General features: G+C 69.7%; 58 protein-coding genes and 1 tRNA gene (1 of these 59 running past the window's edge). 34 read left to right on the top strand and 25 right to left on the bottom strand.

Features of this window, described 5'->3' with window-relative positions; translation table 11 throughout:
- Positions 1–285, top strand: the 3' portion of a protein-coding gene (locus QZ500_RS18030; protein WP_295857214.1) for an HNH endonuclease. 273 nt of this gene lie to the left of the window's left edge; 285 of the gene's 558 nt are visible here — the last part of the coding sequence; its start codon lies beyond the left edge, outside the window; it ends in the stop codon at positions 283–285.
- 33 nt (positions 286–318) lie between these two features.
- On the opposite strand, the gene QZ500_RS18025 is transcribed toward QZ500_RS18030, so the two are convergent.
- The 4 genes from QZ500_RS18025 to QZ500_RS18010 form a co-directional block, all read right to left on the bottom strand.
- Positions 319–1,713, bottom strand: coding sequence for an alpha/beta fold hydrolase (locus QZ500_RS18025; protein ID WP_295857213.1), 1,395 nt, complete (start codon positions 1,711–1,713; stop codon positions 319–321).
- Between the two features lie 88 nt (positions 1,714–1,801).
- Complete coding sequence (locus QZ500_RS18020) at positions 1,802–2,917, bottom strand: acyl-CoA dehydrogenase family protein (protein ID WP_295857211.1); 1,116 nt, start codon at positions 2,915–2,917, stop codon at positions 1,802–1,804.
- 19 nt (positions 2,918–2,936) lie between these two features.
- On the bottom strand, positions 2,937–4,118 hold the full coding sequence (locus QZ500_RS18015; protein ID WP_295857209.1) for an acyl-CoA dehydrogenase family protein: 1,182 nt from the start codon (positions 4,116–4,118) through the stop codon (positions 2,937–2,939).
- A gap of 115 nt (positions 4,119–4,233) precedes the next feature.
- On the bottom strand, positions 4,234–4,902 hold the full coding sequence (locus tag QZ500_RS18010) for a YceH family protein (RefSeq protein WP_295857207.1): 669 nt from the start codon (positions 4,900–4,902) through the stop codon (positions 4,234–4,236).
- A gap of 47 nt (positions 4,903–4,949) precedes the next feature.
- Here QZ500_RS18010 and purN point away from each other — a divergent pair, with 47 nt between their 5' ends.
- Complete coding sequence (gene purN, locus QZ500_RS18005; protein ID WP_295857205.1) at positions 4,950–5,546, top strand: phosphoribosylglycinamide formyltransferase; 597 nt, start codon at positions 4,950–4,952, stop codon at positions 5,544–5,546.
- Positions 5,547–5,581: 35 nt separating this feature from the next.
- Here the strand turns inward: purN and QZ500_RS18000 are convergent, their stop codons facing one another.
- Positions 5,582–5,848, bottom strand: coding sequence for a DUF1653 domain-containing protein (locus QZ500_RS18000; RefSeq protein WP_295857203.1), 267 nt, complete (start codon positions 5,846–5,848; stop codon positions 5,582–5,584).
- A 92-nt stretch (positions 5,849–5,940) separates the two neighbouring features.
- On the opposite strand from QZ500_RS18000, the gene QZ500_RS17995 reads away from it, so the two are divergent.
- The 3 genes from QZ500_RS17995 to infA all read left to right on the top strand — a co-directional run bounded on the left by QZ500_RS17995 (position 5,941) and on the right by infA (position 9,160).
- Positions 5,941–7,209: an RsmB/NOP family class I SAM-dependent RNA methyltransferase gene (locus tag QZ500_RS17995; protein WP_295857201.1), complete on the top strand. Its 1,269-nt coding sequence runs from the start codon at positions 5,941–5,943 to the stop codon at positions 7,207–7,209.
- A gap of 156 nt (positions 7,210–7,365) precedes the next feature.
- Positions 7,366–8,580 (top strand): fatty acid desaturase, encoded by a 1,215-nt coding sequence (locus QZ500_RS17990; protein ID WP_295857199.1) that lies wholly within the window; start codon positions 7,366–7,368, stop codon positions 8,578–8,580.
- 331 nt (positions 8,581–8,911) lie between these two features.
- Positions 8,912–9,160 carry a translation initiation factor IF-1 gene (infA, locus tag QZ500_RS17985; protein ID WP_295857198.1) on the top strand — a complete coding sequence of 83 codons (249 nt, stop codon included), beginning with the start codon at positions 8,912–8,914 and terminating at the stop codon, positions 9,158–9,160.
- Between the two features lie 155 nt (positions 9,161–9,315).
- Here the strand turns inward: infA and rpmG are convergent, their stop codons facing one another.
- The 3 genes from rpmG to trxB form a co-directional block, all read right to left on the bottom strand.
- A complete protein-coding gene (rpmG, locus tag QZ500_RS17980) occupies positions 9,316–9,486 on the bottom strand; it encodes a 50S ribosomal protein L33 (protein ID WP_055834453.1) in 171 nt (56 codons plus the stop codon).
- Positions 9,487–9,507: 21 nt separating this feature from the next.
- Positions 9,508–9,741, bottom strand: a complete 234-nt coding sequence (rpmB, locus tag QZ500_RS17975; RefSeq protein ID WP_160554086.1) for a 50S ribosomal protein L28 — start codon at positions 9,739–9,741, stop codon at positions 9,508–9,510.
- Positions 9,742–9,892: 151 nt separating this feature from the next.
- Positions 9,893–10,852, bottom strand: a complete 960-nt coding sequence (gene trxB, locus QZ500_RS17970) for a thioredoxin-disulfide reductase (protein ID WP_295857188.1) — start codon at positions 10,850–10,852, stop codon at positions 9,893–9,895.
- Between the two features lie 234 nt (positions 10,853–11,086).
- Between trxB and QZ500_RS17965 the strand changes: the two genes are divergently transcribed.
- Together QZ500_RS17965 and lolA are read left to right on the top strand one after the other, a co-directional pair.
- A complete protein-coding gene (locus tag QZ500_RS17965; RefSeq protein WP_295857186.1) occupies positions 11,087–13,519 on the top strand; it encodes a DNA translocase FtsK in 2,433 nt (810 codons plus the stop codon).
- A 113-nt stretch (positions 13,520–13,632) separates the two neighbouring features.
- On the top strand, positions 13,633–14,301 hold the full coding sequence (lolA, locus tag QZ500_RS17960) for an outer membrane lipoprotein chaperone LolA (RefSeq protein WP_295857184.1): 669 nt from the start codon (positions 13,633–13,635) through the stop codon (positions 14,299–14,301).
- 43 nt (positions 14,302–14,344) lie between these two features.
- Here lolA and wecB read toward each other — a convergent pair whose 3' ends face one another.
- Entirely contained in the window at positions 14,345–15,493 is a 1,149-nt protein-coding gene (wecB, locus tag QZ500_RS17955; protein ID WP_295857183.1) for a UDP-N-acetylglucosamine 2-epimerase (non-hydrolyzing), read from the bottom strand.
- A gap of 116 nt (positions 15,494–15,609) precedes the next feature.
- Between wecB and QZ500_RS17950 the strand changes: the two genes are divergently transcribed.
- From QZ500_RS17950 to QZ500_RS17930, 5 genes are all read left to right on the top strand, one after another.
- Positions 15,610–16,914 carry a replication-associated recombination protein A gene (locus QZ500_RS17950; RefSeq protein ID WP_295857180.1) on the top strand — a complete coding sequence of 435 codons (1,305 nt, stop codon included), beginning with the start codon at positions 15,610–15,612 and terminating at the stop codon, positions 16,912–16,914.
- Between the two features lie 213 nt (positions 16,915–17,127).
- The gene (locus tag QZ500_RS17945) at positions 17,128–18,057 is read left to right on the top strand and encodes a branched-chain amino acid ABC transporter permease (RefSeq protein ID WP_295857178.1); all 930 of its coding nucleotides are present in this window, start codon (positions 17,128–17,130) and stop codon (positions 18,055–18,057) included.
- A gap of 22 nt (positions 18,058–18,079) precedes the next feature.
- Positions 18,080–19,177: an ABC transporter ATP-binding protein gene (locus QZ500_RS17940; RefSeq protein WP_295857176.1), complete on the top strand. Its 1,098-nt coding sequence runs from the start codon at positions 18,080–18,082 to the stop codon at positions 19,175–19,177.
- Positions 19,174–19,977 (top strand): ABC transporter ATP-binding protein, encoded by an 804-nt coding sequence (locus tag QZ500_RS17935; protein WP_295857175.1) that lies wholly within the window; start codon positions 19,174–19,176, stop codon positions 19,975–19,977. Before QZ500_RS17940 ends, QZ500_RS17935 begins: the two co-directional genes overlap by 4 nt.
- Before the next feature lies 1 nt (position 19,978).
- On the top strand, positions 19,979–20,740 hold the full coding sequence (locus QZ500_RS17930) for an ABC transporter ATP-binding protein (RefSeq protein ID WP_295857173.1): 762 nt from the start codon (positions 19,979–19,981) through the stop codon (positions 20,738–20,740).
- A gap of 29 nt (positions 20,741–20,769) precedes the next feature.
- Here QZ500_RS17930 and QZ500_RS17925 read toward each other — a convergent pair whose 3' ends face one another.
- On the bottom strand, positions 20,770–21,387 hold the full coding sequence (locus QZ500_RS17925; RefSeq protein WP_295857171.1) for an outer membrane beta-barrel protein: 618 nt from the start codon (positions 21,385–21,387) through the stop codon (positions 20,770–20,772).
- Between the two features lie 204 nt (positions 21,388–21,591).
- Here QZ500_RS17925 and QZ500_RS17920 point away from each other — a divergent pair, with 204 nt between their 5' ends.
- Positions 21,592–22,239 (top strand): DUF47 domain-containing protein, encoded by a 648-nt coding sequence (locus tag QZ500_RS17920; RefSeq protein WP_295857170.1) that lies wholly within the window; start codon positions 21,592–21,594, stop codon positions 22,237–22,239.
- Between the two features lie 19 nt (positions 22,240–22,258).
- Positions 22,259–23,269, top strand: a complete 1,011-nt coding sequence (locus tag QZ500_RS17915; protein ID WP_295857168.1) for an inorganic phosphate transporter — start codon at positions 22,259–22,261, stop codon at positions 23,267–23,269.
- A gap of 61 nt (positions 23,270–23,330) precedes the next feature.
- Here QZ500_RS17915 and QZ500_RS17910 read toward each other — a convergent pair whose 3' ends face one another.
- Both QZ500_RS17910 and QZ500_RS17905 read right to left on the bottom strand, forming a co-directional pair.
- A complete protein-coding gene (locus tag QZ500_RS17910) occupies positions 23,331–23,777 on the bottom strand; it encodes a TM2 domain-containing protein (RefSeq protein WP_295857166.1) in 447 nt (148 codons plus the stop codon).
- Positions 23,774–24,307 carry a GNAT family N-acetyltransferase gene (locus tag QZ500_RS17905; protein ID WP_295857165.1) on the bottom strand — a complete coding sequence of 178 codons (534 nt, stop codon included), beginning with the start codon at positions 24,305–24,307 and terminating at the stop codon, positions 23,774–23,776. The genes QZ500_RS17910 and QZ500_RS17905 overlap by 4 nt, the downstream gene beginning before the upstream one ends.
- A 146-nt stretch (positions 24,308–24,453) precedes the next feature.
- Here QZ500_RS17905 and rpsP point away from each other — a divergent pair, with 146 nt between their 5' ends.
- From rpsP to QZ500_RS17865, 8 genes are all read left to right on the top strand, one after another.
- Positions 24,454–24,732 carry a 30S ribosomal protein S16 gene (gene rpsP, locus QZ500_RS17900; RefSeq protein ID WP_295857163.1) on the top strand — a complete coding sequence of 93 codons (279 nt, stop codon included), beginning with the start codon at positions 24,454–24,456 and terminating at the stop codon, positions 24,730–24,732.
- A 75-nt stretch (positions 24,733–24,807) separates the two neighbouring features.
- A complete protein-coding gene (gene rimM, locus QZ500_RS17895; RefSeq protein WP_295857161.1) occupies positions 24,808–25,371 on the top strand; it encodes a ribosome maturation factor RimM in 564 nt (187 codons plus the stop codon).
- A 29-nt stretch (positions 25,372–25,400) separates the two neighbouring features.
- Complete coding sequence (gene trmD, locus QZ500_RS17890) at positions 25,401–26,117, top strand: tRNA (guanosine(37)-N1)-methyltransferase TrmD (protein ID WP_295857159.1); 717 nt, start codon at positions 25,401–25,403, stop codon at positions 26,115–26,117.
- Between the two features lie 100 nt (positions 26,118–26,217).
- Positions 26,218–26,601, top strand: coding sequence for a 50S ribosomal protein L19 (gene rplS / locus QZ500_RS17885; RefSeq protein ID WP_295857158.1), 384 nt, complete (start codon positions 26,218–26,220; stop codon positions 26,599–26,601).
- A gap of 107 nt (positions 26,602–26,708) precedes the next feature.
- Entirely contained in the window at positions 26,709–27,434 is a 726-nt protein-coding gene (locus QZ500_RS17880) for a CoA pyrophosphatase (RefSeq protein WP_295857156.1), read from the top strand.
- Between the two features lie 62 nt (positions 27,435–27,496).
- A complete protein-coding gene (locus tag QZ500_RS17875; protein WP_295857154.1) occupies positions 27,497–28,477 on the top strand; it encodes a CobD/CbiB family protein in 981 nt (326 codons plus the stop codon).
- An 80-nt stretch (positions 28,478–28,557) separates the two neighbouring features.
- Positions 28,558–29,643: a histidinol-phosphate transaminase gene (hisC, locus tag QZ500_RS17870; RefSeq protein ID WP_295857152.1), complete on the top strand. Its 1,086-nt coding sequence runs from the start codon at positions 28,558–28,560 to the stop codon at positions 29,641–29,643.
- A 160-nt stretch (positions 29,644–29,803) separates the two neighbouring features.
- Positions 29,804–31,009, top strand: a complete 1,206-nt coding sequence (locus QZ500_RS17865; protein WP_295857150.1) for an FAD-dependent monooxygenase — start codon at positions 29,804–29,806, stop codon at positions 31,007–31,009.
- A gap of 34 nt (positions 31,010–31,043) precedes the next feature.
- Here QZ500_RS17865 and rsgA read toward each other — a convergent pair whose 3' ends face one another.
- From rsgA to QZ500_RS17850, 3 genes are read right to left on the bottom strand one after another with little or no spacing between them, the layout of a single operon-like run.
- The gene (gene rsgA / locus QZ500_RS17860) at positions 31,044–31,976 is read right to left on the bottom strand and encodes a ribosome small subunit-dependent GTPase A (RefSeq protein WP_295857148.1); all 933 of its coding nucleotides are present in this window, start codon (positions 31,974–31,976) and stop codon (positions 31,044–31,046) included.
- Between the two features lie 24 nt (positions 31,977–32,000).
- On the bottom strand, positions 32,001–32,339 hold the full coding sequence (locus QZ500_RS17855) for a 4a-hydroxytetrahydrobiopterin dehydratase (RefSeq protein WP_295857146.1): 339 nt from the start codon (positions 32,337–32,339) through the stop codon (positions 32,001–32,003).
- A 13-nt stretch (positions 32,340–32,352) separates the two neighbouring features.
- Entirely contained in the window at positions 32,353–33,633 is a 1,281-nt protein-coding gene (locus QZ500_RS17850) for a M48 family metallopeptidase (protein ID WP_295857145.1), read from the bottom strand.
- A 38-nt stretch (positions 33,634–33,671) separates the two neighbouring features.
- Here QZ500_RS17850 and orn point away from each other — a divergent pair, with 38 nt between their 5' ends.
- The 3 genes from orn to QZ500_RS17835 all read left to right on the top strand — a co-directional run bounded on the left by orn (position 33,672) and on the right by QZ500_RS17835 (position 38,003).
- A complete protein-coding gene (gene orn, locus QZ500_RS17845; protein WP_295857144.1) occupies positions 33,672–34,265 on the top strand; it encodes an oligoribonuclease in 594 nt (197 codons plus the stop codon).
- A gap of 272 nt (positions 34,266–34,537) precedes the next feature.
- Positions 34,538–36,406, top strand: coding sequence for a DEAD/DEAH box helicase (locus QZ500_RS17840; protein ID WP_295857143.1), 1,869 nt, complete (start codon positions 34,538–34,540; stop codon positions 36,404–36,406).
- 160 nt (positions 36,407–36,566) lie between these two features.
- Entirely contained in the window at positions 36,567–38,003 is a 1,437-nt protein-coding gene (locus QZ500_RS17835) for a sensor domain-containing diguanylate cyclase (RefSeq protein ID WP_295857358.1), read from the top strand.
- Positions 38,004–38,052: 49 nt separating this feature from the next.
- Here QZ500_RS17835 and QZ500_RS17830 read toward each other — a convergent pair whose 3' ends face one another.
- Positions 38,053–39,327: a multidrug effflux MFS transporter gene (locus tag QZ500_RS17830; RefSeq protein ID WP_295857142.1), complete on the bottom strand. Its 1,275-nt coding sequence runs from the start codon at positions 39,325–39,327 to the stop codon at positions 38,053–38,055.
- 126 nt (positions 39,328–39,453) lie between these two features.
- Between QZ500_RS17830 and QZ500_RS17825 the strand changes: the two genes are divergently transcribed.
- Positions 39,454–39,885: a hypothetical protein gene (locus QZ500_RS17825; RefSeq protein WP_295857140.1), complete on the top strand. Its 432-nt coding sequence runs from the start codon at positions 39,454–39,456 to the stop codon at positions 39,883–39,885.
- A gap of 16 nt (positions 39,886–39,901) precedes the next feature.
- Here the strand turns inward: QZ500_RS17825 and QZ500_RS17820 are convergent, their stop codons facing one another.
- Both QZ500_RS17820 and QZ500_RS17815 read right to left on the bottom strand, forming a co-directional pair.
- Positions 39,902–40,084, bottom strand: a complete 183-nt coding sequence (locus QZ500_RS17820) for a hypothetical protein (RefSeq protein WP_295857138.1) — start codon at positions 40,082–40,084, stop codon at positions 39,902–39,904.
- 100 nt (positions 40,085–40,184) lie between these two features.
- The gene (locus QZ500_RS17815; RefSeq protein ID WP_295857136.1) at positions 40,185–40,514 is read right to left on the bottom strand and encodes a thioredoxin family protein; all 330 of its coding nucleotides are present in this window, start codon (positions 40,512–40,514) and stop codon (positions 40,185–40,187) included.
- 139 nt (positions 40,515–40,653) lie between these two features.
- Between QZ500_RS17815 and QZ500_RS17810 the strand changes: the two genes are divergently transcribed.
- Together QZ500_RS17810 and QZ500_RS17805 are read left to right on the top strand one after the other, a co-directional pair.
- Entirely contained in the window at positions 40,654–41,058 is a 405-nt protein-coding gene (locus QZ500_RS17810; RefSeq protein WP_295857134.1) for a group II truncated hemoglobin, read from the top strand.
- A gap of 79 nt (positions 41,059–41,137) precedes the next feature.
- On the top strand, positions 41,138–41,542 hold the full coding sequence (locus QZ500_RS17805) for an FKBP-type peptidyl-prolyl cis-trans isomerase (protein ID WP_295857132.1): 405 nt from the start codon (positions 41,138–41,140) through the stop codon (positions 41,540–41,542).
- Between the two features lie 24 nt (positions 41,543–41,566).
- Here the strand turns inward: QZ500_RS17805 and QZ500_RS17800 are convergent, their stop codons facing one another.
- Genes QZ500_RS17800 through QZ500_RS17790 form a run of 3 tightly spaced genes read right to left on the bottom strand, consistent with a single transcriptional unit; the run spans position 41,567 to position 44,354 of the window.
- Positions 41,567–42,544 (bottom strand): tripartite tricarboxylate transporter substrate binding protein, encoded by a 978-nt coding sequence (locus tag QZ500_RS17800; protein ID WP_295857130.1) that lies wholly within the window; start codon positions 42,542–42,544, stop codon positions 41,567–41,569.
- A 44-nt stretch (positions 42,545–42,588) separates the two neighbouring features.
- Entirely contained in the window at positions 42,589–42,966 is a 378-nt protein-coding gene (locus tag QZ500_RS17795; RefSeq protein WP_295857128.1) for a hypothetical protein, read from the bottom strand.
- Complete coding sequence (locus QZ500_RS17790) at positions 42,963–44,354, bottom strand: acyclic terpene utilization AtuA family protein (protein ID WP_295857126.1); 1,392 nt, start codon at positions 44,352–44,354, stop codon at positions 42,963–42,965. The genes QZ500_RS17795 and QZ500_RS17790 overlap by 4 nt, the downstream gene beginning before the upstream one ends.
- A 74-nt stretch (positions 44,355–44,428) precedes the next feature.
- Here QZ500_RS17790 and QZ500_RS17785 point away from each other — a divergent pair, with 74 nt between their 5' ends.
- A complete protein-coding gene (locus tag QZ500_RS17785) occupies positions 44,429–45,346 on the top strand; it encodes a LysR family transcriptional regulator (protein WP_295857125.1) in 918 nt (305 codons plus the stop codon).
- Positions 45,347–45,427: 81 nt separating this feature from the next.
- Here the strand turns inward: QZ500_RS17785 and QZ500_RS17780 are convergent, their stop codons facing one another.
- Both QZ500_RS17780 and radC read right to left on the bottom strand, forming a co-directional pair.
- Positions 45,428–46,096 (bottom strand): Smr/MutS family protein, encoded by a 669-nt coding sequence (locus QZ500_RS17780; RefSeq protein WP_295857124.1) that lies wholly within the window; start codon positions 46,094–46,096, stop codon positions 45,428–45,430.
- The gene (radC, locus tag QZ500_RS17775; protein WP_295857123.1) at positions 46,093–46,770 is read right to left on the bottom strand and encodes a DNA repair protein RadC; all 678 of its coding nucleotides are present in this window, start codon (positions 46,768–46,770) and stop codon (positions 46,093–46,095) included. Before radC ends, QZ500_RS17780 begins: the two co-directional genes overlap by 4 nt.
- A gap of 142 nt (positions 46,771–46,912) precedes the next feature.
- Here radC and QZ500_RS17770 point away from each other — a divergent pair, with 142 nt between their 5' ends.
- Together QZ500_RS17770 and ispH are read left to right on the top strand one after the other, a co-directional pair.
- The gene (locus QZ500_RS17770; RefSeq protein ID WP_295857121.1) at positions 46,913–47,371 is read left to right on the top strand and encodes an FKBP-type peptidyl-prolyl cis-trans isomerase; all 459 of its coding nucleotides are present in this window, start codon (positions 46,913–46,915) and stop codon (positions 47,369–47,371) included.
- Positions 47,372–47,481: 110 nt separating this feature from the next.
- Complete coding sequence (gene ispH, locus QZ500_RS17765) at positions 47,482–48,435, top strand: 4-hydroxy-3-methylbut-2-enyl diphosphate reductase (RefSeq protein WP_295857356.1); 954 nt, start codon at positions 47,482–47,484, stop codon at positions 48,433–48,435.
- 44 nt (positions 48,436–48,479) lie between these two features.
- Here ispH and QZ500_RS17760 read toward each other — a convergent pair whose 3' ends face one another.
- Complete coding sequence (locus tag QZ500_RS17760) at positions 48,480–49,103, bottom strand: CBS domain-containing protein (RefSeq protein WP_295857120.1); 624 nt, start codon at positions 49,101–49,103, stop codon at positions 48,480–48,482.
- A 55-nt stretch (positions 49,104–49,158) separates the two neighbouring features.
- On the opposite strand from QZ500_RS17760, the gene serS reads away from it, so the two are divergent.
- The 3 genes from serS to QZ500_RS17745 all read left to right on the top strand — a co-directional run bounded on the left by serS (position 49,159) and on the right by QZ500_RS17745 (position 52,103).
- Positions 49,159–50,481, top strand: a complete 1,323-nt coding sequence (gene serS, locus QZ500_RS17755; protein WP_295857118.1) for a serine--tRNA ligase — start codon at positions 49,159–49,161, stop codon at positions 50,479–50,481.
- 42 nt (positions 50,482–50,523) lie between these two features.
- Positions 50,524–50,613 (top strand) — tRNA-Ser (locus QZ500_RS17750).
- Positions 50,614–50,957: 344 nt separating this feature from the next.
- Positions 50,958–52,103 carry a GGDEF domain-containing protein gene (locus tag QZ500_RS17745; RefSeq protein ID WP_295857116.1) on the top strand — a complete coding sequence of 382 codons (1,146 nt, stop codon included), beginning with the start codon at positions 50,958–50,960 and terminating at the stop codon, positions 52,101–52,103.
- A gap of 3 nt (positions 52,104–52,106) precedes the next feature.
- On the opposite strand, the gene QZ500_RS17740 is transcribed toward QZ500_RS17745, so the two are convergent.
- Positions 52,107–53,273 (bottom strand): metallophosphoesterase, encoded by a 1,167-nt coding sequence (locus tag QZ500_RS17740; RefSeq protein ID WP_366763531.1) that lies wholly within the window; start codon positions 53,271–53,273, stop codon positions 52,107–52,109.
- Positions 53,274–53,360: the final 87 nt, after the last annotated feature.

Raw genomic sequence — 53,360 nt, 5'->3', positions numbered from 1 at the left:
GCCTACTGCGGCCAGCACTTCCATGAGACCGACCTGACCCGCGAGCACATCGTGCCCTTCGCCCAGCACGGCGCCGACACCTGGATGAACGTGGTCACCGCCTGCCGGCCGTGCAACCATCGCAAGAGCCACCGCACGCCGGAGCAGGCGAACATGCCGCTGCTCTACACGCCCTACGTGCCCAGCCTGTGGGAAGACTTCATCCTGCGCAACCGCCGCATCCTGGCGGACCAGATGGAATTCCTGATGGCGCACGTGCCGAAATCGTCGCGGCTGATGGAGTGACCGACGGCCGCCCGGCGGCCGCCTTCCGTCGCGTCAGTAGGTCAGCTCGATCACCGTGACATGTCCGGCCGCCCGGGGCCAAGGCCGGCCGACGATCCGTTCGCCGTTGAACACGCCCACGACTGGCCGCGGCGCCGCGTCGGCCAGCACGATGCGGGTCGCGGACACGCCCGCGCCCCGCGGCGGCACGCCCGGCAGTGCGGCGATGCCGTCGAGGGCGATCGTGTCGCGTTCCCGGTCGAAGTAGCCGCGCGGGCGGTTCAGTGCGACCACGGCTGCTCCGCCGGCCTCGGCCGCCACTGCGCGCTCCGGCCGCAGGTGCACCAAGTCGCTCGACCGCGGGAACGGACTGCGGTAGACATGCGTCGTCGCATAGCCGGGCGCGGCGACCAGGAACTCGTAGGCCGCCTCGGGCATCGCTTGGAACGGCCCCCAGCGCCCGTCCGCCCCCACCGTCTGCCGGTGCACCGCGCCGCCGCGGCGTTCGCCGGTTGCCGGGTCCACGGCGAACACCTCGACCACCGCGCCGGCGACCGGCAGGTTGGTGCTGACGCTGCCGGCCCGCGGTTCGCCGTCGGTCCCGGTGCCGGTCACCCGGCCGTCGAGCACCACCGGCCCGCGGGCGGCCGCGATGTCGAGCGTGCGGGGCGCCGTGCCGGTCAGGAAGCGCCAGGTTGCATCGAAAGCGGCCGACGAGAAGGACGTCTCCCGGTGGTCGATCCGCGGGATCGCCACGTTCTGCGCGCCGCGCAGCGCCGGACCGTCGGCGGTCACGTTGGTCGGCTGGCCCGGCCGGCCGATCCAGACGCCGTCGGGCTGCGCGAACTTGTCGTTGACATCCGACCGGATCGTGAGCCAGCGCACCGGGCCGACGACCTCGTCGCCGGCGGCGTTCTTCGGTGCGTTCAGTGCAGTGAGGAACGGGCCGGTGCCCGAAAACTCGCTGCCCTCGCGCCAGCCCGGGATGGCCCACACGCCGTGGTTGGGCGTGCCGCCGAGCACCGCATGGCTGACCGTGCGGTCTCCTCCGCGGTGCGCGATGTAGTTGCGGATCGCATAGCCGCCGCGCGAATTGCCGACCAGCACCACCCGGTCGGCGCCGGTGCGCGCCCGGATGCGCTCGACCTCGGCCGCCAGGAACGCCACATGGTCCGCGGTCGAGCTGCGGCCGGGCTGCGCGACCGCATCGTCGTCGCGGGCCAGCGGATACGGCATGTCGAGCGCGAACAGCCGGTCGCGCGGCCAGCCGTTGGATTCGAAGCGCCAGAGCGTGGTCAGCCAGAGCGCGGCGGAATCGCCGTTGCCGTGCACGAACACGACCGGCGGGCGGTCGGTCAGCGAGGGCGGCGGGCCCCCAGGCGCGCCGCAGCCGACGAGCAGGGTGGCGGCCGACAGGCCGGTGGCGAGGAGGTGGCGGCGGGTGGTCATGGCGAACGGGGAAGAGAGAAGCGGGAAAGAAAAAGCCCGCAGCGCGATGCGGCGGGCTCGGCCGGCAGGCGGCGGTCGACGGGAAGACTCAGGCGAACACGCCCGCCGTCTCCTGCATCTGTTCCGACACCTGCCCCAGGTGGTGGAGCGTGTCGCCGAAGGTCATTTCCAGCTGGGTCAGCCGGCGGAAATAGTGGCTGACGATGTACTCGTCGGTCACGCCGATACCGCCGTGCAGCTGCACCGCCTGCTGGCCGACGAAGCGCATCGACTGGCCGAGCTGCACCTTGGCCCGCGCCATCGCGCGGCGGCGGTCGTCGGCCGGGGCGTCGAGCTTCAGGGCGGCGTAGTAGGCCATCGACCGGGCCAGCTCCAGCTGCATCTTCATGTCGGCGACCCGGTGGCGCAGCGCCTGGAAGGTCGCGATCGCGACGCCGAACTGCTTGCGGGTGTTCATGTACTCGACCGTGACGGCGAGCGTCTGGTCCATCACGCCGACCGCCTGCGCGCAGGTGGCGACCACGCCGATGTCCATCGCGAGGCCCAGCACGTCCCGGCCCTCGCGGGTCAGGAGCATGGCGGGCGCACCCGCCAGCGTGAGGTCGGCAGCACGGCTGCCGTCCTGGGTGCCGTAGCCCTGCGTGGTCACGCCGGCGGCCTCGCGTTCGACGAGGAACAGCGCCAGCGTGCCGTCGATGGTGGCCGGCACCAGGAAGGCGTCGGCCCAGTCGCCGGCCGGCACCAGGTGCTTGCGGCCGTCGATCCGCCAGCCGTCGCCGTCGGGCGTGGCAGTGGCGGCGCAGCGGGCCCAGTCGTAGCGGGCATTGCGCTCCTGCCAGGCCAGCACGACGATCTTCTCGCCGGCGGCGACCGCCGGCAGCCAGGTGTCGCGCACCGCGTCGGGCGCATGGTCCTGCAGCAGCCGGGAGGCGATCAGCGTCTGCTCCAGCGGCTCCAGCACCAGGCCGCGGCCGAGCTCCTCCATCACGATCAGCGCCTCGACCGGACCCATGCCCAGGCCGCCGTGGGCGTCGGGCACCACCAGGCCGGTCAGGCCCAGCTCCGCCAGTTCGCCGTAGGCGGCGCGGTCGAAACCGCCGGCCTCGACGATGCCGCGCCGGCGCTCGAAGCCGTAGCCCTTCTCCACCCAGCGGCGGACCGCTTCGCGCAGCGATTCCTGGTCTTCGGAAAAATCGAAATCCATCTGTGTCTCCTGCTGCTGCTTATCCGAGGATCGTCTGCGCGACGATGTTGCGCTGCACTTCGTTGCTGCCGCCGTAGATGGTGGTCTTGCGCATGTTGAAGTAGTGGGACGCGAGCGGCGCGTTGGCCACCTCGCCGCCGGGGAAGTCGCCCTGCCAGCCGGCGGCCATCGCCTCGCGGATCAGCGGCAGGCTGAACGGCCCGGCCGCCAGCATCATCAGTTCGGTATAGCGCTGCTGGATCTCGCTGCCCTTGATCTTCAGCAGGCCGGCGATGTCGAGCGAGTTCTTGCCGGACTTCTCGGCCGACAGCACCCGCAGCACCAGCATCTCGAGCGCCACCACGTCGACCTCCAGCAACGCGATCTGGTCGCGGAACCGCAGGTCGTCCCAGACACCTTCGGTCTTCGCGATGCGCTTCAGCCGCTCCAGCTCGCGCTTGGCGCGGTTCACGTCGGCGATGTTGGTGCGCTCGTGGGAGAGCAGGTGCTTGGCGTAGGTCCAGCCCTTGTTCTCCTCGCCGATCAGGTTCTCGGCCGGCACCTCGACGTTGTCGAAGAACACCTCGTTGACCTCGACGCTGCCGTCCATCAGCCGGATCGGCCGCACCGTGACGCCGGGCGACTTCATGTCGACCAGCAGGAAGCTGATGCCGGCCTGCGGCTTGCCTTCGGTGCTGGTGCGCACCAGGTTGAACATCCAGTCGCCGTGCTGGCCGAGCGTGGTCCAGGTCTTCTGGCCGTTGACGATGTACTTGTCGCCGCGCCGCTCGGCCCGGGTCTTGACCGAGGCCAGGTCGGAGCCCGAGCCCGGCTCGCTGTAGCCCTGGCTCCACCAGACCTCGCCGCTCGCGATGCCGGGCAGGAAGCGCTGCTGCTGCTCGGCATTGCCGAAGGCCATGATCACCGGCGCCACCATCACCGGGCCGAAGGGCACGATGCGCGGCGCGCCGGCCCGGGCGGTCTCTTCCTCGAACAGATGCTTCTGTACCGCGGTCCAGCCGGGGCCGCCGAACTCCTTCGGCCAGCCGTAGCCGAGCCAGCCTTTCTTGCCGAGGATCTTCGCCCAGCCCTGCATGTCCTCACGGCTCAGTTCGAGGCCGTGGTGCACCTTGTGCGCCAGTTCGGCCGGCAGGTGCTCGCGGACCCAGGTCCGGACCTCGTCGCGGAAGGCCTGTTCTTCGGGGGTGAATACCAAATCCATGGGGTGTCTCCAGTCGTCCGCTGGTTTTAGCACGCCCGTTCGCAGGCGGGCTGTCCGGGCTGCGACAAGCCGCAGGACGGCCGCGCCGGACGGCCCTTGAGCCAGGGCGCCGGCCTCAGGCGCCGCAGCCTGCGCGCAGTTCCGCGACCTCGGCGCGGAGCGCGGCGAACTCTGCTTCCAGCGCCTCCAGGCGCGCCGCCAGTCCGCCTGATGCGCCCGCGTGTCCACCGTCGGACGCCGGCGCCGCCGACAAAGCCTGTGCATCCACCGGCCCGCAGAGCAGATGCGCCCAGCGTGCTTCGCGGGCGCCCGGCGCGCGCGGCAGGCGCACCACCAGCGGGCCGCCCTTGTCCTCGGACCGTTCGGCCAGTTCGTCCAGGAACGCCTCGACCGACGAGATGTCGGCGAAGCGGTGCCAGCGCTCGGCATGGATGCGCAGTTCGCCCGCCGTCTGCGGGCCGCGCAGCATCAGCAGGCCGATCAGCGCGGCGGCGGCGCCCGGGATGCCGATGCCGCGCTCGGCGTTGTGCTCGTAGCGGGCGGCGCGGCCGCCGCTGGATTCGAACACCAGCGTCAGGCGGCGCAGTTCGTCGAGCGCCTCCTGCGCCTCGGCGGCGCCGATCTCCATCGCCGGCTCGCGGGCGGTCTTCTGGTTGCAGCCGCCGACCACGCTGTTGAGCGTGAGCGGATAGCTGTCGGGCACGGTGCGGGCCTTTTCCATCAGCGTGCCCAGCACACGGGCTTCGATGGCGGAGAGGGGGCGGGAGGCAGGAGCAAAGGGCATGGCGGGCGGTCCGGTCAGGGGTGCACCGGCCGCGATAATCCCGGCCGATGACGACAACGAAGAACAAGAACCTGGTGATTCTGATCTCGGGCGGCGGCTCCAACATGCGGGCGATCGTCGAGGCCGCCCGGCGCGACGACTGGGCCGGCCGCCACGGTGCGCGGGTCACCGCGGTGCTCAGCAACCGGGCCGATGCCGCAGGGCTGGCCTGGGCAGCGGAACAGGGCATCGCCACCGCGTCGCTCGACCACCGGGCCTTCGCTGCGCGGGAGGATTTCGACGCCGCGCTCGCCACCGCGATCGACCGCCACGATCCGGCGCTGCTGGTGCTGGCCGGCTTCATGCGCATCCTGACGCCCGGCTTCGTCGAGCGCTACGCGGGCCGCATGGTCAACATCCACCCATCGCTGCTGCCGGCCTTCCCGGGGCTGCACACCCACCGCCGGGCGATCGAGGCCGGCTGCAGCGTGGCCGGTGCCACGGTCCACCGGGTGACTGCCGACCTCGACCTGGGGCCGATCCTCGGCCAGGCCGTCGTGCCGGTACTGCCGGGCGACACGCCGGAGGCGCTGTCGGACCGGGTGCTCACCCAGGAACACCTGCTGTATCCCCGGGTGATCGCCGAAGTGCTATCGAAAATGTAGCTGCTGGCGTAGGTGGGACGGGCGCTAGAGGCCGATCAGCCTTCCAAATCGGCCTCCGTGCCGTCCTGCAGCCAGACGAAGCGCGGCTGGCGCACGCCGTCGATTACCACCTCTTCCGCGAACATCGCCGCCGGCCGCACCCACAGGCCACGTTCGCCGTACAGCGCGCGGTAGACGGTCATCGGCTCCAGCGTCTCGCTGTGGCGCGCCGAACCGACCACCGCGTACAGCCCGCCCTTGTAGTGCCGCCAGAGGCCGGTCCGGGTCGTCTGCAGTGGGGGAAGGTCGTCGTCGGAAGGCATGGCGTCGGGCGCGGGTGGCGGGGGAGGGCGAGCATACCGGCGGCCGGCGGCCCGCCGTCGCCCCGGACGAGCGGGATGGGACAATCCGGCCGATGCACCCCAAAGCCCTGCTGGATGCCTGCGCCGAACTCGTCCGGCTCACGCTCACTTTCGAACACCCTGCCGATGCCGTCGTATCGCGCTTCTTCCGCGACCACCGCAACCTCGGGCCGCGCGAGCGCGCCACGCTCGCCGAGACCGTCTACACCGTCCTGCGCAAGAAGCTGCGCTTCGAATACCTCGCCAAGTCCGGCAGTGGCCCGCGCGAGCGCCGGCTGGCGATTCTCGGTTTCCACGGCCCGCGCGACTTCCTGAAGAGCGCGTTGACGGACCACGAGAAAACCTGGCTGGACCAGTGCGACGCGGTCCAGCCCGGCGACCTGCTCGACCTGCACCGCCACAACCTGCCCGACTGGCTCGCTGCGCCGCTGAAAGCGCAGACCGGCGACCGCTTCTGGGCGCTGACCGAGAGCCTGCAGGAGCCCGCACCGCTCGACCTGCGCGTCAATGCCTTGAAGGACAAACGGCCGGATGTGCAGAAGGAGCTTGCGCGGGCAGCTATCCAATCGGTAGCGACGCCGTACTCCCCCTGGGGCCTGCGGGTGGACGACAAACCCGCGCTGACCAAACTCGATGCCTTCACCCGCGGCGCGATCGAGGTGCAGGACGAAGGGTCGCAACTGCTCGCGCTGCTGCTCGACGCCAAGCGCGGCGAGATGGTGGTCGATTTCTGCGCCGGCGCTGGCGGCAAGACCCTCGCCATCGGCGCGACGATGCGCAGCACCGGCCGGCTCTACGCCTTCGACACCTCCGGCCACCGGCTCGACGCGCTCAAGCCTCGGCTGGCGCGCAGCGGTCTGTCGAACGTGCACCCGGCCGCGATCGCCCACGAACGCGACGAGCGAGTGAAGCGGCTGGCCGGCAAGATCGACCGGGTGCTGGTCGATGCGCCGTGCTCCGGCCTCGGCACGCTGCGCCGCAACCCCGACCTGAAGTGGCGCCAATCGCCCCAGGCAGTCGCCGAACTGACCGCCAAGCAGACGGCCATCCTGCAGAGCGCTGCGCGGCTGGTGAAGCCGGACGGCCGGCTGGTGTACGCCACCTGCAGCATCCTGCCGGAGGAGAACGAGAGCATCGCCGAGGCGTTCTCCGCCGCCCATCCGGATTTCGTGCCGACCGCGGCGGCGGAACTGCTGGAGCAGCTCAAGGTGCCGCAGCCCGCGACGCTCTGTGCCGGCCCGGCGGGCGCCTATCTGCGGCTGTGGCCCGATCTGCACGGCACCGACGGCTTCTTCGCCGCCGTCTGGACCCGCAAATCCTGACGCCTGCCGGACGCGGGCAAAAAGCCCCGGAAATCCGGTGGTGATCCTGAACTTTCGCCGCCGCTTCGCACACTAAAATAGTCTGCTTATTTTTTCGGCAGCCCGGCGCTCGCGCCTTTCCTCCGGCGGCCATCACCGCCAAAGGTCCCCCGCACTATGTTTTTTCCCGATTCGGCAGTCCTCCACGCGGCCATCGACTGGGTCGGCAACGGCTTGCTCGACTGGTCGTGGTGGCAGATCGTGCTCTACACGCTGCTCACGACGCACATCACGATCGTGGCGGTGACGGTCTTCCTGCACCGGGCCCAGGCACATCGCGCGCTGGACCTGCACAAGATCCCGTCGCACTTCTTCCGCTTCTGGCTGTGGATCGGGACCGGCATGGTGACCCGCGAATGGGTGGCCATTCACCGCAAGCACCACGCCAAGTGCGAGACCGAGGAAGACCCGCACAGCCCGCAGACCCGCGGCATCGACACCGTCATGTGGCGCGGTGCCGAGCTGTACCGGGCCGAGGCCAAGAACAAGGAAACCATCGCCAAGTTCAGCCACGGCGTGCCCAACGACTGGATCGAGCGCAACCTCTATAGCCGTTTCGGCTGGCAGGGCGTGGGCCTGATGCTGATCCTGAACTTGGCGCTGTTCGGCGGCTTGGGCGCGACCGTCTGGGCGGTGCAGATGCTGTGGATCCCGTTCTGGGCCGCCGGCGTCGTTAACGGCCTGGGCCACTTTTGGGGCTACCGCAACTTCGAGGCGCAGGACGCCAGTACCAACCTGTCGCCCTGGGGCATCATCATCGGCGGCGAAGAGCTGCACAACAACCACCACACCTATCCGACCTCGGCCAAGTTCTCGGTCAAGAAGTACGAGTTCGACATCGGCTGGGTCTACATCAGCCTGATGCAGAAGGTGGGCTGGGCGACCGTCAAGAAGACCGCGCCCCGCCTGCAGCTGGGCGACGTGAAGCCGGTGGCCGACGAAAAGACGCTGGAAGCCCTGATCGCCAACCGCTACGAAGTGATGGCGGGCTTCGCCCGCGGCGTGCGCCAGGCGGCGCGCGAGGAAATCGCGCAACTGAAGGCCCGCCAGGCCGACATCTCGACGCTGAAGGCGGTTAAGCGCTGGCTGCACCGGGACGCCGAGAAGGTGCCGGCCGCCGCTCGTCCGCAGGTCGAGCAGGCGCGTGCCGCCCATCCGGTGCTCGACAAGATGCTGACCATGCGCGAAGAGCTGCGCCAGCTGTGGCTCAACACCACCCACTCGCGCGAACAGCTCACCGCCGATCTGCAGGCATGGTGCCGCCGTGCGGAAGAAAGCGGTATCGCGGCCCTGCGGGACTTCTCGATCCGCCTGCGGGCCTCGCACGCCTGATCGTCGTCTGACGACCTTCAGAAGCCGCCGTCTGCCCCGCGCCACGGCGGCTTTTTGCTGCCTGCCTGCAGAAAACAGGTGGAAGGGTATAATTCCGGGTTGACGTGAGCTCCTGCGCGGGGCCACGGGCAGCGGGTCTGAGCGGTCCTGCTGCAGTTCACGGATCCATGCCGTCGTGGCGGCTGCCTCGTAGCGCTGCTGCAGGATCCATTTCTGCTTTCCGGCATCTCGCAAGGTCGTCTTTTTTGCAACCCGAGAGCCGTGCTGGAACCGCGGACGCTCGCAGGCGCGTGCACCTGCGGTCCATTCACTGTTTTCTTGTAAAGGATATATGGCAAAAGAGGAACTGATCGAGATGCGCGGCAAGGTGGACGAAGTGCTGCCGGACTCGCGTTACCGTGTCACGCTGGACAACGGGCACCAGCTGGTGGCCTATACCGGCGGCAAGATGCGCAAGCACAACATCCGCGTCATCGCGGGCGATGCTGTCTCGCTCGAAATGTCGCCTTACGACCTGACCAAGGGCCGCATCACCTTCCGTCATATCGCCGGCCGCCCGCCGATCGCGCCGCGCCGCTGACAGGCAGGCCGACGGCCCCGGTTGCTAAGAAGCCCACGCGTGCGTGGGCTTTTTTGTGTCCAGATCGGCGCGCTGTCATCGGACGGAACGCCGACATCCAAAAGAAAAGCCGCCCGGCGCAAACCGGGCGGCTTTTCTTTTAGGGAACCAGCCGATTACTTCAGCTTGATTTCCTTGTACTCAACGTGCTTGCGAGCCTTCGGATCAAACTTCGTGATCAGCATCTTCTCGGGCATCGTCTTCTTGTTCTTGGTCGTGGTGTAGAAGTGGCCGGTACCCGCAGTGGATTCCAGCTTGATCTTTTCGCGTCCGCCTTTGGTAGCCATGTTCGTGCTCCTTGCGAGGGATTAAGCCTGACCGCGTGCACGCAGGTCTGCGAGCACGGCGTCGATGCCGTTCTTGTCGATGAGGCGCAGGGCAGCGCCGGAGACGCGCAGACGCACCCAGCGGTTCTCGCTCTCGACCCAGAAACGACGGTATTGCAGGTTCGGCAGGAACCGGCGCTTGGTCTTGTTGTTGGCGTGGGAAACGTTGTTCCCGGTCATCGGGCCCTTGCCCGTCACTTCACATACGCGTGCCATTCGACACTCCGATACTTGAAACGGCCGCCACTGACGTGGGGGCCTCACCTCGCCAGGAATGGGTGGCGGTAACCCGGGATTCACCGGAACGCGGCAGGCATGGAACAACCGGCCAAATTCAGCAAAGCCTCGGATTATAGCCTGATGGCGGTTAGATCGCGCCTTCCTGCTCCAGAAAGCGCTGTGCATCGAGCGCCGCCATGCAGCCGGTGCCGGCGCTGGTGATCGCCTGGCGGTAGACGTGGTCCTGCACGTCGCCGGCCGCGAATACGCCCGGCACGCTGGTCATCGTCGCGAAGCCCTGCAGGCCCGACCGGGTGACGATGTAGCCGTCCTTCATGTCGAGCTGACCCTGGAAGATGTCGGTATTCGGGTGGTGCCCGATGGCGATGAAGCAGCCCTTCAGTTCCAGGTCCTCGGTGGTGTCGTCGCCCAGGTGGCGCAGGCGTACACCGGTCACGCCGCTGGCGTCGCCGAGCACTTCGTCGAGCACGCGGTGCGTCTTCAGTTCGATCTTGCCGGCTGTCACCTTGTCGGCCACCTTGTCGAGCAGGATCGGCTCGGCGCGGAACTTGTCGCGGCGGTGGATCAGCGTGACCTTGCGTGCGATGTTGGAAAGATACAGTGCCTCTTCCACTGCGGTGTTGCCGCCGCCGATCACGCAGACATCCTGGTCGCGATAGAAAAAGCCGTCGCAGGTGGCGCAGCCGGACACCCCACGGCCCATGAATTCCTGCTCGGACGGCAGACCCAGGTACTTGGCCGATGCGCCGGTGGCGATGATGAGCGTGTCGCAGGTGTAGATGCCGCTGTCGCCGGTGAGCGTGAACGGACGCTGGCTGAAATCGACCTTGTGGATGTGGTCAAACACGATCTGCGTCTTGAAGCGCTCGGCGTGCTCCAGGAAGCGCTGCATCAGGTCGGGGCCCTGCACGCCGTGCACGTCCGCCGGCCAGTTGTCGACCTCGGTGGTGGTCATCAGCTGCCCGCCCTGCGCCATGCCGGTGATCAGCAGCGGCTTGAGGTTGGCGCGAGCGGCATAGACGGCCGCGGTGTAGCCGGCCGGGCCGGAGCCGAGGATGAGGACTTGGGCGTGCTGGGATGTGGACATGGTCGGTACCGAAAGAAAAGGCGGGAGCGGCGGATGCCGCCGGACAAGGGCGGCCCGTGGTCGAGCGCACGAGTATCGCCCCTGTCAGTTGCCGCCCGGAGGGGCGTTTTTCAATCGGCGTGATTGGCGAAGGCCATGGCGCGTGGCCGTTGCGCCGGGCCGCCATGGGGCGCCGCCTGGCGGCGAAGCGGTCGCTTCGCTGGCAGGGCTTGCGGTAAGCTCGGATCGGCAGCTATGACGTACTCTCTGAACACCCTGAACAACGGATCCGGCGGCAGGGCGCCGGAGCGCAGCGCCGGCGGCGGCTTCACCCATGAGCTGGGCCTGATCGTGGGGTTGGTCGGGCTGGTGTTCTGGCTGATCGCGATGCTGAGCTATTCGAGCCAGGATCCGGCCTGGTCCACCACCGGGGCGATGGGCGCGCAGGTCACCAACTGGGGCGGCCGCTTCGGCGCCATCCTGGCGGACAGCAGCTATTTCCTGCTCGGTTTCTCCGTCTGGTGGTGCTTCGCTGCAGGGGTGCGTGCCTGGCTCGCGTCGCTGGCGCGCTGGATGCGCGGCGGGGAAACGGTCGAATCGAAGACCTGGACGCCCGGCCGGCTGGCGTTCTGGCTCGGCCTGGCGGTGCTGCTGTGCGCCAGCACCGCACTGGAGTGGGCGCGGCTCTACCGGTTCGAGGACCGTCTGCCCGGTGGTCACAGCGGCGGCGTGCTCGGCTTCGTCACCGGGCCGCTGGGCGTCAAATGGCTGGGCTTCACCGGCTCCGGGCTGCTCGGCATCATCTTCGTCGTGGCCGGCGTGTCGCTGGTTTTCCGGTTCTCGTGGGGGCAATTGGCCGAACGCCTCGGCGGCTGGCTCTACGGGATGGTGCAGATCCGCCTCACCCAACGCGAAATCGCCCAGGACAAGGAAGCTGGCAAACGCGCGGCGCGGGAGCGCGAGGAGGGCGTGACCGAGGAGCGGGCCGAGATCGACCACCATCCGGTGCGGGTCGCCGCCCCCGCGCCGGCGGTCCCGACCCCGGCAGCACCCCGTACGCGCCGCGCCGTGGTGGCGGACCCGGACGACGACGATGCAGAAGATGCGCTGCTGCCGATCGAGCCCACGCTGGTCGTCGAGGCGCCGAAGAGCGAGCGGGTCGCCAAGGAGCGCCAGAAACCCCTTTTCACCGAACTGCCCGACAGCCGCCTGCCGCAGGTCGAACTGCTCGACGGCGCGCCGACCCGGCAGGAAACCGTCTCGCCCGAAACGCTGGAGATGACCAGCCGCCTGATCGAGAAGAAGCTCAAGGACTTCGGTGTGCAGGTCCATGTGATCGCCGCCTCGCCCGGCCCGGTCATCACCCGCTACGAGATCGAGCCCGCCACCGGCGTGAAGGGCTCGCAGGTAGTCAACCTGGCCAAGGATCTGGCGCGATCGCTGTCGCTGGTGTCGATCCGGGTGATCGAGACGATTCCCGGCAAGAACTACATGGCGTTGGAGCTGCCCAACGCCAAGCGCCAGACGATCAAGCTGAGCGAGATCCTCGGCTCGCAGGTCTACCACGACGCCCGGTCGATGCTGACCATCGCGCTCGGCAAGGACATCGTCGGCAATCCGGTGGTGGCCGATCTCGGCAAGATGCCGCACGTGCTGGTCGCGGGCACTACCGGCTCCGGCAAGTCGGTCGGGATCAACGCGATGATCCTGTCGCTGCTCTACAAGGCCGAGGCGCGCGACGTGCGCCTGCTGATGATCGACCCGAAGATGCTGGAAATGTCGGTCTACGAGGGCATCCCGCACCTGCTGGCGCCGGTCGTGACCGACATGAAGCAGGCGGCGCACGGACTGAACTGGTGCGTGGCCGAGATGGAGCGGCGCTACAAGCTGATGAGCAAGCTGGGCGTGCGCAATCTGGCCGGCTACAACACCAAGATCGACGATGCCAAGGCGAAGGAACAGTTCATCTACAACCCCTTCAGCCTGACGCCCGACAGCCCGGAGCCGCTGGAGCGGCTGCCGCACATCGTCGTCATCATCGACGAGCTGGCCGACCTGATGATGGTGGTCGGCAAGAAGATCGAGGAGCTGATCGCCCGGCTGGCGCAGAAGGCGCGGGCGGCCGGCATCCACCTGGTGCTGGCGACCCAGCGGCCCAGCGTGGACGTGATCACCGGCCTGATCAAGGCCAACATCCCGAGCCGGATCTCGTTTTCGGTCGGCTCGAAGATCGACAGCCGCACCATCCTCGACCAGATGGGCGCCGAGGCGCTGCTCGGCATGGGCGACATGCTCTACATGGCGAGCGGCACCGGCCTGCCGGTCCGTGTGCACGGCGCGTTCGTGAGCGATGAAGAAGTGCATCGGGTCGTGAACTATCTGAAAGAACAGGGCGGCGAGCCGAACTACATCGAAGGCGTGCTGGAAGGCGGCACGGTCGATGGCGAGAGCACCGACTACCCCGGCGGCGAGGGCGACGGCGGCGGAGAGAAGGACCCGATGTACGACCAGGCGGTGGAGGTGGTGCTGAAGCACCGCAAGGCCAGCATTTCCCTCGTGCAGCGGCACCTGAAGATCGGCTACAACCGCGCCGCGCGGCTGGTCGAGGACATGGAAAAGGCGGGACTCGTCAGCGCGATGAGCGGCGCCGGCCAGCGCGAGATCCTGGTGCCGGCGCGGGAGGAATGACCGGGCGCCGCGTGGCGCGCGGCTGTTACATCTTCCGTGCCGCGCGGCGATGCGCTGCGGCACCATGCGCGATCGTTGACCTTTCGGCGCCCCGGGGCGCCCCCTCCGTTCCCATGAGCCTGTCCCTGCATTTTTTCCATCCCGCCCGCCTCGCCCAATCGATTGCTATTATTTTGATAGCTACCGGCGCAGGTGCAGCCTGCGCAGACGGCCTCTCGAGCCTGCAAAACTTCATGCGCAACACGCAGAGCGGCAAGGCCGAGTTCAATCAGGTGGTGACGGCGCCGGCCAAGGACGGTCAGGCAGCGCGGACCAAGCAGTCGGCCGGCACTTTCGAGTTCCAGCGGCCGCAGCGCTTCAAGTTCGTCTACCGCAAGCCGTTCGAGCAGACGCTGGTCGCCGACGGCCAGACCCTGTGGCTCTACGACGTGGACCTAAACCAGGTCACCGCCCGCAAGCAGGCGCAGGTGCTCGGCTCGACCCCCGCGGCCCTGATCGCCTCGGCCGCCGATTTGAAGGCGCTGGAAAAGGACTTCGTGCTGAAGGCCGAGCCCGAGCGCGACGGCCTGGAGTGGGTACTGGCCACACCGAAGACGCGCGACGGTCAATTGCAGACGATCCGCGTCGGCCTGAAGGGCGACCAGCTGGCGGCGCTCGACATCGTCGACAGCTTCGGGCAGCGCTCGGTGCTCAACTTCACCGGTCTGCAGGTGAATCCGGCTTTACCGGCCGGAACGTTCGACTTCAAGCCGCCGGCCGGGGCGGATGTCGTTCGGCAGTAGGTTCGTCCGCCGAGGATGCGTCGTCCTCGGCGAGGTGGGGCGTTCAGGCCGCCAGCGCCGGAATGGGCAGTGATGCATCGGCAGCGTCCGTCGGCGCGAAAGCCTGCAGCAGCACCCGCTCGATCCGCGCGGCTGCATGGCCGTCGCCGTAGGGCGAACTGCCTTGCGCCATCGCACGGTACGCCTGCGGATCGTCCAGCAGACGCCGCGCGCGCGCCACGATCCGGTCGGCATCGGTGCCGACCAGTTCGACCACGCCGGCCTGGACGGCTTCCGGGCGTTCGGTTTCTTCGCGTAGCACCAGCACCGGCCGCGCCAGCGCCGGGGCCTCTTCCTGCACACCGCCCGAATCGCTGAGGATCAGGTGGGCGTTTTCCATCGCCGCAACGAAGTCCAGGTATTCGAGCGGCGCACACAGGCGGATGCGCGGATGGCCGGCCAGCCGGGCCTGGACGACCTGCACCACGTTCGGGTTCGGATGGACGGGAAAGACGATGTCCACGTCCGGATGGCTGTCGAGCAGGCGGAGCAGGGCGGTGCACACCTGCTGCAGCGGCTCGCCGAAGTTCTCGCGGCGGTGGGTCGTGACCAGGATCGTGCGGCGGCCGGGGGCGGAGGCCGCCACCGGCTTGTCGGGATGGCGGCGCGCCTGCAGCAGGGCGTCGATCACGGTGTTGCCGGTCACCTCCACCGCCGAAGGCGGCACACCCTCGCGCAGCAAATGGTCGCGGGCCGTGGTGGTGGGGGCGAAATGCCAGCGCGCCATGCGTGCCGTCATCACCCGGTTGAGCTCTTCCGGGAACGGGTTGCGCATGTCGCCGGTCCGCAGTCCGGCCTCCACATGGCCGACCGGGATATTTAGGTAGGCCGCGGCGAGGGACGCCGCCATCACGCTCGTCGTATCGCCCTGCACCAGCACCGCGTCGGGCTGGACATCCCGGAACACCCGGTCCAGGCCCGCCAGCAGCCGGGCGGTCAGGCCGGCCAGCGTCTGGTCCGGCTGCATGATGTCCAGATCGTGGTCCGGCACGATGCCGAAGATGCGCAGAACCTGGTCGAGCATCTGCCGGTGCTGGGCGGTGGCCACCACGATGCAGTCGAAGACGGACGAGGCCTGCAGGCGGTGGATGACCGGGGCCATCTTGATGGCTTCGGGGCGCGTGCCCACGATGACGGCGATTTTCTTCTTCATGGAGTGGTGAATGTGTCCGGTCTGTCGGCCCTGGCGACACGTCCATGGCGCCGGCACGGCAGCGGGGCATTATCGGCGAGCCCGTCTGTGCGGCGCTCCCGGGCGATACTGCCTTCATGACCGGCCTGTTCGACACCGCCCCCACCCCTCCGCTGGCCGAGGCCCTGCGGCCCACGCGGCTCGACGAGGTGATCGGCCAGTCGCACCTGATCGGCCCGGGCCGGCCGCTGCGGCTGGCGTTCGAATCGGGCAAGCCGCATTCGATGATCCTGTGGGGCCCGCCCGGCGTCGGCAAGACCACGCTCGCGCGGCTCACTGCGCAGGCCTTCGGCTATGAGTTCATCGCGCTGTCGGCGGTGTTCTCGGGCGTCAAGGAGATCCGGGCGTCGATGGAGCAGGCCCAGCACCACTTGGCGCAGGGCCGCCGCACCATCCTGTTCGTCGACGAGATCCACCGGTTCAACAAGAGCCAGCAGGACGGCCTGCTGCCGTACGTCGAATCCGGCCTGGTGACCTTCATCGGGGCGACCACCGAAAACCCTTCTTTTGAGGTGAATTCGGCGCTGCTGTCGCGTGCCCAGGTCTATGTGCTGCAGGCGCTCACCGACGACGAGCTGCGGCAGCTCGTGGCGCGGGCGCAGGCCACGGTGCTCACCCATCTGCGCCTGGACGATGCCGCCGTCGCCACGCTGGTCGGCTACGCCGACGGCGACGCCCGACGGCTGCTCAACCTACTCGAGCAGGCCGACACCGCGGCCCGCGCTGCCGGTGTGGAGACGATCGACGCCGCCTTCCTCGAACAGGCGCTGACCCTCAATGCCCGCCGCTTCGACAAGGGCGGCGATCACTTCTACGATCAGATCTCCGCGCTGCACAAGTCGGTGCGCGGCTCCCATCCCGATGCGGCGCTGTACTGGCTGACGCGCATGCTCGACGGCGGCGCGGACGCGAAGTACCTGTCGCGCCGCATCGTGCGCATGGCGTGGGAGGACATCGGCCTCGCCGACCCCCGGGCCATGCAGATCGCCAACGATGCGGCCACCACGTTCGAGCGCCTCGGCTCGCCCGAGGGCGAGCTGGCGCTCGCGCAGGCGGTGGTCTACCTGGCGGTCGCGCCCAAGAGCAATGCCGGCTACAACGCCTACAACGCCGCACGCGCGTTCGTGCGTAAGGACAAGTCGCGCGAGGTGCCGGTGCACCTGCGCAATGCGCCGACGAAGCTGATGAAGGAGCTCGGTCACGGTCGTGCCTACCGCTACGCGCACGACGAGCCCGACGCCTATGCCGCCGGCGAGCGTTACCTGCCCGACGACATGGCCGAACCCGGCTGGTACCGCCCGGTGCCGCGCGGCCTGGAGGTGAAGATCGCGGAGAAGCTGGCGCAACTGCGGCAGCGGGACGCGGAGGCCGGCGAGGGCTGAGCCCTGCGCGACCCGGCGAGGGAAAACCCCGGGCGAGCGTTCGCCGCTGCCCAAAACCGCCTGCCTACAATGCAGCGGACCCGCCGCGATGCAGCCGTCTGGCGGGGTTTTTGCTAGACCTTCGGCGCCTCTGCTTCGCGCGTCGGCGCGCCGGCGCATACCCCCGGAGCCGCCCGGTCCGGCGGGACGACAGAACCACGAAAGACGCGATCTATGGACATACTGCTGCAGCAGGTGATCAACGGGCTGGTGCTCGGCAGCATGTACGCCCTGGTGGCCCTCGGCTACACCATGGTGTACGGCATCATCAACCTGATCAATTTCGCCCACGGCGAGGTGCTGATGATCGGCGCCCTCACCAGCTGGACCATCATCGGCGTGATGCAGGACAGCATGCCCGGCACGCCCGGCTGGCTGATCCTGCTGATCGCGCTGCTGATCGCCTGCGTCGTCGCCGCGGCGCTCAACTTCACCATCGAGAAGGTCGCCTACCGCCCGCTGCGCAACGCACCGAAGCTCGCGCCGCTGATCACCGCGATCGGCATGTCGATCCTGCTGCAGACGCTGGCGATGATCATCTGGAAGCCGAACTACAAGGTCTATCCGACACTGCTGCCGAGCGCGCCGATCCACCTGGGCGGCGCGGTCATCACGCCGACGCAGATCCTGATCCTCGGGCTGACCGCGGTGTCGCTCGCGGTGCTGATGTGGCTGGTCAACTTCACCCGGCTAGGCCGCGCGATGCGCGCCACCGCCGAGAACCCGCGCGTCGCGGCGCTGATGGGCGTCAAGCCCGACATGGTCATCTCGGCCACCTTCATCATCGGCGCAGTGCTGGCCGCCATCGCCGGCGTGATGTACGCCGCCAACTACGGCACGGCGCAGCACACCATGGGTTTCCTGCCGGGCCTCAAGGCGTTCACCGCGGCGGTCTTCGGCGGCATCGGCAACCTGGGCGGAGCGGTGCTCGGCGGCATTCTGCTTGGGTTGATCGAGTCGATCGGTTCGGGGTACATCGGCGCGCTCACCGGCGGCGTGCTGGGCAGCCACTACACCGACATCTTCGCCTTCGTCGTGCTGATCGTGGTGCTGACGCTGCGGCCCTCGGGCCTGCTCGGCGAACGTGTCGCGGACCGCGCCTGACCCTCATCGAAGGACCATCGCCATGTTTTCTTTCCAAGACAAGGGCCGGATTCCGCTCGCGTGGTACGTGATCGGCGCCGTCGTCCTGCTGATCCTGCCGCACGGGCTGCAGTATTTCGGCAACGCCTGGGTCCGCATCGCCGACCTCGCGCTGCTCTACGTGCTGCTGGCCCTTGGCCTCAACATCGTGGTGGGCTATGCCGGCCTGCTGGACCTCGGCTACGTCGCGTTCTACGCGGTCGGGGCCTACCTGTTCGGCCTGCTCGCGTCGCCGCACCTGGCCGATACGTTCCCCGCCTTTGCCGAACGCTTCCCCGACGGGCTGCATACCTCGCTCTGGCTGGTGATTCCGCTGGCGGCGATCCTGGCCGCGATCGCCGGGGCACTGCTGGGCGCACCCACGCTCAAGCTGCGCGGCGACTACCTGGCGATCGTCACGCTCGGCTTCGGCGAGATCGTGCGGATCTTCCTGAACAACCTCGACCACCCGATCAACCTGACCAACGGGCCGAAGGGGCTGGGCCAGATCGACTCGATCCGCATCCTGGGGCTCGACCTCGGCAAGCGGCTGTCGATCGGCGACTACGACATCTCCTCGGTCACGCTCTACTATTACCTGTTCCTGGCGCTGGTGATCGTGAGCATCGTGATCTGCGCGCGGCTGGCGGACTCGCGCATCGGCCGCGCCTGGATGGCGATCCGCGAGGACGAGATCGCCGCGAAGGCGATGGGCATCAACACCCGCAACATGAAACTGCTGGCCTTCGGCATGGGCGCCAGCTTCGGCGGCGTCGCGGGCGCGATGTTCGCGGCCTTCCAGGGGTTCGTCTCCCCGGAATCGTTCAGCCTGACCGAGTCGGTGATGATCGTCGCGATGGTGGTGCTCGGCGGCATCGGCCATCTGCCGGGCGTGGTGCTCGGCGCGGTGCTGCTGGCGGCGCTGCCGGAAGTGCTGCGCTATGTGGCGGGCCCGCTGCAGCAGATGACCGACGGCCGGCTCGACGCGTCGATCCTGCGGCAACTGCTGATCGCGGTGGCGATGATCGCGGTGATGCTGCTGCGCCCGCGCGGTCTCTGGCCCACGCCGGACCACGGCAAGACGCTGGGAGCCAAGGCATGAGCGGCGCCATCGACGTTCCGGCTGCAGCGGCCGACGGCGCCGTGCTGCAGGTTGCCGGCATCTCGAAACGCTTCGGCGGCCTGCAGGCCCTGTCGGATGTCGGCTTGACCATCGGACGCGGGCAGGTCTATGGACTGATCGGCCCGAACGGTGCGGGCAAAACCACCTTCTTCAACGTGATCACCGGCCTTTACACGCCCGACAGCGGCAGCTTCCTGCTGGGCGGCCAGCCCTACCAGCCGACGGCGGTCCACCAGGTGGCGCGCGCGGGCATCGCCCGCACCTTCCAGAACATCCGCCTGTTCGCCGAGATGACGGCGCTGGAGAACGTGATGGTCGGCCGCCATGTGCGCACCCGCTCCGGCCTGTGGGGCGCGGTGCTGCGCACCCGAGCCTTCCGTGCGGAAGAGGCCGCGATCCGCGAGCGCGCCCGCGAACTGCTCGACTATGTCGGCATCGGCCGGTATGCCGACTACAAGGCCCGCACGCTGTCGTACGGCGACCAGCGCCGGCTGGAGATCGCCCGGGCGCTCGCCACCGACCCGCAGCTGATCGCGCTCGACGAGCCGGCGGCCGGCATGAACGCGACCGAAAAGGTCCAGCTGCGTGAGCTGATCGACCGCATCCGCCAGGACGGCCGCACGGTGCTGCTGATCGAGCACGACGTGAAGCTGGTGATGGGCCTGTGCGACCGGGTCACCGTGCTCGACTACGGCAAGCAGATCGCCGAGGGAACGCCGGCCCAGGTGCAGTCGCACGAGAAGGTGATCGAGGCCTACCTCGGGACGGGAGCGCACTGAGATGAATGCCACCACCACACACCCCGCCGCGCAGGGCGCGAAAACCGCCGGCAGCGTGCTACTGCAGGTCCGCGGCCTGAAGGTCGCCTACGGCGGCATCCGGGCGGTCAAGGGCATCGATTTCGAGGTGCGCGAGGGCGAGCTGGTGTCGCTGATCGGCTCCAATGGCGCCGGCAAGACCACCACCATGAAGGCGATCACCGGCACGCTGCCGCTGCTCGACGGATCGGTGGAGTACCTCGGCCGCAGCATCGCCGGTCAGGGCGCCTGGGATCTGGTCCGCCAGGGCCTGGCGATGGTGCCGGAGGGCCGGGGCGTGTTCGCCCACATGACGATCACCGAGAACCTGCAGATGGGGGCCTACACCCGCACCGACCGGGCCGGCATCGCATCGGACATCGACCGGATGTTCGGCCTGTTCCCGCGGCTGAAGGAGCGCCGCAACCAGCTCGCCGGCACGATGAGCGGCGGCGAGCAGCAGATGCTGGCGATGGGCCGTGCGCTGATGAGCCGGCCCCGCGTGCTGCTGCTGGACGAACCTTCGATGGGACTGTCGCCGATCATGGTCGACAAGATTTTCGAGGTGGTGCGCGACGTGTCGGCCGACGGCATGACGGTGCTGCTGGTCGAGCAGAACGCCAGCCGTGCGCTGCAGATCGCGGACCGGGCCTACGTGATGGAGTCCGGCACCATCACCATGGCCGGGGAGCCCCGCGCGATGCTGGACGACCCCAAGGTGCGGGCGGCCTACCTGGGCGAATAGACGCCGCCGGCGGCCGCCCCCGCGGCCGATCAGTAGTTGTAGCGGAGGCCCACGGTCGTGGCCCGCACGGAATCGCGGCCGGTGCCTGCGAAGTGGAAGTCGCGGCTCTCCACCTCGATCACGCCGGCCAGCTGCGGGGTGAAGTAGTAGCTGGCGCCCACGCCGTACAGCACGCCGAAACCGTTGTCCTTGCCGCCCTGCACGCCGCTGCCGGCGACGGACGAGGTACGCGTCCAGCCGTAGGTCGTGCCCAGCTTGCCGAACACGTCGAAGCGGTCGCCCAGCGGTGCGCGGCCGACGACGGCCAGGTCGATACCCTGCGCCTTGGTGCGGCCGCCGGCGCGGTCGGCGCGACCCATGTTGACGTAGCCGATCTCGAGGCCGAAGTTCTGGTTGAACCGGCCGCCGCCGTAGATCTTGCCAGCGGTGTCGGTGTCGTCGAAACGGAAGTTGCCGATGCCCGACGACAGGTCGTACTTCGACTGGCCGATCGCAGCGCCGACGTAGCCGTTGGTGGTGTAGGGGATGTAGGAGGTGCGGTCTGCGGCGGCGCGGTTGTACGGCTGGCCGGCGACCGTCTGGGCAGAGGCGGCGCCACAGGCGAAGACGGCGGCGGCCAGAGCCAGACGGGCGAGAGATGCGTTCATGGTGAGTCCTTGGAGAGAGGCGACACGGAAAGACCCACGATGGTGCACGCCTTCCGGCGCCGACGCTGTACGAAAGTGAGCGCGCGCTTGTAGGAGATGCGCCCATGTCGCCCCTCGTCGCCGGAAACGGACCGGCGGGGGCGACGGCTACACTCCCGCCTTTCACAAAAACGACATATTCCTGTCATCTTTCCTGGAGACGCCATGCTGTTTGGCAAGCTGCTGCCGCGCGAGGGCAACTTTTTCGAGATGTTCAACCAGCATGCGGCCCGCATCGTGGAAGCCGCCCATGCGTTCTCTCGGCTGGTCGCGAACTACAACGACGTGCACCTGCGGCAGAAGTACAACCAGGAGGTCGACGACGCCGAACGCGCCGCCGACCGGGTCACCCAGGACGTCAACCGCGCGATCCACAAGACCTTCATCACGCCGATCGACCGCGAGCAGATCCATTCGCTGATCAACACGATGGACGACGTGGCGGACCTGATCCAGGACTCGGCCGAGACGATGGCGCTCTATGACGTGCGCACGATGACCGAAGAGATCGCGCGGCTGACCGACCTGAGCGTCAAGTGCTGCGAGCGGCTGCAGGACGCGGTGCGCCTCCTCGACAAGATCGCCGACCCGAAGACTGCCGAGGCGGCTTTGAAGACCTGCGAAGAGATCGACCGGCTCGAATCCGACGCCGACCGGGTGATGCGTGCCGCGATGAGCAAGCTGTTCCGGGAGGAGCCGGACGTGCGCGAGGTGATCAAGCTGAAGGCGATCTACGAGTTGCTGGAGACGATCACCGACAAGTGCGAGGACGTCGCCAACCACATCGAGGGCATCGTCCTCGAGAACTCCTGATCCGCGGGAGCTGGCACCGATGGCAACCGCGCAGGTCGCGTTGTGGGTGATCGTGGCGCTGGTCGCGCTCGCGCTCGTCTTCGATTTCATGAACGGCTTCCACGACGCGGCGAACTCGATCGCCACCGTCGTCTCCACCGGCGTGCTCAAGCCCGCCCAGGCGGTGGTGTTCGCCGCGTTTTTCAACCTGCTGGCGCTGTTCGTCTTCCACCTGAGCGTGGCGGCGACGGTCGGCAAGGGCATCGCCGATCCGGGCGTGGTGGATGTGCACGTCGTGTTCGGCGCGCTGACCGGCGCGATCACCTGGAACCTGATCACCTGGTACTACGGCATTCCGAGCAGCTCGTCGCACGCGCTGATCGGCGGCATCGTCGGTGCGGTGATCGCCAAGGCCGGCACCGGCGCGCTGGTGGCCTCCGGCATCTGGCGCACCGTGCTGTTCATCTTCGTCTCGCCGGTGCTGGGCTTCCTGCTCGGCTCGCTGATGATGGTGGCGGTCGCCTGGATCTTCCGGCGCTCGGCACCGTCGCGGGTGGACCGCTGGTTCCGCCGGATGCAGCTGGTCTCGGCCGGCGCCTACAGCCTCGGCCACGGCGGCAACGACGCGCAGAAGACGATCGGCATCATCTGGATGCTGCTGATCGCGACCGGCTACGCGTCGGCGAGCGATGCGGCGCCGCCCGGCTGGACGATCGTCAGCTGCTACGCGGCCATCGCGCTGGGCACGATGTTCGGCGGCTGGCGCATCGTGAAGACGATGGGGCAGAAGATCACCAAGCTGAAGCCGGTCGGCGGCTTCTGCGCCGAGACGGGCGGGGCGCTGACGCTGTTCACCGCGACGCTGCTCGGCATCCCGGTGTCGACCACCCATACGATCACCGGCGCGATCGTCGGCGTCGGCTCGACCCAGCGCGCGAGCGCGGTGCGCTGGGGCGTGGCGGGCAACATCGTCTGGGCCTGGGTGCTGACGATCCCGGCGTCGGCCTTCGTGGCGGCCATCGGCTACTGGATTTCGATGCAGCTGTTCTGAAGCGGTTTGCTATCGATTTAGTAGCTGGCTGCGCAGCCGCAGCGGGCGCCGGTTCGCGATTTCATTGCGAAATCTTGCGGGCTTCCTCGATCTGGTATTCGAAGTAGTGCTGGAAGCTGAAGGCGATCGTCGCCATCAGCACGCCGGTACCGATCAGCAGCGCGCTAACGATGGCGAACACCGTGGCCCAGCGGGTGCGCCCGGCCGGTGCATCGGGCGCGGCGCCCGGGTTGTGGCGGGCATTCCACTTTTCCGGCGTGGCCAGGCCGTAGACGATCGCCACCAGCGCGCAGCCGGCGACGGTCAGCCCGAGCACCGGGATCAGCGCCCAGCTCCAGCCGTCGTCCATGCCGAGCGCCTGCGCGCGGCGGATGCCGTAGACGCCGAGCGCGGTCGGCAGCGGCAGCAGCCAGCCGACCGTGTCGCCGAAGCCGTGCAGGTAGAACCGGTGCAGGCCGAGCGGCCCGCCGAGGAAGGCCAGCCAGGCCGCGACGGTCTTGCTCTTCATGGGGCGCTGTCGTCTGCCGGGGTGCTGCCGCCCGCGCCGAGCGTCTTCTGCATCAGCACCACGTCGAGCCAGCGGCCCTGCTTCCAGCCGCAGGCCTTCAGCACGCCGGCATCGACGAAACCCTGCGAGCGGTGCAGGCCGATCGAGGCGGCGTGCTCCGAGCCGCCGATGACCGCGATCAACTGCCGCACGCCGACGGCTTCGGCCGCGGTGGCGAGCGCGCCCAGCAGCTGGCCGCCCCAGCCGCGGCCGCCGGTACCGTGCGCGAGGTAGATCGAGTTCTCTGCCGAGAAGCGGTAGGCCGGCCGGGGCTTGAACCAGTTGCAGGAGGCGTAGCCGACCACGCGGCCCTCGTGCTCGGCGACCAAGTAGGGCAGGCCCCGGGCGACGACCTCGGCATGGCGTGCGGCCATGTCGTCCGCGGTCGGCGGAACGGTCTCGAAGGTGCAGGTGTCGTGCAGCACGTAGTGCGCATAGAGGGCCGCGATCGCGGGCATGTCGCCGCTGGCGGCCGGGCGGATATGGAGCATCGGGAGAAATGAATATAATCGCGGGCTTTGCTGCGTGTCGCTGGCCGGGTGGCCATGTCGCGTGTCTCAACGCCGCAAAACAAATGGAGCGGGGGCTGCGGGTTCACCGAACGCGCCGAACCGGTCTACCACCCGAAGGATAAATCATGGTCGTCATTCGACTCTCCCGCGGCGGCTCCAAGGGCCGTCCGTTCTTCAACATCGTCGTGGCCGACAAGCGTACCCGTCGCGACGGCCGCTTCATCGAGCGCGTGGGCTTCTACAACCCCACCGCCCGCGGCGCCGAAGAAGGCCTGCGTGTCGCGCAGGACCGCGTGACCTACTGGAAGAGCGTCGGTGCCCAGGCATCGCCCACGGTCGAGCGCCTGCTGCGCCAGTCGCAGAGCGCCACGCCTGCGGCAGCGGAAGCCCCGGCAGCCGCCTGATGCGCTGATCCCCCGGCCCCGCGCGGCATGCCTGCCGCGCGGGGCCGTTTTCTTTTCCGCTTCCTGTCTCCCACCATGCTCTCCGCCCTCGAACCTGCTGAACTCCCTGCCGATGCTGTCGAGGTCGGCCGCATCGCCGACGCCTGGGGCATTAAGGGCTGGTTCCGGGTGCTGCCGTTCAGCGCGGCGCCCGAAGCGCTGTTCTCGTCCAAGCGCTGGTTCATCCAGCCGGCCGAACGTGGCGCACGCACCTTCAGCGGCACGCTGAAGCTGCCGATCCGCGAGGCGAAGGAGCATTCCGATTCCGTCGTCGCAACCTCGCCCGATATTCCCGACCGCAACGCCGCCGAGGCGCTCAAAGGCGCCCGCGTCTTCGTGCCGCGCTCGAGCTTCCCGACCGCCGCCGAGGACGAGTACTACTGGGTCGACCTGATCGGCCTGGAGGTGGTGAACCGCGAGGGCGTGGCGCTCGGCACTGTGCGCGAACTGCTGTCCACCGGGCCGCAGACGGTGCTGGTGATCGGCTACGAGCAGGAGGGCAAGGCGCAGGAGCGCATGGTCCCGTTCGTGTCGGCCTACGTGGATGCGGTGGACCTGCCGGGCCGGCGGATCACTGTGGACTGGCAGCCGGATTACTGAGAAACGAAAAGAAGGCAAAGGCCGCACCGGTGCGCTTCGATATCGTCACGCTGTTCCCCGAACTGTTCGCGCCCTTCCTGCAGGCGGGCGTGACACGGCGCGCGTTCGAGGGCGGGCTGGTCGAGGTGCGCTTCTGGAACCCGCGCGACCAGGCCGAGGGCAATTACCGCCGGGTCGACGACCGCCCGTTCGGCGGCGGCCCCGGCATGGTGATGATGGCCGAGCCGCTGGCGCGCTGCGTGGCGGCGATCCGTGCCGACCGGGGCGACGCCGCGGGGCACGAGGCGCCGGTGGTGCTGTTCTCGCCGATCGGGCGGCGCATCGACCATGCCGAGGTGGAGCGGTGGTCGTCCTCCGGCACCGGCGCGGTGCTGCTGTGCGGCCGCTACGAGGGGCTGGACCAGCGCTTCATCGACCGCTACGTCGACATCCAGCTGAGCTTGGGCGACTTCGTGCTGTCCGGCGGCGAGATCGCGGCGATTGCGCTGCTCGATGCGGTGGCGCGGCTGCAGCCCGGCGTGCTGCACGACGCCGGCAGCCACCAGCAGGACAGCTTCAATCCTGCGCTCGATGGCCTGCTCGACTGCCCGCACTACACCCGGCCCGACGTGTGGCAGGACTTGCCGGTGCCGCCGGTGCTGCTGTCGGGCGACCACGCGAAGATCGAGCGCTGGCGCGCCGAGCAGCGGCGGGCGGTAACGGCGCTGCACCGCCCGGATTTGCTGGCCGGCAAACGCTGGCTATAATGCGCGGTTCCCCGATCCTCTGCCTGGCCGCGGCCGGTGCTCGCCCGAGCGCCCCATCCGCCTTTCGTGTAGCGCAGGCACGATCTCTTTGCAGGAAACCATGAACCTCATCCAGACTCTCGAGCAGGAAGAAATCGCCCGCCTTGGCAAGACGATCCCCGCGTTCGCTCCCGGCGACACCGTGGTCGTCAGCGTGAACGTCGTCGAAGGCAACCGCAAGCGGACCCAGGCCTTCGAAGGCGTGGTGATCGCCAAGCGCAACCGCGGTCTCAACAGCGGCTTCACCGTGCGCAAGATCTCCAGCGGCGAAGGCGTCGAGCGGACCTTCCAGACCTACAGCCCGCTGATCGCCGGCATCGAAGTCAAGCGCCGCGGCGACGTGCGCCGTGCCAAGCTCTACTACCTTCGTTCGCGCAGCGGCAAGTCGGCCCGTATCAAGGAAAAGCTGCCGTCCCGCGTCAAGGCTGCCGCGACCGCCGCGTAAAGCCTGCGCCTGCGATGCTGCCCCCGGGCGGTCGTCGCGGACCCCGAAGCCGCTGCAGCCCCGTGCCCGCAGCGGCTTTTTCTTTGGCGCTTCTTTTCTCCTCCGACATGGCCCTGCTTCCGCCCAACGATCCCCAGGCCACCGTCGCGCCGGTCTCGTCGCTGCCCGGTTTCGACCCGCGGCAGGTCCCGGTGGTGGGCGCGGACACGCATCTGCCGGCGGTGCCGCCTGCGCGGCTCGGCGCCGAGGCGCTGCGGCAACGCTTCCGCGCGCCGCCGGTCTGGACGCCGGACGTACGGCGCGAACCGGTGGCCGACGCGGCCCGCCGTCCCGCCGCCGCCGCGGTGCTGGTCGGCATCGTGCAGCGCACCATGCCGACAGTGCTGCTGACCGAGCGCACCACCAACCTGTCCACCCATTCCGGGCAGGTCGCCTTTCCCGGCGGTCGGGCCGATCCGGGCGATGCGGACGCAGCCGCCACCGCACTGCGCGAAGCCTGGGAAGAAGTCGGGCTGGAGCCGGACCGCGTCGAGGTGCTGGGCACGCTGCCGGTGTATTCGACGGTCACCTCGTTCACCGTGACCCCGGTCGTCGCGCTGGTCCAGCCGGGCCCGCTGCGGCCCAGTCCGCACGAGGTGGCCGACGTGTTCGAGGTCCCGCTCGCCTTCCTGGCCGATCCCGCCCATCACCGCCGGCACGCGGTCGAGATGGGCGGCCAGCGCCGCGAGTGGTTCTCCATGCCCTGGACCGATCCCGCCACGGGCAAGGAGCATTTCGTCTGGGGCGCGACGGCGGGCATGCTGCGCAACCTGTACCGATTTCTGTCGGCCTGATCCCGAAGGGCGCACCTGCCCTTGTAGGAAAGGGTGCCGGGGGCGTGGCATATCATCGCCCGATGAGTTTCTTCGCCATCCTGATCGCGCTGCTGCTCGAGCAGGCGCGGCCTCTGTCGCGGACCAACCCGATCCATGCCGGCCTGCGCGCCTGGGCCCTGTCGGCCAGCCGCAACTTCGACGCGGGCAAGGCGCACCACGGCTGGGTCGCATGGTCGCTGGCGGTGCTGGTACCGTCGCTGCTGACGCTCGGCATCCACCTGCTGCTGCTCTGGATGATCGGCTGGCCGGCGGCGATGCTCTGGAGCATCGCGGTGCTCTACGTCACCCTCGGGTTCCGCCAGTTCAGCCACCACTTCACCCGCATCCGCGACGCGCTGCACGAGGGCGACGAGATGCGGGCGCGCGAGGTGCTGGCGCAATGGCAGCAGGTCGATGCGAGCGAGCTGCCCCGCAGCGAGATCGTGCGGCATGTGGTCGAGTATTCGGTGCTCGCTGCGCACCGGCACGTGTTCGGCGTGCTGGCCTGGTTCTCGGTGCTGGCCGCCCTCGGCCTGGGGCCGACCGGCGCGGTGCTCTACCGGTTGGCCGAATTCGTCTCGCGCTACTGGGCCTACAAGAACCGCAGCCGCACCCAGCCGATCAGCGAAGCGCTGCAGCGGGCCGCCGCCCGCGCCTGGACGGCGATCGACTGGCTGCCTGCCCGCATGACGGCGCTCAGCTTCGCGGTGGTCGGCAACTTCGAGGAATCGATCGAAGGCTGGCGCTACCACGCGCAGCACTTCCCCAACGACAACGACGGGGTCGTGCTGGCCGCCACCGCCGGCGCGATCGACGTCCGGCTGGGCGGCAGCGCGCTGCGCGCGACGCCCGATCCGCTGATGCCGGACGTGGACATCGCCGATCCGGCCGACGGCGACAGCACGCCCGGCCGGGTGCCCGAGGTCGCGCACCTGACCCAGGTGGTCGGGCTGGTCTGGCGCTCGGTCGTCGTGTGGATGGGCCTGCTCGCGCTGCTGAGCCTGGCCCGGCTGCTCGGCTGACCCCGTTTTCAACATCCCAACAGGCTGCAGCGCCCGCCGGGCGGGCGCAGCCTGCTATCGATTCAGGAGTGAACCACCCCGTGACCGCATCCGCGTCGTCCTGCTGGAGCCCGATCGTCTCGACCCTGGTGCCCTACGTGCCCGGCGAACAACCGAAGATCGACCGGCTGACCAAGCTCAACACCAACGAGAACCCGTATCCGCCGTCGCCGCGCGCGCTGCAGGCGATCCGCGAGACGGCCGCCGACGGGCTGCAGCTCTATCCCGACCCCGACGCCACCGCGCTGCGCCGCGCCGTAGCCGCCCGCCACGGGCTGGCGCTGGGCGAAGTGTTCGCCGGCAACGGGTCCGACGAGGTGCTGGCGCATGCCTTCTTCGCGTTCTTCCAGCAGGGGGGCGCGCCGCTGCTGTTCGCCGACATCACCTACAGCTTCTACAAGGTCTACTGCGGCCTGTACGGCATCCCGTACGAGGCGGTGCCGCTGGATGCGCGGCTGCGGGTGGACGTGGAAGGCTTCGCCCGGCCCGCCGAAGCACCGGTCGCCGGCGTGGTGGTCGCCAATCCCAACGCCCCCACCGGCGAGGGCCTGCCGCTGGCGGCGATCGAGCGGCTGCTGCAACTGCATCCGCACCGGGTGGTGCTGGTGGACGAGGCATATGTCGATTTCGGGGGCGAAACCGCGATCCCGCTGGTCGGCCGCTACCCGAACCTGCTGGTGGTGCACACCCTCTCGAAGTCCCGCTCGCTCGCCGGCCTGCGGGTGGGATTCGCCTGCGGCCAGCGGCCGCTGATCGACGCGCTGGAGCGGGTGAAGAACAGCTTCAATTCCTATCCTCTCGACCGGCTGGCGATCGCCGGCGCCACCGCGGCGATGGAGGACGAGGACCACTTCGAGACCACCCGCCGGGCCGTGATGGACACCCGCGAGGGCCTCGCACTGCAGCTGGAGGACCGCGGGTTCGAGGTGCTGCCGTCGCAGGCCAATTTCCTGTTCGTGCGCCATCCCGCGCATGACGCGGCGGCGTTGGCGGACGGCCTGCGCCAGCGCGGTGTGCTGGTCCGGCATTTCGCGCGGCCGGAGCGGATCGCGCAGTACCTGCGGATCAGCATCGGCACGCCGGCACAGTGCGAGGCGCTGCTGCAGGCGCTCGCGGACCTCGTCTAGGCGGGACCGCCGGCCGCACATCCGGTCCGACATGCCGGCGCGACTTCGCGCCTGCGCCATCCCGGCCGCAACGCGTTACCACGGCGGCCCAGCGCGCCGGTAGCCTCGGATGCATCCCCCACCGTTGCGCCTGCGGGCGCGTTGAAAAAGGACTGCATCCATGGCCCGTCGCATCCTGGTCACCGGCGCGAGCATCGCCGGCAACACCGCCGCCTGGGGCCTCGCCCGCGTCGGGTGGGACGTCACCGTGCTCGAACGTGCGCCGGCCTTCCGCGACGGCGGGCAGAACATCGACGTGCGCGGCGTCGGCCGCGAGGTGCTGCGCCGCATGGGCCTGGAGCAGGCGGCGCTCGACCAGGGCACCGGCGAGGAGGGCACCGCCTGGATCGACGCCGACGGCCGCCCGGCCGCCGAATTCCGCACCGACGACCTGGCCGAGGACGGCCCGACCGCCGAGATGGAAATTTTGCGCGGCGACCTCGCCCGGCTGCTCTACGACGCGGCGCGCGATCGCGTCGACTACCGGTTCGGCGACCGGGTCGCGGCAGTCGACGACGACGGCACGGGCGTGGAGGTGCGGTTCGCGCAGAGCGGCGCCACCGAACGGTTCGACGCGCTGGTCGTGGCCGAAGGGGTCGGGTCGCCGACGCGGGACCTCGTCTTCCCGGGCGAGAACGAGCCGCGCTGGATGGACCTGACGCTCGCCTACTTCACCATCCCGCGGGCGCCGGACGACGACCGCATGTGGCGCTGGTACCACGCGACCGACGGGCGCAGCGTCTCCCTGCGGCCGGACCGCCACGGCACCGCGCGGGCGATGCTGTCGATCCAGAAGCCGCCGGAAGGCGAGCAGGACTGGGACACCGCCGCGCAGAAGCGCTTCCTGCAGGAACGTTTCGCCGACGCCGGCTGGCAGGCTCCCCGCGTGCTGGCCGGCATGGAAACGGCCGACGACTTCTATTTCGACGTGCTGCGGCAGGTGCGGATGCCCCGCTGGCATCGCGGCCGGGTGGTGCTGACCGGCGACGCCGCCTGGTGCGCCACGCCGCTGGCCGGCATCGGCAGCACGCTGGCGGTGACCGGCGCCTACGTGCTGGCGGGCGAGCTGGCGCGGGCTGGCGGCGGCGATCCGTCCGCCGCCTTCGCCGCGTATGAAGCGGCGATGCGGCCGATGGTGGAGGACGGCCAGGGCGTGCCGAAGATCGGGCCGCGGCTGATGAATCCGCACAGCCGGCTCGGCATCCACCTGCTGCACGGCGCGCTGCACCTCGCGAGCCTGCCGGGCATCCGCGACGCCTTCGCGCGGCTGATGGCGCGGCAGCCGGAGGCGCCGGATCTGGCGCGCTACGACCTGCGTGCGGATTGATGCAGGGTCACGACACGTCGCCCCCGCACCGGATTCAGTAGCGCGGCGGCTGGCTCAGTTCCGCATGCAGATCGCAGTAGATGCGGTAGCGGTGCGGGTCGATGGAGTCGTCCGCGCCGTCGTCGCGCACCGCGTCCCGCACGCCGCAGCCCGGTTCGTGCAGGTGGCTGCAGTTGTAGAAGCGGCAGTCGGCGGCATGGGCGGCGATGTCCGGCATGCAGGTGGCGAGGCTCGCCGGCGGGATGTGGTGCAGCCCGAATTCCTGGAAGCCGGGCGAGTCGATCAGCGCGGTGGTGCGGTCCGCATCGACCCAGTACCAGCTGGTGCTGGTGGTCGTGTGCTTGCCCGAGTTGAGCGCCTGCGAGATCTCGCCGGTTGCCGCCAGCGCGCCCGGCACCATCAGGTTGATCAGCGTGCTCTTGCCAGCGCCGGACGGCCCGAGGACCAGCGTCGTCTTGCCCGCGAGCAGCGCCAGCAGCCGGTCGCGGTCTTCCGCAGCGGCGGTAGTGAGGGCCAGCGGCAGCACCGTGTAGCCCATGCCGCGGTAGGGGGCCAGCCGCTCCCAGGCCTTGGCGAACGGTACCGCCAGGTCCCGCTTGTTCAGCCCCACGATCGGCAGAATGTGCTCGGCTTCCGCCGCGATCAGCGCGCGCGACAGCTGGTGCGCCGAGAGTTCGGGCTCGGCCGCCACCAGCACCAGGATCTGGTCCAGGTTGGCAGCAAAGGACTTGGTGCGCAGCTCGTCCTGGCGGTAGAACAGGTTGCGGCGCGGCAGCACCTTCTCGACCGTGCCCTCGTCGCCCTGGCCGGCGGGCGCGGCCTGCCACCGCACCCGGTCGCCGACGACCGTCTGGCTCTTCTTGCCGCGCGGATGACAGATGCGGCGGCTGCCGTCCGGCGACTCGACCATGCAGTGCCGGCCGTGGGTGGCCACGACTAGGCCGTCGTGGAGGTCAGGCGCGGCCATGGCGGAGGAGGGCGCGTGCGGACCTCAGGGCGCCACCAGCGCGTCGGTCGCGGCCGCGCAGTCGAAGTCGGTGGCCGACAGGCCCTGCACGTCGTGGGTGTTCCACCGTACCGTGCAGCGTCCGTAGCCTACGGCCAGGTCGGGATGGTGGTCCTGCCGGTGCGCGACCAGCGCCAGCGCGTTCACGAAGGCGAGCGTCTGGTAGTAGTCCGTGAAGGTGAACGTCTTCTCGATCGCCACGTCGGCGCCGTCGCCGGTCAGGCGCCAGCCGTCGAGCTGCGCCAGCTTTGCTACGATTTCCGTAGCAGTCAGCGCACGCCGGGTCTGCGCAGACCAGTCTTTTTGCTTTAAATCCTGTGCCATCGCGACGGCTCCGTCAGGCGGCCATCCGCGCCAGCCGTTCGGCCGCCGGCGGATGGGAATAGTAAAAACGCACGAACAGCGGATCGGGCGTGAGCGTGGAGGCGTTGTCCTCGTAGAGTTTGAGCAGCGCGTCCGACAGGTCGGCGCCGCTGGTCTGCGCGACCGCGTATGCATCGGCCTCGAACTCGTGGCGGCGCGACATCTGGGCCGACAGCGGTGACAGGAAGAAGCCGAACACCGGCACCGCCAGCAGGAACAGCAGCAGCGCGAGCGCATCGTTGGGTGCCGCCATGTTCGGCCGCACGCCCAGGCCCAGGTAGAACCAGGGCGCGGTCGAGAGATAGCCGAGCGCAGCGAAGCCCCCAAGGCTCATCGCGAACATCGCGACGATGCGCTTCGGGATGTGGCGCAGGCGGAAGTGGCCGAGCTCGTGCGCCAGCACCGCATCCACCTCGGCCGGCGTCAGCCGCGCGAGCAGGGTGTCGAAGAACACGACCCGCTTGGCCCGTCCGAAGCCGGTGAAGTAGGCATTGGCGTGCGCGCTGCGGCGGCTGCCGTCCATCACGAACAGGCCGCGCGCCGAGAAGCCGCAGCGCTGCATCAGCGCGGTCACCCGGGCCTTCAGCGTGGCGTCTTCCAGGGGCTGGAATTGGTTGAACAGGGGGGCGATGAGGGTCGGGTAGACGACCAGCAGCAGCAGGTTGAAGCCCATCCACGCCGCCCAGGCCCAGAGCCACCAGAGCGGACCGGCGGCCTGCATCAGCCACAGCACCAGTGCGAGCACCGGCAGGCCGATCGCCGCGCCGACGGCGGTCGATTTCAGCAGGTCGGCCCACCACAGCCGCGGCGTGGTGCGGTTGAAGCCGAAACGCTCCTCCAGTACGAAAGTGCGCCAGGCGGCGAACGGCAGATCGACCAGCGCGCCGATGGCCACGAAGGCGGCGACCAGCGCGATCTGCTGCACCATGCCGCCGCCGAGCCAGGCCAGCAGGGCGCGGTTGAGCAGGTCTAGCCCGCCGAGCAGCGTCCAGCCGAGCAGCACCGCCGTGCCGACGGCCAGCTCGATCAGGCCCTGGCGGGTCTTGGCGAGGGTGTAGTCGGCGGCGCGCCGGTGGGCGTCGAGCGGAATGCGCCCTGCGAACGGCGCGGGCACTGCATCGCGGTGGGCTGCCACATGGCGCACCTGGCGCGACGCGAGCCAGAACTTCACCGACAGGTTCGCCACCAGCGCCAGCGCGAACACCACGGTCGTCCAGAGCGCGGTTTGCAGGATCGGGGAGGGGACGGTCGGCATGGGCTGGGCAGTGTAGGCCATCGGCGACAATCGCCGCCATGCCCGACACGAACATCCCCGCGGCCGCGACGCTGGCCAAATCCGAGCACAACCTGGTCTGGCTCGACTGCGAAATGACCGGCCTGGAGCCCGACGCCGACCGCATCCTGGAGATCGCGGTCGTCGTCACCGGCCCGGACCTCGCGACCCGCGTCGAAGGGCCGGTCTTCGCGATCCACCAGTCCGACGAGCGGCTCGACGCGATGGACGCCTGGAACAAGGGCACCCACGGCCGCAGCGGCCTGATCGACCGGGTCAAGGCTTCGACCGTGACCGAGGCGGACGCCGAGCAGCAGCTGATCGATTTCCTGGCGCGCTACGTGCCCAAGCGCACCGCGCCGCTGTGCGGCAACAGCATCGGCCAGGACCGGCGTTTCCTGGTGCGCTACATGCCGAAGCTCGAGGCCTTCTTCCACTACCGCAACCTCGACGTCAGCACGCTGAAGGAGCTCGCCAAGCGCTGGAGGCCGGACGTGTACGCCGGCTTCAAGAAGGCGCAGAAGCACACGGCGCTCGCCGACGTGCACGAGTCGATCGAGGAACTGGCCTACTACCGCGACCGGTTCCTGCAGGCCCAGCCGCCGCAGGCGTGAAACGCCGAACAGCTTGCGGGAAAACCCGGATCGGGTGATAATCGCTTGCTGCGCCGAACGCCACGCCTCTAGACAGGCGGCGAGCGCATTTTGTACATCTGCCTTCATGCACCGGGCCTGCGGCCTTCCCAGCAACGGAAGACTCCCCGCAAAAATGCCCCCAGCGCGCTCGCCACGAGTGCGCAGGCTTCGTTTGATGGTTGGTGTTTCGTAACCACCTGACGAAGCGACCGCGGGCTGCGCCCGCGGCGTTGCTGTCCGAGAAAGACTCCATGACCGACACGCTCGCCGTGCAGGGCGACTTCGCGCCTGCGCAATCTTCCATCGATTCCACCACCTCCGCCGCCATCGAGCGCTTGGTGCCCGATACCGCCGCCGCTGCGGCCCTCGAAGCCCAGAGCGACGCTGCCGCACCGATGGCCGACGCACCGAACGGCTTCGTCCGCCTCGGCCTCGCACCCGAGCTGGTGCAGGCTGTCGCCGACCTGGGCTTCACCCAGCCCACCGGGGTGCAGGACAAGGCCATTCCGCTGGCGATGGGCTCCGGCGATGCCGGCGACCGCCGCTACATCGACCTGATGGTGTCCAGCCAGACCGGCAGCGGCAAGACCGCCGCCTTCCTGCTGCCGGTGCTGCACACGCTGATCCGCCAGCAGGCCGAAGCCGAAGCCGCCGAGCGTGCCGAGTTCGACCGTGCCGTGGCCGACGCGGCCGCCCGCGGCGAGCCGGCACCGAAGCGCGCCAAGCGCAAGGACCCGACCAACCCGCGCCACTTCAAGGCCGCCACCCCCGGCGCGCTGGTGCTGTGCCCGACGCGCGAACTCGCCCAGCAGGTCGCGCACGACGCGATCGACCTGGTGCGCCACTGCCGCGGACTGCGGGTCGCCAACGTGGTCGGCGGCATGCCCTACCAGCTGCAGATCGCCAAGCTGCAGAACGCCAACCTGGTGGTCGCCACCCCGGGCCGCCTGCTGGACCTGCAACGCTCGCAGCAATTGAAGCTCGACCAGGTGAAGTTCCTGGTGGTCGACGAGGCCGACCGGATGCTCGACCTGGGCTTCTCCGACGATCTGGCCGAGATCAACCAGCTCACCATCGAGCGCCAGCAGACCATGATGTTCAGCGCGACCTTCGCGCCGCGCATCCAGCAGCTGGCCGCCCGCGTGATGCGCGAGCCGCAGAAGCTGCAGATCGACAGCCCGCAGGAGAAGCACGCCAACATCCAGCAGAAGCTGTACTGGGCGGACAACGCGATGCACAAGCGCAAGATGCTCGATCACTGGCTGCGCGACACCACGATCAACCAGGCGATCGTGTTCGCGAGCACCCAGGTCGAATGCGACGGCCTGGCCAACGACCTGCAGCAGGACGGCTTCTCCGCCGTGGCGCTGCACGGCGCGCTGAGCCAGGGCCTGCGCAACCGCCGCCTGATGGCGCTGCGCAATGGCCAAGTGCAGATCCTGGTGGCGACCGACGTGGCCGCCCGCGGTATCGACGTGCCCACCATCACCCACGTCTTCAACTTCGGCCTGCCGATGAAGGCCGAGGATTACACCCACCGCATCGGCCGCACCGGCCGCGCCGGCCGCGACGGCCTGGCCGTGACCTTCGCCGAGATGCGCGACCGCCGCAAGATTTTCGACATCGAAGGCTACAGCCGCCAGCAGTTCAGGGCCGAGACCATCCCGGGCCTGGAGCCGCAGCAGCGCATGCCCGACATGCGCGGCCCGCGCGGCGGCGATTTCGGAGGCGGCCGTGGCCGTGACGCCGGCCGCCGCTTTGGTGGCGGCGGCGACGGCCACCGGTCCGGCCATGGCCGCGGTCCGGCCGGCGGTTACCAGAACGCCAGCGGCTTCAACCAGCGGGGCGGTGGCGACCGCGATGGTGGCTTCGGCCGCAAGCCCGGCTTCGGCGACGCCGCGGGCTTCGGCGGCGGCCGTCCGGCGCCGCGCGGCGACGGCTTCGGCCCGCGCCCGGACGCCCGCGGACCGCGCCCCGACAACTTCGGCGCGCGCCACGAAGGCTTCGGCGGCCGGGGCGACATGGGCGCCCGTCGCCCGGCCGGCGGCCGTCCGGCACCGGCCGGCAAGGGCTACGTGCCGCACGACGGCGCCCGACGCCCGGCCAAGCCGGTCCGCTGACGCACCGGCGACCTGCCGCAGCATCGAAAAAGGCCCTCCAGGGCCTTTTTCCGCTTTTGCGCTCTCCGCGTGCGTGGACAATGTCCGCCCGACCACCCTTCCCAGGAAAGCTGCCGTGACCGAACCGTCCCCGTCCTCGTCGTCCACCGACTTCGAGCACATGTTCGAGCTGGCGCCGGTCTCGCTGTGGCTCGAGGACTTCAGCGGCCTGAAGGCATTGCTCGACCGCTGGCGCAAGGAGGGCGTGACCGACCTGCGTCACTACCTGGAAGAAGACGCCGACCGCGTGCGGCAGTGCATGGCGTCGCTGCGGGTGTTGCGGGTCAACCAGCGCACGCTGGAACTCTTCGCCGCGCCCGACCAGGCGACGCTGGTCGCGCGGCTCGGCGACATCTTCCGCGACGACATGGCGCACCGGGTGATCGCCGAGCTGTGCCAGCTCTGGGAGGGCCGGCTCGGCTTCGTCAACGAGACGGTCAACTATGCGCTCGACGGCCGCCGCCTCGACGTGTTCATCCGGGCCCGGGTGCTGCCCGGCCATGCCGACCGCTGGGACCGGGTGCTGCTGTCGCTCGACGACATCACCGCGCGCAAGCAGTCCGAAGGCCGGCTGGCCGCGAGCGAGCGCTACGCGCGCGGGCTGTTCGACCATTCGCCGGTCTCGCTCTGGGTGGAGGATTTCAGCGCGGTCAAGCGGCTGCTCGACGATGTGCGGCTGCAGGGCATCCGGGACTTCGGCACCTTCATCAAGGTCCATCCGGAATTCGTCGAACGCTGCATGCAGGAGATCCGGGTCATCGACGTGAACCGCGAGACCCTGCGCATGTTCGCCGCCGAGAACAAGAACGAACTGCTGCGCAACACCGGCCGCATCTTCCGCGACGAGATGCGCGATTCCTTCGCCGAGCAGCTGCGCGACCTCTGGGACGGCAAGCTGCTGCAGCAGCGCGAGGTGGTGAACTATTCGCTCTCTGGCGAGCCGATCTACATCCACATGCAGTTCGCGGTGCTGGCCGACCGGCAGACCCACTGGGACCTGGTGCTGGTCTCGCTGGTGGACATCACTGCCCGCAAGAAAGCCGAGGCCTATCTGGAATACCTGGGCAAGCACGACGTGCTGACCCAGCTGCGCAACCGCGCCTTCTACACCGAGGAACTGAACCGCCTGTCGCGCAAGGGCCCGTGGCCGCTGTCGGTGCTGGTGATCGACGTGAACGGCTTGAAGCAGGTCAACGACGAGCAGGGCCATGCCGCCGGCGATGCGCTGCTGCGGCGCGTCGGCGAGGTGCTCGCCAAGACGGTCGATGCGCCGAACGTGGCCGCGCGCATCGGCGGCGACGAGTTCGTGATCCTGCTGCCCGGGACCGAAGAGCGGGGCGCGCAGAACCTGCGCGACCGGATGCTGTCGATCTTGGAACTGAACAACCAGTTCTATGCCGGGCAGACCGGACAGGTGCTCAGCGTGGCCGTCGGCATCGCGACCTGCGCGGCGGGCGACCAGATCGAGGCCGCGCTGGGCCGCGCCGACCAGGCGATGTACGTCGAGAAGGCCCGCTACTACCGGGAAACCGAGGGCGTCGACCGGCGCAAGCGCTGACCCCGCAGGTCGCGCGGACCTGCCGCCGTCAGGGCCTGGCGGGACGGCCTCAGCGCGCGGGGCCGGAGGCCGGCTCGGAGGACGCCGCCGGCGTGACCGCATCGACCGCCCGGCCGATCTCCGGCCAGCGGGCGTGGAGCACCAGCCAGGCGACCAGGCCGACGCCCATCATCATCAGCGACGCGGCTGCCAGCCCGACGGTCGAATGCATCACCAGCGGCGCGATCACGCCCGCCACGATGCCGTTGGCTGCCGATCCGACGAAGGCCTGCAGCGACGACGCCATGCCGCGGCGCTCGGGGTACAGGTCCAGCATCAGCAGCGTGACCACCGGCACCATCAGCGCCCAGCCGAAGGCGAAGACCGCGATCGGCACCAGGGCCCACACGGCGTGCGCCGGGAACAGCAGGTTGGCGGCGAGGTTTAGCACCGACACCGTCAGCATCACCACGAAGCCGTGGCGGATCTGCCGCTTCGGCGCGATACGCCCGGCGAGCCGGCCGCTCAGCCATGCGCCCGACATGATGCCGGCGATGGTGAGCACGAAGAACCAGAAAAACTGCGTGGGGGCCAGTCCCAGGTGGTCGCCGAGGAACGCGGGCGCCGACAGCACGTACAGGAACATGCCGTTGAACGGGATGCCGCTGGCCAGCGCCAGCAGCAGGAAGCGCGGACTGGAGCCGAGCTGCCAGTAGCCGCGCATCAGGTGCGGCACGTTGAACGGCTGGCGCAGTGTGGGGTGCAGCGTCTCCGGCAGCAGGCGCAGGTTGGCGGTCCAGAGCACCACGCCCACCGCCGTCAGGAACCAGAACACGCTGTGCCAGCCCAGGTGCACGAACAGCCAGCCGCCGACGATCGGCGCGACCGCCGGCGCCACGCCGAAATAGATCGTCACCTGGCTCATCACCTTCTGCGCCTGCGCGGGCGGGAACATGTCGCGGATCACCGCACGCGAGACGACGATGCCGGCGCCGGTCGACAGGCCCTGCAGTGCCCGGAAGAAGACGAGCTGCCCGACCGTCTGCGACAGGGCGCAGCCGGCCGATGCCAGCGTGAAGGCGGCCAGCCCCCACAACACCACCGGCCGGCGGCCGAAGCTGTCGGCCAGCGCACCGTGGAACAGGTTCATGAAGGCAAAGCCGAACAGGTAGGCCGACAGCGTCTGCTGCATCTCCACCGGCGTGGCGCCGAGCGCCTGCGCGATGCCCGAGAACGCCGGGATGTAGGTGTCGATCGAGAACGGCCCCACCATGCCGAGCACGGCGAGCAGGACGGCCAGCGCCCATTGGGGGGCACGCCAGAGGGTGTGGGCGTCGGGATTCATGGGAAGGGGCCGAGAGGGCGAGCAGGAGAGGACAGGAAGCTACCGCATGCTACAGGCGGGTGCGGTAGTGGCGGATACGATGGCGGCGAACGTTGTGTGTGGCTTTCACCAGGAGATGCAAGCGCTATGACCGCTTTGACCGACGAGGGATTGGTGCAGGAACTCAACCACGCGCGCCCGGAGGACCGGGTGCTTTTCGCCACGGCGGTCCCGGCCAAGGGCCCGGGCCTGCGGCTGCGCGACCGCCAGTCGGTCGGGCCGCTGCAGTTCGAGGGCGATGCGATCGCGTCGATCGTGCGGCCGCCGGACGCGGAGAACGACCCGCCGCCGTCGGCCGACGGCCAGTTCGGTCCGGCGCCCGACGACGAGCCCGAATACGCGGTGCGCTGCTGGGTCGACGGCGAACGCTGCGGCGCCGAGATCGTCCACCGCGACCCGGTCGACGGCAGCCAGAAGGACGTCGCGACCTGGGAAGGCGAATTCTTCGGCGGCGCGCAGGACGTGGACGCCGTGCGCATCGCCACCATCGCGATCGCCCGGCGCCAGCTCGATCTGTAACGTCGCGGGCCGCGCTTCAGTCCGCGCGGCCGGCAGGGGTGTCGCCGGTGTCCGCGTCGGGCGCGGGCGGCGGGGTATGCCGCGCGGCGTCTTCCTCGCGGTGGCGGTCGGAGTTGGTGAGTGTGTCCAGCGCGTCGGGCAAATGGAGCACCTCGTTCATCTTCTCGATGTCGCTTTGCGGAAGGGGGGATGTGGCCATCGTTGCCTCCTGTGTTGTGGTGGATGGGTAACTGTCGCACCACCTTAATCCTCCGGGCACGGCCGGGCCGTAGGACGGCGGAGCGCCTGCGGCGGCGCGATCAGCGGGCGGCGATCTTCGCGAGCGCGTCGATCACGTCGCCCGGACCGTCCGGCCGCACCACCCGGGCGACCTCCTGGCCGTCGCGCAGGAACACCAGCGTCGGCCAGAGCTTGACCTTGAACGAGCGGCCGAGCGGCCGGCCGCTGCCGTCCTCGACCTTCAGGTGGCGCACCTCGGGATGCACCGCGAAGGCTTCCGCGATCGCCGGCTGCGCCGCCTTGCAGAAGCCGCACCAGTTGGTGCCGAACTCCACCACGGTGGCGCCGGCGGTGGCATCGAGGTCGGCCCGCGCGGGCGCGTCGGGGGAATAGGTGGTTTCGTAAGGCATGGCGTCTCCGGCGGATGCAGGGGCCCCATGCTGGGCCCGGGCCGGAGCAGGGCGGATACTGAACGTTCGTCGCGTCTGCGCTATGCTATTGATTTCATAGCTGGGTGCGCAGCACCGGCGGGCGCAGGAGCCGGATTTCATGCAGATCGAAGACACACCCCCGTTCGACACCCCCTTCGACTGGATCGGCGGCGAAGACCGCGTGCGCGCGCTGGTCGACCGCTTCTATGACCTGATGGACCTGGAGCCGGCCTATGCGGCCTTGCGCGCCGCCCACGGCCCGGAACTGGAAAACGCCCGCCAGCGGCTGTTCTGGTTCCTCTGCGGCTGGCTGGGCGGGCCGCAGCACTACACCGATCGCTTCGGCCATCCGATGCTGCGGGCGCGGCACATGCCCTTCTCGATCGGCATCCGCGAGCGCGACGAGTGGCTGGCCTGCATGGACCAGGCGATGGGCGAGACCGGCGTGCCCGAGGCACTGCGGACACGTCTGAACAAGAGCTTTTTCCAGACCGGCGACTGGATGCGCAACAAGGGCGTCTGAGCGCTGCCGCATGTGTCTCGGCCGCATCGGTCAGACTCGCGGCTTCCCTCCACTTTGCCGGCGCACCGCCGCCCGACCGATGACATCTGCTTCCGCCCTGGCCGTCCTGTTCGCATCCGCCTGTCTGCTGCCGCTCGCCGCAGCCGCCGAAACGCTGCCCTCCGGCGTCAAGGTCGACCACCTGAAGGTCGGCACCGGCGCGCAGCCGACGGCGACCAGCACCGTCAAGGTCCACTACCGCGGCACGCTGGCCGACGGCAAGGAATTCGACAGCTCGTACAAGCGCGGCGAGCCGATCTCGTTCCCGCTGAACGGCGTGATCCCGTGCTGGACCCAAGGCGTGCAGACGATGAAGGTCGGCGGCAAGGCGAAGCTGACCTGCCCGGCGGCCACCGCCTACGGCGCACGCGGCGCGGGCGGCGTGATCCCGCCGAACGCGGACCTCACCTTCGAGGTCGAGCTGCTCGACATCGCGGCACGCTGACCCTGCGTCGCCGCGCGGACCGGATCACTCCGCCTGGATGCCGGCCGCCTTCACGATGCGGCCCCACTTCTGCGATTCGGCGGCCTGGAACTTCGCCAGCTCCTCGGGCGAGGTGGTGAACACCTCAGTGCCGGTCGGCTCGTAGAAGGCAGTGCGGGCGGCGTCACTCTTCGCGGCCTTCGCCAGCAGGTCGTGCAGCCGCTGCACCAACGTCGGCGGCGTCTTCGCCGGCGCGTAGGCGGCGAACCAGTAGCCCATCTCGTAGCCCGGTACGCCCGCTTCGGCGATGGTCGGCACGTCGGGGGCCAGCGGCGAGCGCTTGGCGCTCGACATGCCCAGGGCGCGCAGCTTGCCGGCCTTCACCTGCGGCAGGCCGGTCGCGGTGTCGGTGATCATGGTGTCGATCTGCCCGCCGAGCAGGTCGGTCACGCCGAGCGTGTTGCTCTTGTACGGGACGTGCAGCAGCTTGATATCGGCCATCTGCTGCAGCAGCTCGCCCGCCATGCGCGAGGACGAGCTGCCGCTGCCGAAGCTGTACTTGCCCGGTTCCTTCTTCGCTGCGGCGATGAATTCGCCCACCGTCTTCGCCGGGAAGGCGGGGTTCACCACCATGATCTGCCCGCCCTTGCCGAGCGCGGTGACCGGTGAGAAATCCTTCACCGGGTCGTACGGCAGCTTCTTGTAGAGGTGCTCGTTGGCCGCGTGCGTCGTGTTGGTGGTGATCAGCACGGTGTAGCCGTCGGGCGCGGCCTTGGCGACCTGCTGCGACGCGATGAAGCCGCTTGCGCCGGCGCGGTTGTCGATCACCACCGGCTGCTTGGTCTCGGCCGTCACGCCGTTGGCTAGCGCCCGGGCGATCTGGTCGGTGGCGGTGCCGGCGGCGAACGGCACGACGAAGGTGATCGGCTTGTCGGGGAACGACTGGGCCGCGGCGGGCAGGGCGGCGGCGAAGCCGAGCGCGGCAGCGGCGGCGAGGGCGGTGATGCGGAAGCGCGGATGCATGAAAGTCTCCTGTTGGAATGGGGGAACGGGGAAAAAGCGGGAGATCAGACGGCCGGTCCGGCCAGCCGGTGCTGCAGCTCCGCCGGCACGGCGACCGGCATGTCGAGCAGCAGAAAGGCGAGCGCCTTGCCGTGGGTGTCGAGGTTGAGCGCGTCGTTCACGCCGCCGTCGAGCACCGCGTCGAGCACGAAGTTCATCGCCTGCAGGCTCGGCAGCAGGTAGCGCTGGACCGCGGCAGGCCGGCGGTGCGCGAACTGCGCCGCGACCGCCTCCGGCGTGACCTGCGCGACCAGCAGCGGCCAGAGGTCCGGGTGCCAGGCGATCACGCTGATGTTGGACCGGTCGCCCTTGTCGCCGGTGCGGCCGTGGGCCAGCCGGTAGAGCGGCACGGTGACGGTGCGTTCGGTGGTGGCGGCGGTCATCGGCCTTCTCCGGTGCAGACGATCGTGTGCGCAACCGGCACGGCGGTGCGCGGCAGCAGGCACGAGACGGTGTTGAGCCGGGGCGTGAGGGCGGTGCGCACGCCGCCGCCGCCGGCCGGGCCGCAGGTGTAGAGCGCGGTCACCTCGCGCACCAGCCGCTCGGCCTCGGCGCGGGAAGCGTGCGCGGCAGCGACCCGCAGCCGCACATCGCGCAGCCCGGCGTCGGGCGTGGCGGTGCGCAACCGGCCGGCGTCGTCGCCGAAGATGCTCACCGCGCCTATCAGGTCGATGCGGAGGGCCAGCGCGGGCAGTCGTTTCGCCAGCACCTCGCCCGCCAGCCGGGCGCGCGCTTCTGCGCGGGGCCCGGCATAGGAAATCTCCCCCTCGGCCAGCCAGCCGCCTTCGTAGCAGACATTCACCTTCAGCGTGTCCGGCCGTGGGTGGCCGCGCACCCCGTCGAGTGCGACGCGGCCGTCTTCGGCAGCCTGCACCGTCGCCTCCGCGATGTCCGCGACCACGTCGGGAGTCAGGTAGCCGGCGGGGTCGTGCACCTCGTAGAGCAGCTGCTCCTTCACCGTCGCTTCGTTCAGGCAGCCGCCGGTGCCGTCGGCCTTGACGATGGTGCAGCGGCCGTCGGCGTCGATCTCGGCAACCGGGAAGCCGACGGCCTCCAGGCCGGGCACGTCCTTGTAGCCGGGGTCGGCGAAGTAGCCGCCGCAGACCTGCGCGCCGCATTCCAGCAGATGCCCGGCCATGGTGGCGCGGGCGATGCGGTCCCAGTCGTCGTCGGCCCAGCCGTAGTGCGCCAGCGCCGGCCCGACCGCGAGCGACGGATCGGCCACCCGGCCGCAGACCACTACCTGCGCCCCGTCGCGCAGGGCGGCGGCGATCGGCGCTGCGCCGATGTAGGCGTTGGCGCTCACGATGTCGCGGCCGGCGATGCGGTCGCCGAGCAGGGTGCGCAGCTGCGGCATGGCGTCGCTTTCGCGCAGGTCGTCGCCTTCGACCACCGCGATGCGCGGCGCCGGGCAGCCGGCCTCGGCCGCCAGCGCGGCGATGCGCCGGGCGGCGGCGCGTGGGTTCGCCGCGCCGAAGTTGCTGACGATGCCAATGCCGTGCGCCAGGCAGCGGGCCAGCACCGGCCGCAGCAGGTCGTCGAGCAGCGGCTCGTAGCCGGCATCGGGGTCGGCGCGGCGGCGCAACTGCGCGAGCGCCAGCGTGCGCTCGGCCAGCGTCTCGAAGATCAGGAACGCCCGGGCGCCGGCCGGCGCTGCGGCGAGCTGGGCGATCAGCGTCTCGACCACCGGCCCGGCCGCGTCGGTGCGGTCGCCGGAAAAGCCGGCGGCGCAGCCGACGAACAGCGGGGGAGGGGTGGACGGTGCGGCCATGCGCTGCACTGTAGGCAGGATGGGCTGATCCGTAAAATCGAAAGTTCGGATCGATTCATCCACACACCCGATCAATGCCTCCCGCGCCGCCCGATCTGTCCACCCGCCAGCTACGCGCCTTCCTCGCGCTCGCCGACCGGGCCAGCTTCACCCGGGCGGCCGAGGCGGTGCACCTGTCGCAGCCGGCCTTCAGCGCGCTGATCCAGGCGCTGGAGGACGCTGTGGGCACGCGGCTGTTCGACCGCACCACCCGCAGCGTGCAGCTCACGCCCGAGGGCCGGCTGTTCGAGCCGTCGGCCCGCCGGCTGCTCGCGGGCATGGCCGAGGCGCTGCAGGACCTGGGCGACCAGGTCGAGCGGCGGCGCGGCCGGGTCCACATCGCCGCGCTGCCGTCGCTCGCGGCCGGCTGGCTGCCGGCGCTGTTCGCCGAATTCCGCGCGGCCTGGCCGGGCGTCGAGCTGGCGCTGTCGGACCAGCTGTCGGACGCCTGCGTCGACCTGGTGCGCGGCGGGCAGGCCGACTTCGCGCTCGCCTCCGGCGGCACCCGGCCGGCCGACGCAGCGGGCCTGGCGATGCAGCCGCTCTGCACCGACCGCTTCCACCTGGTCTGCCGCGCCGACCATCCGCTCGCCGCGATGGCCCGGCCGTCGCTGCGCCGCATCGCGCAGTACCCGTTCGTCCACATGACCCGCAACAGCAGCGTGCGGCAGGCACTGGAGGCGGCGCTGCATCCGCTGGCGATGAACACGGTGCTGGAGGTCGAGCAGCTCGCCACCGTCATGGGCATGGTGGAGGCGGGCGTCGGCATCAGCGTGGTGCCGACGCTCACCCTGTACCAGTTCCGCCGCGAGACGCTGGCGATCCGCCCGATCCCGCTGCCGCAGCTGACGCGGCGGATCTACCTGGTGCGGCGGCGCGACGGCAGCCTGTCGGTCGCCGCGCAGACGCTGCACGACCTGGTGGTCGCGCGGCTGGGGTCGATCGGCCGCTGAACCGATGTGCTATGAAAAGAAGAGCTGCCTGCGCAGGTGGGGCGGGCGCTGGATGCTCAAAAGCATCGTAACAATGACCGGTCAGCCGCCGTAGCGCGATACCGGCCGCAGCAGCACCACCAGCGCGCCGGCGCCGCCTTCCAGCGGCCGCGCCTGCACGAAGGCCAGCACTTCGTTCTTCTGCACCAGCCAGGACTGCACCCGGCTCTTGAGCACCGGCGTGCGGCCGGGCGAACCGAGTCCCTTGCCGTGCACCACCCGCAGGCAGCGCAGGCCCTGCTTGTGGCATTCGCGGATGAAGGCGGCGAGCGCCTCGCGCGCCTCGTCGGTGCGCAGGCCATGCAGGTCGAGCTGGCGCTGGATCGACCAGTCGCCGCGCCGCAGCCGCTGGGTCACGTCCACGTTCACGCCGGGGCGGCGGAAGCTCAGCTGGTCGTCGGTATCCAGCAGCGTGCTCACGTCGAAGTCGTCGCTGATCGATTCGAGCAGCACCCGCTGCTCGTCCAGCTGGCGCTGCACCGGGATCGGCGGCGGCGGCTCCGGCGCGAGCGCGGCGCGGCGGCGGTCGGGCAGCGGCTGCACCGGGCCGACAGCGCGCGCGAACATCTGCTGCTCGGCCTGGCGCCGCTCCTCGGCCGCGCGGCGGCGTGCCTCGGCCGCGGCCGCCTGCGCGGCGCGCTCGGCCAGCGCCCGGCGGATCGCCTGCAGGTCCTGCAGCGAACGGGCGGTGAGCGCGTCGCCGGCCGTCACATCAGCCCTTCCTCGGCCATCGACAACGTCTGGCCGGCCGCGACGATCACATGGTCCAAGACCCGCACGTCGACCAGCGCCAGCGCGGATGTCAGCGTCTGCGTGAGCGCCTGGTCGGCCCGCGACGGCCGGGTGCTGCCGCTCGGATGGTTGTGCGCCAGCACGACCGCGGCGGCGCCGTGGTGCAGCGCGCGGATCACCACCTCGCGCGGGTAGACGCTGCTCTGCGTCAGCGTGCCGCGGAACATCTCTTCCAGCACGATCAGCCGGTGCTGGGCATCGAGGAACAGCACCGCGAAGACCTCGTGCGGGCGGTGCGCCAGGTGCAGCTGCAGGTACTCGCGCACCGCCCGGGGGCTGTCGATCGCCTCGCGGGTGCGCAGCCGCTCGGCAAGCGCGCGGCGCGAGAGTTCCAGCACCGCGACCAGCTCGGCGCGCTTGGCGCTGCCGCCCAGGCCCTTGACCGACTTCAGGTCCTCGGCGGTGGCGCACAGCAGCCCGGCGATGCCGCCGAAGCGGTCGAGCAGCTCCTGCGCCAGCTGCAGCACCCCCTTGCCCGGCAGGCCGGTGCGCAGCAGCAGCGCCAGCAGTTCCGCATCGGCGAGCGCCGCCGCACCGCGGGCGAGCAGCTTCTCGCGCGGTCGGGCGTCGGCGGGGAGGTCCTTGAACGACATGCGAGGGGTGGAGTGGGGCGTGGCGGGCGGCGTCGAGGTAAAAGCCGGGCAGGCCGGATGCGCGTCCCCGGGGGCAATCACCGGTGCATGTCGGGGCATGACCGGCTTCCTACAATCGGGGCCAGTTTATTCCCTGCGCCCCATGTCCACCGAGCACGCCCCCGCCACCGTCCAGCCCGGCTCCTTCCTGACGCTGCACTACCGTCTGTCGGGCCCCGCCGGCGACGTCATCAACACCTTCGACGGCAAGCCGGCGACGCTGTCGCTCGGCGCCGGCGAGCTTTCCCCGGCCGTGGAAGAGAAGCTGATCGGCCTGCCGGAAGGTGCCCGCACCCGCTTCGACCTGCCCGCCGGCGCCGCCTTCGGCGAACGCAATCCCGAGATGCAGCAGTGGGTCGCGCGCAGCCTGCTCGCCCGCCTGGGCGATCCGGACGAGCAGTACGCCGTCGGCGACGTGGTCCAGTTCCCGACGCCCGACGGCACCGGCCAGTACGCCGGCGCGGTGCGCCAGCTGCGCGACGACGCGGTACTGTTCGACTTCAACCATCCGCTGGCCGGCCAGCCGGTGAGCTTCGAAGTCCACGTGATCGGCATCCTGTGAGCACGCCCGCACCGTCCTCTGAAACGGCATCCGCACCGGCCGACACGCTGGTGCTGCCCGCCGGCCGTCCCGAGCTGGGGCCGGGCTCGGGCGCCGGCATCCAGGCGCAGATGGTCGCGGTCGCCCCGGGCGAGAAGCAGATCGTGCTGGCCGAGCCACGCGGCTTCTGCGCGGGCGTGGATCGCGCGATCGAGATCGTCGAACGAGCGCTGGCCAAGTTCGGCGCGCCGATCTACGTGCGCCACGAGATTGTGCACAACACCTTCGTCGTCAACGACCTGAAGGCCAAGGGCGCGATCTTCATCGAGGAGCTGTCGGACGTGCCGCCCGGCGCCACGCTGGTCTTCAGCGCGCACGGCGTGAGCCGCGCGGTGCAGGACGAGGCCCGGGCGCGCGGCTTCTCGATCTTCGACGCCACCTGCCCGCTGGTGACCAAGGTCCACGTCGAGGTCGCGAAGCTGGCCCGGGAAGGCTACGAATTCATCATGATCGGCCACAAGGGCCACCCGGAAGTCGAGGGCACGATGGGCCAACTCGATTCCGGCATCCACCTGGTCGAGGACGTGGCCGACGTCGCCCGCGTGCAGCCCGCGCAGACCGAACGGCTGGCGGTGGTGACGCAGACCACGCTGAGCGTGGACGACGCGGCGGAGATCTCGGCGGCCGTCCGTGCACGCTTCCCGAGCGTGCGGGAACCCAAGCAGCAGGACATCTGCTACGCCACCCAGAACCGCCAGGACGCGGTGAAGGTGCTGAGCCCGCAGGTGGACCTGGTGATCGTGGTCGGCAGCCCGACCAGCTCCAACAGCAACCGGCTGCGCGAACTGGCCGAACGGCTCGGCACCCGCGCCTTCATGGTCGACGATGCGAGCGAGCTGCAGGAAGGCTGGTTCGAGGGCGTGCAGCGGGTCGGCCTGACCGCCGGGGCTTCCGCGCCCGAGGTGCTGGTCCGTGCGGTGATCGACCGGATCAAGGCGATGGGCGCGGTGTCGGTCCGCAAGATGGACGGTATCGAGGAAACGGTGAAGTTCCCCCTGCCCAAGGGCTTGCGGCTGGACGCCTGAGACAGCGCCGGCCGGCCGCACCCGCCGGACAGGGCCTGAGCGTCTCAGGTCCAGGTGTCGAGCGCGGCTTCTTCCGCCAGCACCCGCAGCAGATCGCCGCGCGCGACGAAGCCCGCCAGGCCGCCGTCGGCATCGATGACCGGCAGGCCGGGCAGGCCGCTGTCGAGCAGCACCCGCGCCACGCGGCGCACCTCGGTCGTCGGCGTGGCCGCCGGCACCGGCGACAGCATGTGCGCCTCCACCGCCGCCGCGGCGTCGGGCACCGCCAGCAGTTCCGCCCGGCCGATCAGGCCGACCAGCTGCTGCTGCCGGTCGAGGACCGGCGCCTGGCCCACGCCATGCCGCACCAGCCAGCCAGCGGCTTCCGCCAGCGTCGCGTCGGCCTGCACCGTCACGACGTTGCGCGACATCACTGTGTCTACCGTCCGGGGTGTCCGCGCAGGGACCGGCTGCGCGGCCTGCGCATACGCGGCCACCGCATCCTGCGCCACCCCGTGCGGGGGCCGTGCCGGGGTGTCCGTGGGCGGCGTATCGAGCGCCTCGGCGCGCTCGTCGGCCATGAAGGCGTGGACCGTGTCGAGCCGCTCGATGCGGCGCACCGGCGTCACCGGCATGTTCTCGGCACCGCCGCTGTAGAGGCGCCCCCCGACCCCGTAGACGTGGAACATGCGGATCTCCCGGAGAAGCCAAATCCGCGATGGTACGGCTCCCTACAATCCGGCCATGCTCGACATCACCCTTCTGCGGCGCGACCTCGACGCCGTCCTGGCCCGCCTTGAAACCCGCAAGCGTCCGCAGCCTTTCCTCGACGTGGACGCCTTCAAGGCGCTCGAATCCGAACGCAAGACCATCCAGACCCGTACCGAGGAACTGCAGGCCCGCCGCAACAGCCTGTCCAAGCAGATCGGCCAGCTGAAGGCCAAGGGCGAGAGCGCCGATGCCGTCATGGCCGAAGTGGGCGCGCTGAAGGCCGAACTCGACGCCTCGGCCGCGCGGCTCGACGCCCTGCAGCCCGAACTGCAGGCGCTGCTGCTGGCCGTGCCCAATCTGCCGCATGCCAGCGTGCCGGTGGGCGAGGACGAATCCGCCAACGTCGAGGTCCGCCGCTGGAGCCCGAGCGGGCTCGCGCCGCGCAGCCTGGATTTCCCGGTCCGGGACCATGTCGACCTGGGCACGCCGCTCGGCCTCGACTTCGAGACCGGCACCAAGCTCGCCGGTGCGCGGTTCACCGTGATGAAGGGGCCGGTCGCACGGCTGCACCGCGCACTCGCGCAGTTCATGCTGGACGTGCAGACGCAGGAGCACGGCTACACCGAGTGCTACGTGCCCTACATCGTGAATGCCGAATCGATGCGCGGCACCGGCCAGCTGCCGAAGTTCGAGGGCGATTTATTCGCTGCGAAGAAAGGCGGCCAGGACGCGGAGCCGGTACCCGACAACGCGGCGCTCTACCTGATCCCGACCAGCGAAGTGCCGCTGACCAATTTCGTGCGCGACGAGTTGGTCGCCGAAGCCGACCTGCCGATCCGCCTGACCGCCCATACACCGTGCTTCCGCTCCGAGGCCGGCAGCGCCGGCCGCGACACCCGGGGACTGATCCGCCAGCACCAGTTCGACAAGGTCGAGATGGTGCAGGTGGTGCATCCCGAGAAAAGCGACGAAGCGCTGGAAGCGATGGTCGGCCATGCCGAAGCCGTGCTGCAGAAGCTGGAACTGCCGTATCGCGTGGTCCAACTTTGCACCGGCGACATGGGCTTCGGCGCTGCCAAGACCTACGACCTGGAAGTGTGGCTGCCTGCGCAGAACACGTACCGCGAGATCAGCTCGGTCTCCAACTGCGAAGCCTTCCAGGCGCGCCGGCTGCAGGCCCGCTTCAAGAACGCGCAGGGTAAGAACGAGTACCTGCACACCTTAAACGGTTCCGGCCTCGCCGTCGGCCGTACGCTGGTCGCGGTGCTGGAAAACCACCAGAACGCGGACGGCAGCATCGCCGTGCCCGCTGCGCTGCAGCCGTATCTCGGTGGCCTGACCGTGCTGCGGGGCTGAGAAGGCGTCGAAGGTCTGCTAGAATCCGCGCTTCGACACACAGGAGAGGTGGCAGAGTGGTCGAATGTACCTGACTCGAAATCAGGCGTACGTGCAAGCGTACCGTGGGTTCGAATCCCACCCTCTCCGCCACATGCAAAAAGCCTTGCAAGCCGACCGCTTGCAGGGCTTTTTTCTTAGTGCTCTTTGGAGCGATAAGGCGTCAGACTCTCGCACCATCCGGCGCCTTGATTGGCGCGAATCGAATATTCCAGCGGCCTCGAAGCACACACGAGCCACTGATCTCCTCCGTTGGGCGAGGAGCCTGAAGCTCCCGCGGTCAGCGCTATATGTCCCGCTAAGGCGACAATCTGATTCATGGTGTTTCCTCTCCGGCCGGACGTTCCCGGGTTCATGACTTGGCGTGTAAAGCCCATGTCGTTGATTGCCGCTTGCATGAACTTGTCAGGAAGGCAGGCCGGCCCGACAGGCGCCCGATGACCGAATCCTCCGCCAAGCTCCCCAGCCCCAAAGTCCACTGGCTGGTGCGGATGAACCACCGCAACCGCAGCTTCTTCGACGGCCTGCTGTTCCTCGCGCTGGCAGCCCACCTGATCGCCATCGGGACCGGGGCGGTGGTCTGGGCCCTGCTGGTGCTGCAGTTCCTCGTCTGTCCGCACCTGCAGTACGCCTGGGCCCGCCACGCACGCGACCAGCGTGCGGCCGAGATGAAGAACCTGTCGGCCGATGCAGTGATGGGCGGGCTCTGGGCGGCGGGGCTGGGGCTGCCGTTGTGGGTCGCCTTCACACTGTTCATCGGCAACTGCCTCAACATGGTGGTGTTCTACGGCTACCGGGGGCTGTGGCGGCTGGCGGCGACCTGGGGAGGCGCCGTGGTGGCGACGCTGGTGTCGGGTTGGGGGGCGCCGCTGCAGCCGGCGACCGATCTGCCGACCGCACTGCTCTGCATCGTGGCCACGACGCTTTATCTGATCATGTTCGCCTACGACGGCTTCCGCCGTGCGATGGACCAGCACCAGGCCAACGGCCGGCTGCGCACACAGAACGACGAGATCCGCGCGCTGCAGGCGCTGCTGCTGGAGCAGGCGGTGCGCGATCCGCTGACCGGCCTCTACAACCGCCGCCACCTGAGCGCGGTGGCCGACGAACTGCTGGCGCGCTGCCGTGCGACGGGGGCGCCCGTCTCGGTCGTACTGATCGACATCGACCATTTCAAGGACATCAACGACACGCACGGCCATGCCGCTGGCGACGCCACCCTGCAGGTCCTCGCCCGGCTGATGCTCGGCCATGTGCGGCCGCAGGACATCGCCTGCCGGTACGGGGGCGAGGAATTCCTGTTGCTGATGGCGGAGGCGCCGCTGGCGATCGCGACGGAGCGGGCCGAGCAGGTGCGGCTTGCTTTCGTGTCCACGCCGATACGGCACGGCGACGCCACGTTGTCGGCCACGCTGTCCTGCGGCGTGGCGACCTTCCCGGACCATGCGCGCGGCGCCGGGCAGGCGGCGCCAGCGACCGATCTGATCGGACTGGCGGACAAGGCGCTCTACCGCGCCAAACGCGAAGGCCGCAACCGGGTGGCAACCGCCGGGCCGGCCGTTGCAGCGGACGCGGCCGGGTGACCTTCAGGCTGCGGCGCGCAGCCGTACCAGCGTGATCTCCGACGGTGCACCGAGCCGCTTGGGCGGACCCCAGTAACCGGTGCCCCGGCTGACGTACACCTGCAGCGCGCCGACCCGGTGCAGCCCGGAGACGAAGGGCTGCTGCATCGGCACGAACAGGTTCCACGGCCAGAACTGGCCGCCATGCGTGTGCCCCGACAGCTGCAACTGACAACCCGCCGCCGCCACGGCAGGCGCGCTGCGAGGCTGGTGCGCCAACAGGATGCGGGGGGCGCCGGCCGGTGCCCCGGCGATTGCCTGCACGGGGTCGCTCGCCTGGCTGCGGTCGAAATGGCCGGCATGGAAATCCGTGACGCCGGCGATCACCAGGCCTGGATCGCCCAGGCCATCGGGCGCGGGCCGCTGCAGCACCACATGTTCGTTCAGCAGCACGCTCAGGCCGAGCCGCCGCAGTTCCGCGATCCAGGGCCGGGCGCCGGCGTAGTACTCGTGGTTGCCCGTCACGACGAAGACGCCATGGCGGCTGTGCAGGCCGGCCAGGGGCGCTACATGCGCCCGCAACTCCGGAACGCTGCCGTCCACCAGATCGCCGGTGATCGCGACCGCATCGGCCTGCAGGGCATTTACCCGGTCCACGATGCGCTGCACATAGCCACGGCGGATCGTCGGTCCCACATGCAGGTCGCTCAGCTGGGCGATGGTGAAGCCGTCCCAGGCCGGGGGTAGGCCAGGCAGGGCGATGTCGATCCGCCGGACCCGGGCCGTGCGGCGGGCGTTCGCGAGCCCGACCAGCGACGCGAGCACCGCGCCGACGACGACGGCCGCGGCGCTGAGAGATGCCAGCCGGTCCCCATCTTTCCCGCCCGCCACCCAGGCCACGAGCAATCCTCCGTCGCGCAGCAGGGCGAGCAGCATCAGGCTGGAGAACCAGCCCATCGCCACCAAGCCTGCCCACTGCAGCACCCGACCGCCGCGCTGCGCCCCAAGGTCAGAGCGCAGGAACGGCAGCGGCACCAGGACTGCCGACGCTGCCAGGGCCGCCGCCAGCGCCGCCCCGGCTGGCCACCAGGGCGCGAGCGCCGGGACGAGCCGCAGCGCCAGATAGAGATGGAGCAGGGCGGTCAGCAGGGTCAGGCGTCGCAAGGGCATCGACGGCACATGCGGCCGCATCGCCGGTTTGGAATGGTGGGGCGCGAATCCGTTTCCGGGGACGCATGCCGGCGGCCCCGCCGTGTCGGACGGCGCCACCGGCATGCG

The sequence above is a fragment of the uncultured Xylophilus sp. genome (assembly GCA_913776965.1).
Lineage (GTDB): Bacteria > Pseudomonadota > Gammaproteobacteria > Burkholderiales > Burkholderiaceae_C > Xylophilus.
Note: the sequence above shows the minus strand (reverse complement) of the source record. Positions and strands in the feature narration are given on the sequence as shown.

What these genes read in the sequence shown, in the direction of transcription:
- QZ500_RS17950 (WP_295857180.1), top strand. Translation starts at nt 15,610, where the DNA reads ATGACCGGCCTGTTCGACACCGCCCCCACCCCTCCGCTGGCCGAGGCC.
- QZ500_RS17825 (WP_295857140.1), top strand. Translation starts at nt 39,454, where the DNA reads ATGACCGCTTTGACCGACGAGGGATTGGTGCAGGAACTCAACCACGCG.
- QZ500_RS17850 (WP_295857145.1), bottom strand. Translation starts at nt 33,633, where the DNA reads ATGCCGACCGTCCCCTCCCCGATCCTGCAAACCGCGCTCTGGACGACC.
- QZ500_RS17940 (WP_295857176.1), top strand. Translation starts at nt 18,080, where the DNA reads ATGTTTTCTTTCCAAGACAAGGGCCGGATTCCGCTCGCGTGGTACGTG.
- QZ500_RS17965 (WP_295857186.1), top strand. Translation starts at nt 11,087, where the DNA reads ATGACGTACTCTCTGAACACCCTGAACAACGGATCCGGCGGCAGGGCG.
- QZ500_RS17745 (WP_295857116.1), top strand. Translation starts at nt 50,958, where the DNA reads ATGACCGAATCCTCCGCCAAGCTCCCCAGCCCCAAAGTCCACTGGCTG.
- trxB (WP_295857188.1), bottom strand. Translation starts at nt 10,852, where the DNA reads ATGTCCACATCCCAGCACGCCCAAGTCCTCATCCTCGGCTCCGGCCCG.
- purN (WP_295857205.1), top strand. Translation starts at nt 4,950, where the DNA reads ATGACGACAACGAAGAACAAGAACCTGGTGATTCTGATCTCGGGCGGC.
- QZ500_RS17875 (WP_295857154.1), top strand. Translation starts at nt 27,497, where the DNA reads ATGAGTTTCTTCGCCATCCTGATCGCGCTGCTGCTCGAGCAGGCGCGG.
- QZ500_RS17865 (WP_295857150.1), top strand. Translation starts at nt 29,804, where the DNA reads ATGGCCCGTCGCATCCTGGTCACCGGCGCGAGCATCGCCGGCAACACC.
- radC (WP_295857123.1), bottom strand. Translation starts at nt 46,770, where the DNA reads ATGTCGTTCAAGGACCTCCCCGCCGACGCCCGACCGCGCGAGAAGCTG.
- rimM (WP_295857161.1), top strand. Translation starts at nt 24,808, where the DNA reads ATGCTCTCCGCCCTCGAACCTGCTGAACTCCCTGCCGATGCTGTCGAG.
- QZ500_RS17855 (WP_295857146.1), bottom strand. Translation starts at nt 32,339, where the DNA reads ATGGCACAGGATTTAAAGCAAAAAGACTGGTCTGCGCAGACCCGGCGT.
- QZ500_RS17880 (WP_295857156.1), top strand. Translation starts at nt 26,709, where the DNA reads ATGGCCCTGCTTCCGCCCAACGATCCCCAGGCCACCGTCGCGCCGGTC.
- QZ500_RS17905 (WP_295857165.1), bottom strand. Translation starts at nt 24,307, where the DNA reads ATGCTCCATATCCGCCCGGCCGCCAGCGGCGACATGCCCGCGATCGCG.
- QZ500_RS17770 (WP_295857121.1), top strand. Translation starts at nt 46,913, where the DNA reads ATGTCCACCGAGCACGCCCCCGCCACCGTCCAGCCCGGCTCCTTCCTG.
- QZ500_RS17815 (WP_295857136.1), bottom strand. Translation starts at nt 40,514, where the DNA reads ATGCCTTACGAAACCACCTATTCCCCCGACGCGCCCGCGCGGGCCGAC.
- QZ500_RS17995 (WP_295857201.1), top strand. Translation starts at nt 5,941, where the DNA reads ATGCACCCCAAAGCCCTGCTGGATGCCTGCGCCGAACTCGTCCGGCTC.
- infA (WP_295857198.1), top strand. Translation starts at nt 8,912, where the DNA reads ATGGCAAAAGAGGAACTGATCGAGATGCGCGGCAAGGTGGACGAAGTG.
- rsgA (WP_295857148.1), bottom strand. Translation starts at nt 31,976, where the DNA reads ATGGCCGCGCCTGACCTCCACGACGGCCTAGTCGTGGCCACCCACGGC.
- QZ500_RS17790 (WP_295857126.1), bottom strand. Translation starts at nt 44,354, where the DNA reads ATGGCCGCACCGTCCACCCCTCCCCCGCTGTTCGTCGGCTGCGCCGCC.
- QZ500_RS17925 (WP_295857171.1), bottom strand. Translation starts at nt 21,387, where the DNA reads ATGAACGCATCTCTCGCCCGTCTGGCTCTGGCCGCCGCCGTCTTCGCC.
- ispH (WP_295857356.1), top strand. Translation starts at nt 47,482, where the DNA reads ATGGTCGCGGTCGCCCCGGGCGAGAAGCAGATCGTGCTGGCCGAGCCA.
- serS (WP_295857118.1), top strand. Translation starts at nt 49,159, where the DNA reads ATGCTCGACATCACCCTTCTGCGGCGCGACCTCGACGCCGTCCTGGCC.
- QZ500_RS17820 (WP_295857138.1), bottom strand. Translation starts at nt 40,084, where the DNA reads ATGGCCACATCCCCCCTTCCGCAAAGCGACATCGAGAAGATGAACGAG.
- QZ500_RS18020 (WP_295857211.1), bottom strand. Translation starts at nt 2,917, where the DNA reads ATGGATTTCGATTTTTCCGAAGACCAGGAATCGCTGCGCGAAGCGGTC.
- QZ500_RS17740 (WP_366763531.1), bottom strand. Translation starts at nt 53,273, where the DNA reads ATGCGGCCGCATGTGCCGTCGATGCCCTTGCGACGCCTGACCCTGCTG.
- QZ500_RS17760 (WP_295857120.1), bottom strand. Translation starts at nt 49,103, where the DNA reads ATGTTCCACGTCTACGGGGTCGGGGGGCGCCTCTACAGCGGCGGTGCC.
- orn (WP_295857144.1), top strand. Translation starts at nt 33,672, where the DNA reads ATGCCCGACACGAACATCCCCGCGGCCGCGACGCTGGCCAAATCCGAG.
- QZ500_RS17795 (WP_295857128.1), bottom strand. Translation starts at nt 42,966, where the DNA reads ATGACCGCCGCCACCACCGAACGCACCGTCACCGTGCCGCTCTACCGG.
- rplS (WP_295857158.1), top strand. Translation starts at nt 26,218, where the DNA reads ATGAACCTCATCCAGACTCTCGAGCAGGAAGAAATCGCCCGCCTTGGC.
- QZ500_RS17785 (WP_295857125.1), top strand. Translation starts at nt 44,429, where the DNA reads ATGCCTCCCGCGCCGCCCGATCTGTCCACCCGCCAGCTACGCGCCTTC.
- QZ500_RS17840 (WP_295857143.1), top strand. Translation starts at nt 34,538, where the DNA reads ATGACCGACACGCTCGCCGTGCAGGGCGACTTCGCGCCTGCGCAATCT.
- QZ500_RS17935 (WP_295857175.1), top strand. Translation starts at nt 19,174, where the DNA reads ATGAGCGGCGCCATCGACGTTCCGGCTGCAGCGGCCGACGGCGCCGTG.
- QZ500_RS17800 (WP_295857130.1), bottom strand. Translation starts at nt 42,544, where the DNA reads ATGCATCCGCGCTTCCGCATCACCGCCCTCGCCGCCGCTGCCGCGCTC.
- QZ500_RS17910 (WP_295857166.1), bottom strand. Translation starts at nt 23,777, where the DNA reads ATGAAGAGCAAGACCGTCGCGGCCTGGCTGGCCTTCCTCGGCGGGCCG.
- QZ500_RS17805 (WP_295857132.1), top strand. Translation starts at nt 41,138, where the DNA reads ATGACATCTGCTTCCGCCCTGGCCGTCCTGTTCGCATCCGCCTGTCTG.
- rpmG (WP_055834453.1), bottom strand. Translation starts at nt 9,486, where the DNA reads ATGGCTACCAAAGGCGGACGCGAAAAGATCAAGCTGGAATCCACTGCG.
- QZ500_RS17830 (WP_295857142.1), bottom strand. Translation starts at nt 39,327, where the DNA reads ATGAATCCCGACGCCCACACCCTCTGGCGTGCCCCCCAATGGGCGCTG.
- QZ500_RS17920 (WP_295857170.1), top strand. Translation starts at nt 21,592, where the DNA reads ATGCTGTTTGGCAAGCTGCTGCCGCGCGAGGGCAACTTTTTCGAGATG.
- QZ500_RS17810 (WP_295857134.1), top strand. Translation starts at nt 40,654, where the DNA reads ATGCAGATCGAAGACACACCCCCGTTCGACACCCCCTTCGACTGGATC.
- QZ500_RS17915 (WP_295857168.1), top strand. Translation starts at nt 22,259, where the DNA reads ATGGCAACCGCGCAGGTCGCGTTGTGGGTGATCGTGGCGCTGGTCGCG.
- lolA (WP_295857184.1), top strand. Translation starts at nt 13,633, where the DNA reads ATGAGCCTGTCCCTGCATTTTTTCCATCCCGCCCGCCTCGCCCAATCG.
- QZ500_RS18015 (WP_295857209.1), bottom strand. Translation starts at nt 4,118, where the DNA reads ATGGATTTGGTATTCACCCCCGAAGAACAGGCCTTCCGCGACGAGGTC.
- rpsP (WP_295857163.1), top strand. Translation starts at nt 24,454, where the DNA reads ATGGTCGTCATTCGACTCTCCCGCGGCGGCTCCAAGGGCCGTCCGTTC.
- QZ500_RS18025 (WP_295857213.1), bottom strand. Translation starts at nt 1,713, where the DNA reads ATGACCACCCGCCGCCACCTCCTCGCCACCGGCCTGTCGGCCGCCACC.
- QZ500_RS17835 (WP_295857358.1), top strand. Translation starts at nt 36,567, where the DNA reads ATGTTCGAGCTGGCGCCGGTCTCGCTGTGGCTCGAGGACTTCAGCGGC.
- wecB (WP_295857183.1), bottom strand. Translation starts at nt 15,493, where the DNA reads ATGAAGAAGAAAATCGCCGTCATCGTGGGCACGCGCCCCGAAGCCATC.
- QZ500_RS18010 (WP_295857207.1), bottom strand. Translation starts at nt 4,902, where the DNA reads ATGCCCTTTGCTCCTGCCTCCCGCCCCCTCTCCGCCATCGAAGCCCGT.
- QZ500_RS18000 (WP_295857203.1), bottom strand. Translation starts at nt 5,848, where the DNA reads ATGCCTTCCGACGACGACCTTCCCCCACTGCAGACGACCCGGACCGGC.
- QZ500_RS17945 (WP_295857178.1), top strand. Translation starts at nt 17,128, where the DNA reads ATGGACATACTGCTGCAGCAGGTGATCAACGGGCTGGTGCTCGGCAGC.
- QZ500_RS17990 (WP_295857199.1), top strand. Translation starts at nt 7,366, where the DNA reads ATGTTTTTTCCCGATTCGGCAGTCCTCCACGCGGCCATCGACTGGGTC.
- rpmB (WP_160554086.1), bottom strand. Translation starts at nt 9,741, where the DNA reads ATGGCACGCGTATGTGAAGTGACGGGCAAGGGCCCGATGACCGGGAAC.
- QZ500_RS17930 (WP_295857173.1), top strand. Translation starts at nt 19,979, where the DNA reads ATGAATGCCACCACCACACACCCCGCCGCGCAGGGCGCGAAAACCGCC.